This is a genomic window from Micromonospora sp. NPDC047738, from assembly GCF_040642675.1.
Lineage (GTDB): Bacteria > Actinomycetota > Actinomycetes > Mycobacteriales > Micromonosporaceae > Micromonospora.
On the sequence record NZ_JBEYSO010000022.1, the window covers coordinates 57672 to 115342 of the forward strand.

The window sequence follows — 57671 nt, forward strand, 5'->3', positions numbered from 1 at the left end:
ATGCCCGCGGACAGGCCGGTCCACGCCGCAGCCTGGGCGGTCAGTCCGCCGGCGCGCGCACCCAGGGCGGCCAGCGGGCCGTCGATCTTCTCGACGAAGTCGGCGAACCCCGGGTTCAGCGCGGCCAGGTAGTCCCGGGACGGGTAGCGGCCGTCCTGGCGGATGCCCTTGTACCCGGCGGTGCACACGTTGCGGGTTTCGGCGCCGCACAACTGCCAGACGATCCAGTCGGCGGCCTCGATCCACCGCTCGGCCCGGGCGTAGATCTCGGGGTCTTCCTCCAGCAGTTGCAGGGCCTTGGCGTACTGCCACTCGGCGGAGATCTTGCCGCCGTAGCGGCCGATCCAGGCCTCCCCGCGCTCGTGGGCCAGGGCGTTGATGCGGTCGGCCTGCTGCTGGGCGGCGTGGTGCTTCCACAGCTTCACATAGGCGTGCGGGCGGGTACGCAGGTCGGGCAGCTCGCACAGCGGGGTGCCGTCGGCCAGGGTGGGCAGCACGGTGCAGGCCGTGAAGTCGATGCCGATACCGATGACCTGCTGCGCGGCGACACCGCTCGCGGCGAGTGCGGCGGGCACCGCGTGTCGCAGCACGTCCCGGTAGTCGTCGGGGTCCTGTAGGGCCCAGTCGGCCGGCAGCGGCTGCCCGTCGGCGGCCAGCACGGAGTCCATGACGCCGTGCCGGTAGGCGTGGACGGCCGTGCCCAGTTCGACGCCGTCGCGAACCCGTACCACCAGTGCCCGCCCGGACAACGTGCCGAAGTCGACGCCGACGACGACCTGGTCGCCGGGCCCAGCCGAAGCAGTCATGACATCCTCCCCGTTCACCTTCTCGCCACAGTGTTAGCGCTCACATTGGATCCGTCAAGAGCTCTCCGGAAACCTGCTCGCAATGCTGTTCCCGCGCCTGTGGGGCTTCGGACCTTCATCGGATGCGTGCCCGCTGGACCCGCATGGGAGTGCCGCCCTGTGCACGCTCACATTCACGGTGGTGGCACATCGTGTCGTCCGCCGCCTCCGTGGCACCGGCCCTTCGGCAAGGAGCCGGCCGATGCGTGGTTCGGCGGACCAGATCGGCAGCGACACGCGTTCCTGCTCAGCTGACGGTCGGCGCACCCATCGGAACCGCCGCGGCCCGGTCGACTCAACTCGGCCGGGCCGCGGCCGTTCACTCGGTGGGCGGACAGCCGCCGGCGTCACCTACGGGGCGAGTTCGTTCTTCGCGTGGGCCGCGCTCGAGACGACGAGGTCCTTCTCCGCTTGGGTGAAGATGCCGGCCGCGAGGAACGCGTCGGCGGTACGGGCGACCGCCGACTGGAAGCCGCCGTGGTTGGTGAAGGGCGCCTGGTCCCACACCAGGTCGAGGAACGTCAGGCCGTCGGTGCCCGGTGAGGGGATGCCCGTCACCGGAACGTCGTAGTTCGGCAGGCCATCGTTGCGCTTGTAGTTGGGCACACCGGTGTCGATGGACCCGAACACGATCGTCGGCTCGACCCGGCGGAAGTACGACGAGGCGGCCTGCGAGTCGCTGATGTAGTACGGCCGCAGGGTGAAGCCGTGGGTGGTGAAGAGCATGTCACCCGCCGCGGTGGTGCTCGCGTGGGTGATGGCCGAGCGGGCGTAGTCACCGTCCCGCTTCAGGTGGCGGTAGAGGGACAACTCGCGGTAGTTGCCACCGCCCGGGTTGCCGAGGATCTGCATGAGCAGGGGACCCCAGAAGATCGCCTGGGTGTCGGGGCGGTCCACCGCCCGCTCGATCCGGATGCTGAACGGCATCCTGATCTCGATGGTGTCGCCCGGCTGCCAGGTCCGGCTCAGCGTGACGTAGGTCCCCGGCTTGGCGTTGACCTGGGCGTCGGCTCCGTTGATCGTGACGAAGAAGCCCCGCTGCACCCAGCCCGGTACGCGTAGCTTGATGTCGAGCTGGCCGCTGCCGTCGACGACCAGCTTTGTCCGGTCGTCGCGGGGGTAGCTCGTCTCCTGGGTGATGGTGAAGCCCTTCTCGGCCCAGGTCAGCGTGGACGGTACGAACAGGTTGACCCACAGCGTGCTGCCGTCGGCCGACTTGAAGTAGATCGTCTCCTGGTACTTGGTGTGGTTCTCCACTCCCGTCCCGCCGCAGCAGGTGCCGGTGTTGCCGTAGCTGCGGCTGGTGCCCGGGGTCAACGGCTGGAAGTAGGTGACCTGCGGGTTGCTGACGCTCGTGCTGTCGGCGCGCGAGCCGACGATCATGTTGAGCAGGCCCCGCTCGTAGTAGTCCAGGTACGCCGGGTCGTGCTCGTGCAGGAACAGGTTCCGGGCCAGCTTGATCATGTTGTAGGTGGTGCATGTCTCCGCGCCGCCCTGGGCGATCGCGTTCGCGATGTTGTCCCGGTTCTGGAACATCTCGATGTTGTTGTTGGAACCGGGGTAGTTGCCGCCCGTCCCGCCGTGGGCGAACATGCGGTGCGGGACGACCATGCCGAAGAAGTTCTTCGCGGCCTGGAAGTACTCCCGGTCGCCGCTGTGCTCGTAGACGCGCAGGTATCCGACGAACTGCGGCACGTGCGAGTTGGCGTGCAGCCGGTCCGGGCGGCGCCGGCCGGGCCGGTTCTGCGGCGTCACCACGAGGATGTCCCGGTTCTCGACGCAGGCGTCGAACAACGACTCGCGGTTGTCGAAGAACTTGGCGGTCTCCAGGTGCTTTCCGTCGCCGGTCAGCGCGTAGATCTCGGGGAAGACCTCGCCTGCCCCGCCCGTCTCGCCGGCGATGTAGAGGTCCCACATGTAGTTCAGGTTGTCCCGCGTGATGGGGCCCGTGTAGTTGGGGTGGTTCTTGTCCCCGACGGTCAGCGCGAGGTGCGCCCAGTTCGCCATCTTGACGACGACGTCGCGCGCCTGCTCGTTGTCGGTGTGGTAGTAGGCGTCGAGCAGGCCGCGCATGATCTTGTGCTGGGTGTACCAGGGAGCCCAGGTGTTGGTGTTCGCGTTGCCGCCGTAGACGGCCCAGCGCGGCGGCCCGAGCCGGAGCACCGCGTCCTCCGGGATCGCGCCGAGGTAGCCGGGGTGGGTCGGGGTCCACAGGGTGCTGCCGCTGTCCTGGGCCGGCACGATGCCGGCGTCGCGGCCGTTGGGCGAGGCGTCCTTGAGGGTGGTGCCGCCGTCCTCGTCGAACCGGTACCAGGCGATGGTCCCGCCGTTGGTGCTCCCGGCCGGCGAGTCGAGCAGGGACTGGACCTCCTGCTGGCTCAGGGCGCGGTCGAAGATGTGGAACTCGTCGATGGTCGCGTCGAGGAATGGGTCGCCGTACTGCGATCGCCCGATCCACCGGTTCCCGGGGTTTCCGAGGTTGGCCGGGCTGAGGGTCATGTTCGTGTTCTGGCCGGCCTGCTGACCGTTCACGTACAGCGTGCCGGTGTTCTGCGACAGCGTGACGGCCAGGTGCACCCACTGGTTGGTCGGCAGCGCCGCGTTGCCGTTGATCTGCTGTTCCTGTCCCGAACCGCCGACCGTGATGGCGAATCTCGGCGCGTTGCCGGTGACGCCAGCGCGCGGGGTGAGGAACATGTTGACCGTGGTGTTCTGACCGAAGTCGAACAGCCGGCTCCAGTTCTGGGTGGAGGCGAGGTTCACCCAGGTGGCGATGGTGAAGCTGGTGAGCTGACTGATGGCTTCCTGAGGAAGGGTGATGTGCTGCGCCTTGCTCGGTCCATTCAGGCGCAGCCCGTTGCCGAAGCGGCCGGACACCCGGCCGATCTGCGGTTGCTGCGGATCCCCGCCGCCGGGGCCGCCGGTGCCCATCCGCGCGGTGATCGCTGCCTGGCACGCCGCGAGCTCGTTGACCATCCAGTCGAGCTTGCTCTTGAAGATCGGCTCGCCCTGGTCGGCGTAGCTCTGCGCGAGAGCCGTCATGAAGTGGCCGGCCCAGTGGCCGCTGAGCAGTCCGCCGTCCTCCCAGCCGCCGGGGACCGAGACGCCCGCCGGGTTCGGCCGACCGGCCTGGTTGTTGAACAGGACGAGGAAGCGCCGCTCGTCGAACTGGCGAAGGTAGTTCTTCGTGCGGTCGCGCTCCTCCTGCAACAGGCCGTTGCCCAGCTTCACCTCCCGCAGCTGGAAGGGCCTGACCGGCGCGGTCCCGCCGGGACCGAGGTCCGGTGGGGTCGAGCCGAGCGCGGTCGGGCCGGTTACCGGCTCGGTGGTTGTCGCCGCCGCGGCAGCGGTCGCCGGGAGAACGCTGGCGCCGGCGACCGCAGCCACACCGATGGCTGATGCCTGAAGAATCTGACGTCGATTGACGGAGGGCTTGTCGGATTGAGTCACTGAGGATCGTCCTTCCATGTGGGTGTGGGCTGACCGCACGGCCAGGCTCCTGCTCGCTGTATCTGGATCGAGAACCGCTGGATGGAATCGCCCCGGCCAGGTGGACGCTGCTCCTCCCGTACCGCCCGTGACCAGCAGGGACCGGGCACGCCGGACGCCGCCCCGTCCGCAGGCGGGGATGACCGGCGTTCGGACGGCGACGGGTGCGTCCGTCGGCGCCACGGCATGCCACCGCGCCGGCAGGTGCACGGAGCGGTTCGCTGTCCCGTGAGGTGCGCGGTCCAGTGCGTGCCGGTTGCCCTCAGGCCGGGACGAGGCTCATCGTCAGGTCGGACCTAATTCATCGATCGTCCTCCATTGCGCCGGACCGCGGGAGTCGGTGTCCGTGGCCGCCACGAAAGGGGGCTGGGGCATCGGCTACGGAGCCCCTGATGACAGGCAGTGTGAGCGCTAACTCGCGGCGTCGTCAATCCCTACGTACCAGTAAACCCAACGATTGACACCTGCCGGAAACCTATCTATGTTAGCGCTCAACTTGAATTGGCCCGGCACCGGCATCCGTGCCGCAGCGGGGCTCACGACGTGGCGGCCAGGTGGGCGCCGGCGGGGTGCGCAGGGGCGACGGCAGTGCACAGTGGACTTCCTGCTCGAGGAGGCAGCGTGGCCGCCGAGTTCGGCATCTCGGAGCTGTGGGATCCGGCGGTTCGCCGTGACCCGCACCGGTTCTACGACCGGGTACGCGACAGTGGTGGGCCGGTGCTGCAGGTCGATCCCGCGGGCAACCGCTTCTGGGTGATCGCCGGACACGCCGACGTGCTGGCGGGGCTGCGTCACCCGGCGATCGGACACGAGGTTCACCGGCTGTGCCCCGGCATGCAGCAGCCAGCCCCACGACAACTGTCGGAGGCGGCGAGAATCGAGGCTCGCCAGCTCATCAACCTCGACCCGCCCGACCACACCCGCCTGCGAGGGCTGGTCAGCGGCGGCTTCACGGCGCGAGCGGTGGCCCGGTTGGAGCCCTGGATCACCGACCTCGCGGATCAGCTGGTCGCGCGGGCACGCGAGCGGGGACACATCGACGGGGTGAGCGACCTCGCTGACCCGGTGCCGGTCAACGTCATCGCGGAGCTGGTCGGCATCCCCGAGCCGGACCGACCACGGTTCCGGGCCTGGTCGGCCGCGATCGTGTCAGCCAGCATCGACGGCCCGGCGGCGACGGTCGAATTCGCGGCCTACCTCGACAAGCTGGCGGCCCAGCGCCGGGCGGCTCCGGCCGACGACCTGATGTCGCAGCTGGTGGCGGAGCGAGGTGAACCACTCGACCGCGATGAGCTGGTGGCGCTGGTGCAGCTGCTGCTCGTCGCCGGTCAGGAGACCACGGTCGACCTGATCGTCAACGGCATTCGTCTCCTGCTCACCCACCCCGAACAGTGGCAGGCGCTACGAGACGACCCGTCGCTGGCGGCGGCGGTGGTCGAGGAGACCCTCAGGTACCGGGGCCCGGTCGAGATCGTGCCACCCCGATTCGCCCTCCAGGAGCTGGAGATAGCCGGTGGTCGGATCCCCGCGTTCGATCGGGTGGCGATGTCGTTGTGGGGAGCCAACCGTGACCCCGCGGTGTTCGACCGGCCGCACGTGTTCGACATCCACCGACCCGACGTTCGCAAGCACATCGCCTTCGGGCACGGGATCCACTTCTGTCTCGGCGCTCACCTGGCCCGGCTGGAGAGCCGACTCATGTTCGAACGGATCGCGCAACAGCTTCCCGGCCTCCGCCTCGCGGTCGATCCTGCCGACCTCGACGGTTTCCGTCTTCATCAGGACGGACTGCCGCTGCAGGTTTGACGGGGGCGTTCAATCTGGCCGGACGCCAGATGGGGCAACGGCACAGCCCCGACAGCCGACACCAATATGCGTGCCAAGCCCTGGTCGCACCATGCCAGAAATCGTTTTGCGAGACAGCGGAGAACGGTTCGTTGCGACATCGGTTCGATCCACAGTCGAGAACACGCGACGATTGTAGATAGTTACCGCAGTGAATGAGCAAATACAGTTCTGGACAAGATTCCTGTCGCGGTGGCGGCCGTCATGCGGCGGGCACCATCGCAGGTCTACAGCGTCCAGAAACGGAGGAAGTCGCTATGGTCAGGCGTTTCTCGGCCGCCATCGCGCTCGGTGCACTCGTCGTGCCCGGCGCCTTGGCCGTCGAGCCAGCGTACGCGAACGAGTCGGTAGCAGGGCGGGTCGACCTCGCCGTCGGGCTGTCCGACCACATCAATTTGGCCGGAACCGGGTTGGTGCCGGCGATCGTGCGGAGTACCCCAACTTTCGACGCCACCGCCGTCGACGCCGACAGCGTCCTGCTCGGTGCGCCCGGGGTCAGTGGTGCATCGCCCGCGAAATGGGCGGACGGTGCGGCGATGGCGACGAAAAGAGATGCCGACGGCGACGGCCGTACGGATCTCGTGCTGCATTTCGACAAGGCGGACCTCACCAGCTCCGGCGGGCTCGGCCCGGACAGTACCGAATTGAACTTGTCCGGTCGAATGTCCGACGGCCGCGAGATCACCGGGACCGACCAGGTCGACACCGAGTTCGCATTCGAGATCAAGTTTGCCGAGTCGCTGGCGATCCGCGGTGCGAACGCCGGCCTGCACAGCGCACGCGGCCAGAGCCTGAGGCGGGTCGAGAGCGTGCTCGACCGGCACGGCCAAGTCCGGGACCTCGTGCCCATGCTGCAGAGCGTCTCGTCCGCCGAGCTGACCGAACTCGCCGGTGAGGCGGAGGAGCGCACCGGCGGGGAGGTGCCCGACATGTCGTCGTGGTACCGCCTCACCATGCCGTCCGGGGTGAACGCCGAGGCCGTCATGGCCGAGCTCGCGGCGCTGCCAGAGGTCGCGCACGTCTATCCGGTACCGGAGCCGGTGCCACCGCCGTCGACCACGCCGGACTTCACCGGCCGGCAGGGATACCTCCGCCCGGCACCGACCGGGATCGACGCCGACTTCAGCCGGCGAGACCCGCGACTGCGCGGCGCGGGGATCAAGGTCGCCGACCTTGAGTACGACTGGAACCCGTTCCACGAGGATCTGCAGTTGGACTGGTCGAGCGACCTGGGCGGCGACGCCTTCCCGCGCTACACGGGCTTCGCCGACCAGCACGGCACGGCCGTTTTCGGCATCATGGCCGGTCGTGACAACGAGTACGGGGTCACCGGTGGGGTTCCCGACGCCCAGTTCTACGGCATCTCGCCGAACGAGCGGCTGCCCTCCGGTCGCACCTCGTGGAACCCCGGGCCGGCGCTGGTCTACCTGGCCGCCAACGGCGGCCTGCGACCCGGCGATGTCGTGCTGCTGGAGCAGCAGACCTCCAGCCCACTCGGCGGCACCCGGTACGCACCGCTGGAATGGATCCCGGCGGTGTTCGACGCGATCAAGCTGCTGACCGCGCTGGGCGTCACCGTGGTCTCGACCGGCGGTAACGGCAACACCAACTCCGACGACCCGATGTACACCCGCAACGGCATCCGCTGGTTCGACCCGGCCGTGCAGCACTCCGGCTCGATCATGGTCGGCGCGGGTAGCAGCACCGACCACGAGCGGCTCAGCTTCTCCAACTACGGCACCCGGTTCGACCTGCAGGGCTGGGGGCAGAACATCACCACCACGGGGAGTAACGGAAACCTGCAGGGTGGCACGAACCCCGCCAACCTCAACGTCCGCTACACGCAGTCGTTCGGCGGCACGTCGGGCGCCGGGCCGATCGTGACGAACGCCGTCGTGGCCATCCAGTCGTACCTCAAGGCCACCGGCCAGAAGCCCTGGACCGCCCAGCAGATCGTCGAGGTCCTGAGGGCCACCGGCACGCCGCAGGGTGCGAACACGGCGGGTCAGCAGATCGGGCCGCTGCCCAACCTGGAGGCCGCCCTCAAGATGATCGAGGTCGACGCGCCGGTTTCGACCATCGCCCTGAGCCATCACGCCAACAGCGACGTGGACCCGGTGGCCAACCCGCTGGTGACCCTGAGGGCCGACGACGGTTGGGGCGTCGGTGTCGCTCGCATCGAGTACCGCATCGACGGCGGGCCGTGGACGGCGTACCAGGCGCCGTTCCGGGTGAAGGGACCGGGCCAACGCACGATCGAGTACCGGGCAACCGACACCAAGGGCAACGTCGAGAAGGCCAACACGCTGACCTTCAACAACCCGCAGGTGCCGGTGCAACAGTAGTCACCTCCCGGCCCACCTCGGTCAGCTTGCCGAGGTGGGCCCGGCTGCTGACCGCATCCATCGCGCTGCCCGCCGGCCATTATGGACGCGATTCGAGGGTCTGGGGAGTTAAGTTCTTGACCACCTCGCCCTGCTGCGGTGTGATAGTGCAATAGCACTCTGCTTGCTTGCTCGGGCCTCACGACGTCCACAGGTCGTCGTGGCCCGGCTCTCGGGTGCCCGACCGGGTTGTACCTCCGGCGCAATGATCCGAAGTTCTCCCGGATGTCACGCACGAGCGTCACACAGAAAGGGGACGTTGTGACAGAACAGCTCATCCCAAGACGAACGCCCTGGCGGCGGAAATGGCGGCACCTGGTTGCCGCGGCGGGTGCCGTCGTCCTCCTGCTCGCCACCCCGATCCAGCCCGGGTACGCCGCACCCACCGCGGACGGTTCGGGCAAACTCCAGCCCGTCGACCCGCAGAACTGGAAAAACCAGTACGACATGACGTGGGCGGACTGGAAGGACATCCCGAACACGAAGTGGAACGACCCGAACGTCAAGCCGTCCGTGCGGGGACTGAAGATCGCCCTGGTCGCGGTCGACTTCCCCGACCAACCCTTCGTGATCACCCAGCCGAAGAAGAGTGACCTGTTCGGCAACCCCCAGATCGACCCGATCAGCCGCGATGAGGTCCCCGAGTTCTACCGCCAGTACTACATGGAGCCCAACGAGCTCAATCACGGGCGCACCATCCACGAGTACTGGATGGAGCAGAGCCGTGGTCAGTTCGGGGTCGCCCAGCTCGACGCGTTCGGCCCCTACAAGATGCCGCGCAACCTCTTCGAGTACGGGCTGAACGAGTTCAACCAGCAGCCCGCCTGCCCGAAGGGCTACACGTGTAACGGCAACCTCAACAACGACGCGGCCAACGCGTGGCGGACCGCGCGCGGCTGCACGGGCAACTGCGGGTACGACGTGATCCTGCGCGTCTACGCCGGTTACGACGAGACCAGCATCTGGCAGGAATTCGGCGAGATGATGTTCCAGAACAAGGAGGACATCCCCGACGAGTGGGGCCCGCCGGCCGAGTTCAACAAGGACGGCAGCCTCCCGAACTGGGCGCCGACCCGCTACGTCGAATGGACCTCGTGGAAGGCGGCGGCCCAGCAGTGGGGCCAGTCGTCGATCCGCCAGGGCGAGAGCTCCGGCACCATCACCCACGAAATGGGCCACTTCTTCTTCAGCATCGGCGACAACAACAACAACCCGTTCTCCCACCGGGAGAACCCCCCGTCGCCCTTCCACCGGGTCGGCTCAGCCCCGTGGGACATGATGGACCGCGGCTCGTTCAACGGCCCCGGCGGCCATCACATGCGCTGGGTCGTACCGCCGAACCAGGGCGGCTGGAGCCCGGCCGGCCTCATGCTGCGGAACAAGATAGCGATGAACATCGTGCCGGCGGACAACGTGCTCCGGATCAGCCGGCAGGCACTGGCGGACTCCGGCGTCGTCGTCGCCAAGGTGACCGCGCGGGCGGTCGATCCGGGGGCGCAGGGCATCTCGGGCATCCGGGTCGCGCTGGACGGTCCGGGGCGTCCTGACCGGACCCCTGACTGCAGCATCAACACGGATCCGTTCTGCCACGGCAACACCGGCTGGGACGATTACACCGTCGAGGTCGTGGACCGGATGGGCTTCGACTCGTTCACGCCGGACAACGGGGTGCTGATCGCGAAGAACAAGACCCGTGAGGGCAACACCTGCGGCTACAACTGTTTCGACTGGGTGATCGACGCCAACCCGCAGGACATCGAGATGGTCGACTACTACTCGCCGGACGGCACTCCGGTGATGGCCACCATCGCCGATCACCGGCAGCTCAACGATGCCCTGTTCCACGCGGGGACCGACTCGGGTTCCAAGTACGAGTACGTCGACCAGGCCAACCGGCTGCACATCTACGTGCTGGACGTGCAGCGCGACGCCGAGGGCATCCTGTCGTACACGGTGGCCATCCGGTCGCTGGACGGGTCCGGGCCCAACGCCCGCGGTGTGGCGCTGGGACAGCCGGTGAAGCAGGGTGTCGAGCCGTCGCGGACCGCGCAGTGCACGTTCCCGCTGAGCAACACCGGCGCGGCGGGCGTCACGGCGGGCCACCCGCGTGACGTGACGACGTTCGTCGGCTCCGACGTCTACCGTCTCTCGGCGGACTCCGCAGGCGCGGGCTGGACGACCTGGATGCCGTACGAGGTCGTCGCGGCGAACGCGGGCGGCACGGTCGAGGTGCCGGTCTACGCGTCCCGCACGCCGGGATCGGCCAACCAGGCCACGGTCACCCTCACCGCGACCTCGGAGAGCGACCCGAGCAAGTCGACGAGCGTGACCTGCCAGGTCCACGTCAAGGACACCACCCCCGGCGCCGGCCAGGGCGAGGGACGATGATCTAGAGGTAGCTCGCTAGACGCGACCGGCGGCAGCCCGAACGGGCTGCCGCCGGTCGCGTTACCAGAATCGTGGCGGGTGCGTCGGGAACCGCCAGGGAGATCTCGGCACCTGCGGGGACGGGCTACCTGGCCACGAGGTCGTTGATCTGCGCGCCCAGCGTGTCGGTTCCGCCGGGCCAGCCGCGCAGCAGCTTGCCTCCCTTGCTCACCAGCGCGACCAGCGGTGGCTCTTCCACCCGGTACGTCCGCCAGACCTGTCCGGTTCGATCGATGCCCACCGGATGTTTGACCTTGTTGTCGCGGACGTACTGGCTCATGCGCTCGACGGTTGAGTCGGTGCCTACGCCGACGAAGAGGACCACGTCCCGGTACTCCTCAGCGAGCCGGTTGATCTCCTTCTGCTGGTCGGCGCAGAGCGTGCACCAGGGTTCGAGGAAGACCAGGACGACCGGCCGGCGGTCCCACTGTTCGGCCATGTTCAGGACCGTGCCGTCGAGCAGTTCCACGGTGAATCCGGGTGCCCGCGGGGCGTTGGTCGGCGGGGCGACGAAGGTGACGCCCTTGGGTACCGGGCCGGGGAGGGCCGCCGGCGGGGGCTGGTCGGCCTGGTCCGTCGAGCCGGTGCAGCCGGCGAGGGCCATGGCGAAGACGAGCAACGCCGGAAGACAATTGCGGAGCCTCATGACACCACCACCTCGCCCGCGATGTCCGCGGCGTCGCTCTTCTTGATGGGTACGCCCGGGCGATCCTCGAGGACCAGGACGTGTCCCTCGACTTGTTCCTTCGCCTCGACCTTGAGCAGCATCACGCAGAGCGTCGGCTCGCGCTTGACCTTGCTGAAGTCGACGTCCATCGCCTTTTCGGAAGTCCCAGTGGGGAGCTTGCCCCGCGCGACCTCGCGGCCGTTGCCGTCCTTGATGACGAACGGCGCCTCGGCGTGGGCGAAGCGGTAGGGCCCGGCCCCGGCGCAACTGGTGCCGGGCGGGCGCAGGTTCCAGTCGGGCACGGTCAGGCGGATGACCTGGGTCTTGACGGACGCGGCGGGCGGGTCGGAGCAGCCGCTGGCGAATGTTGCGGTCAGTATGGCGGTGCCGAGCAGGAGCGCTCGTGGTGGGTTCATCGGTTCCCTCTCAGTGCCGGGGCCGGCCGACGGGTGGGTGGCAGGCCCGCCACCCACCCGTCAGCTTCCGGCGGTCAGACGTGGCGGCCGGTGTCCGCGGGGGTGACTGTGCAGGTGCTGGTCGACCGAGCGGTCGGATCACTTTCGGATACGGCGCTCAGTGTCACGGTGGTGTTGTTCGCCGCCCCCGGGACGCGGGTGACGTAGACCGGCACTGTCACGCTCTGCCCGAACTGCGCGGTGGCGAGTTCGTTGTAGAGTTCCGCGCGCCAGCCTGACGCGGACGACTCGACCGACAGCCGGTAGACGTCGCCGCGCACCTTGTCGCTGACGTCGCTGGGGTGCACCGTGCGGTCGATGTCGGCTGCCTGGCCGGTGTTGTTCAGCTGGAAGGTGCAGGTGGCGGCCTTTCCGGGGGTGTGCCGTCCGGCCTCGCCGGCGTCGATTCGGACGCCTCGCTGGTGCGGCCCGGCGCCGTCGAGGGAGCGTATGCCCACGGTGTAGGTCCGGATGCCGTCGGCGTCGACCGAGAGGTCGATGATGTAGAAGTGCAGCCGGTTGTCCCGGTCGAACCACTCGTACTCGGTTCCGGAGTTGGTTCCCGCGTTGAAGGTGGCGTCGTTGAGCTGTCGCGGGTCACCCGGCACCACCATGCGTGGCGTGCCGTCCGGTTGATAGAAGTCCACCATGTTGATGTCCTCGGGCTTGGGGTCGACGGTCCAGGCGAAGCACGTGGCGGTGCCGCAGCTGGTGGCCTGCGGCTTCGTCTTGTTGATGATCACCCCGTTGCCGGGGATGAAGGAGTCGACGCCGATCTGCTGCACCGTCTCGATGGTGTAGGCGGTGTAGTCGCTGTTTCCTGCGCAGTTCAGCCCGCCCGTGGACGGGTGACATGAGGGTGTCCGGTCGACCGGACGCGCACCGTCGAGCGTGATCCGTACGCCGAGTAGTTCGTCGGCGAGTGGGCCGACGGCCCGGGCCCTGACCTTGGCGATCACGACTCCCGACTTCGCCAGCCCGTCCCGGCTGAGGTCGACGATGTCCTTCGTGGTGATCATGCCAAGTTGCAGCTTGTTGCGGAGGTTGTGGTGGGGGCCGACGGTTGATCCTCCGTCGGCGGGCACCTTCCAACGGGTGTGCATGCCGGTGGGGCCGTTCCAGGACCCCTGGCTCATCATGTCCCATTGTCCCGTGAAGGTCCGCTGCGCGGGTACCGCGAACGCGCCGTTGTAGTTGTCGCCGATGCCGAGCAGGTGGCTGAACTCGTGCGCGTAACCGGCGGTGCCGGACGACTCCGCCATGTTGGCGGACCGGTTGCCGGCGCTGGCCCAGGTGAACGAGCCGGCCGCCCAGGAGGTCCACGGGATGTACCGGGTCGGCATCCAGTTCTTCATGGTGCCGTCCGGGTCGAACTCCCGCGGTGGCCCGAACTCGTCCGGCACGTCCTCGGGGGACTGGAACATCATTTCGCCGAACACCTGCCAGGCGGTCGACTCGTCGAGGCCGGCACCCATGTAGAAGACCTGGTCGTAGGAGTTGGCGACGGCCTGGCCGACGTCGGCGATCCAGGCGTTGCGGGCGTCCTGGGTGAAGTTTCCGTTGCAGGTGAACTTGGGCGGGCAGCTGCTCGCGTTGCCGTACGGGGAGTTGCCGTACTCGAAGTGGTTGCGGGGCAGCCGGTAGGAGCCGAAGGCGTCGAGGTCGATGCCGTACTTGCCGTACGAGACTTCCATCCAGTAGGAGTTCAGCGTCTGCCCGTGGTTCAGTGGCCCGGGCTTGTTGAGCAGGTCGCGGTAGAACTCCGCGACGTCGTCGCGTGGCACGTTGCCGACGCCGATCGGGTTGCCGAAGACCGTCGAGCCCGGTGCCTGGCTGATCTGGAACGGCATGTTGGGGTAGTCGAGGACGACGAGTGCGGCCTTCCACCTCTTTACCGAGGGCTGGCGGGCGGGATCGCTCCAGTCCGTCCCGGGGACGGGGACGAAGTCGTCCCAGGTGAGGTCGTACTGGTTGTCCCAGTTCTGCGGGTCGAGCGGAACGATCGCCGGCGCGCCGGCTGCAGCCGGTGGTGGCGTGGCGCCGGCCGTCTGCGGCGCGACAAGGGTGCTGGCAGTGAGTGCGGCCAGGACGATGGTCGTCCAGCGCCGTCGGGTTGGTCGTGGTCTCCAGGACACGGCGGTCCTCCCTGCGGTGGCTCGGTGGGTCCCGGCGCACCAGCGTTGGCGGCCGGGGTCGCTCATGGACGGGAGTGGTCGCACGGGGGGCTTGTCGCTTGTGGCGATCGACGGGGGTGCGACCCCGGAGTTCGGGGTCACGATTGAGAAACGAGGTTGCAATTGTACATTGCACCAGCCGGATTCGGTGACTAGTCTCCGTGGCAAAGCTCAGCCCCAGAAGGTGCTCCGCACCCTCGACATGTTCGCGGTGACCACCCGTCCGCCACGCCTCACGCCCGCCGGGACCTCGGGGTCCCGCGTCGGGCGACAACCGTCCCGGCACGAGCGCTCTCTGCTGTTCCACAGGGGAGGTCCGAGCGTGCCCAGCGGCCCGTGCGACGGACAGCCAAGGAGGAGATAATGCGTGTGTACGGCAAGGTCGGGCGGATAGTCGTCCTGTCGGCCAGCGTGGGGCTGCTCGCCGCAGTCACCGCGTGCAATGGGGCCAAATCGACCGGGGACGGAGATCGCAAGACCTTCGTCTTCGGCGCTTCCGAGGACCCCAAGACCCTGGACGCGGCGTACGTGTCCGACGGCGAGTCCTTCCGCGTCATCTTCCAGGTCTACGAGACGCTGGTGGCTCTGAAGCCGGGCACGACCGAGGTCGTCCCGTCGCTGGCCACCGACTGGAAGGTCAGCGACGACGGGTTGAGCTACACCTTCAACCTGGCCAAGGGCGTCACGTTCCACGATGGTGAGCCGTTCAACGCCAAGGCGGTCTGTTACAACTTCGACCGCTGGTACCACTTCAAGGGCGCCCAGCAGAACGGCGACATCTCGTACTACTGGCAGACGATCTTCGGCGGCTTCGCCACCCAGGACAACGAAGCCGCGCCGAAGACCAGCCGCTACGGCTCCTGTGAGGCCACCGAGGACTCGGTGGTGACGCTGCGCCTGAAGGAGCCGTCCTCGGCACTGCTGTCCGGCCTGGTGCTGCCGGCCTTCTCCATCGCCAGCCCCAAGGCGATCGAGCAGGGCGGGACCGACCTCGCCGTCAGCGGTGACTCGATCGCCTACACCGGCGGCTTCGGCACCAAGGTGGTCGCCGGTACCGGACCGTTCAAGTTCGTGAGCTGGGACCGTGGCGAGCGGCTGGTCCTGGCGGCCAACGAGAACTACCGCGAGGGCAAGCCGGCGCTGGACGAGATCATCTTCCGGCCGATCGCCGACGCCACGGCGCGGATGCAGGCGCTGCAGGCTGGCGAGATCGACGCCTACGAGGGCGTCGCGGCGGCCGACATCCAGGCGGTCAAGGACGTCGGCCAGGTGGTCGAGCGCCCGGCCTTCAACGTCGGGTACATCGGCATGAGCCAGAAGGTGCCGCTGCTGAAGAACCACAAAATCCGCGAGGCGATCGCGCACGCCGTGAACCGCCAGGGCCTGCTGTCCGCGGCGTACCCCGAGGGCGCCGAGGTGGCCAACCAGTTCCTGCCGCCGTCGCAGTGGGGCTACAACAAGAGCATCAAGGGCTACGAGTACGACCCGGACAAGGCCAAGCAGCTCATCGCCGAGTCGGGGGAGAAAGACCTGAAGCTGGAGTTCTGGTACCCGGCCAACGTGTCGCGTCCGTACATGCCGAACCCGCAGGCGGTCTACGAGTCATTCGCCGCGGACCTGGAGAAGGTCGGCTTCACGATCGTCCCGAAGACGGTCCCGTGGACGCCGGACTACCTGCAGAACATCCAGGCGGACGGGAAGGGACAGCTCTTCCTGCTCGGTTGGAGCGGCGACTACGCCGACCCGGACAACTTCGTGGGCACCTTCTTCCGCGAGACCACCCCGCAGTTCAACCTGACCGAGCCCAACATCCAGGGGCTGCTCAAGAAGGCGTTGACCGAGACCGACCAGGCCGCCCGCCAGAAGCTGTACGAGGAGGCCAACCAGCTCATCTTCGACTACATCCCCGGCGTGCCGTTCGTGCACAACCGGCCGCTGCTGGCCCTAGGCAAGAACGTGACCGGCTACCAGCCGTCACCGGTGAGCCTCGAGTACTTCAAGCTCGTGAAGATCGAAGGCTGATGATCTCGTGCTTCGCTTTGTCGTTCGACGGCTGCTTCAGCTGATCCCGATCCTGCTGGGGTTGTCGATCCTGCTGTTCGCCTGGGTCCGCGCGCTCCCGGGTGGGCCTGCCCAGGCCCTGCTCGGGGAGAAGGCGACACCGGCGGCCATCGAACAGATCGAGGCGCAGCTCGGCCTGGACCGCCCGCTCTGGGAACAGTACCTCCAGTTCCTCGGGCGGGCGGTCCGGCTGGACTTCGGCGCGTCCCTGCAGACCGGGCGGCCGGTCATCGAGGAGATGGCACGCCGATTCCCGGCCACGATCGAGCTCGCCGTCGCCGCGCTCGTCATCGCCGTCGCGGTGGGCATTCCGCTGGGCTACATGGCCGCTCGCCGGTACGGGACCTGGCTGGACAACGTGCTGGTCTCGGGTTCGCTGCTCGGGGTGACCGTCCCGATCTTCTTCCTGGCGTACCTGCTCAAGCTCGTCTTCGCCGTCCAGCTCGGTTGGCTGCCGACGGCGGGCCGGGCGGATCCGCGCGCCAGCGCTGATCATCCCACCGGCTTCTACGTCCTCGACGGCATCCTCACCGGCAACCTGCCGGCGAGCGGGGATGCCCTGATCCACCTGATCCTGCCAGCGATCGCGTTGGCCTCGATACCGCTCGCCGTGATCGTCCGGATGACCCGCGCCTCAGTGGTCAACGTCCTGCACGAGGACTACGTGCGCACCGCCGAGGCGAAGGGCCTGCTGCCCGGCACGGTGACCCGCCGGCACGTCCTGCGGAACTCGATGCTGCCGGTGACCACCGTCATCGGCCTGCAGATGGGCGTCCTGCTCGCCGGAGCCGTCCTCACCGAGACGGTGTTCGCCTTCTCCGGCGTCGGGAAGTTCATGGCCGACGGCATCGTCGCACGCGATTTCCCGACCATTCAGGGTTTCATCTTGGTGATTGCCGTGAGTTACGTACTCATCAACATGATCGTCGATCTTGTTTACGGACTGCTCGATCCGCGGGTGAGGGTGTCGTGAGCATCGCGGAGCAAGCTCGCCCCGGGGAACCAGCCGGGCCGGCGGGCGTGGACGCGGTGGTCGGCGAGCCGGCCCCGGCGCGTGGCCTACGCGGTGAGGCCCTGCGCCGGCTGGTGCGAAGTCCGATGGCGATGGTCGGGTTCGCGCTGATCCTGGTGTTCGTCGCGGTCGCCGTCTTCGCGCCGTGGATCGCGCCGTACTCGCCGAAGGACAACTCGTGGCTGTCCCAGGTCCGGCCCGGCGGATACCCCGGGCCCTCGGCCGAGCACTGGCTGGGCATCGACCCGCTGGGCCGCGATGTCTTCTCCCGGCTCGTCCACGGGGCTCGACAGTCGCTGCTGATCGGCGTGGTGTCACTGGCGATCGGCGCCACCGTCGGGGTGTTCCTGGGGCTGCTCGCGGGCGCCTTCGGCGGCTGGGTCGACGTGCTGGTCATGCGGCTGGTCGACATCATGCTCTCCGTACCGGGCCTGCTCTTCGCCATCGCGGTCGCCGCGCTGCTCGGGCAGAGCCTGACCTCGGTGATGATCGCCATCGCGGTGGTCAACGTGCCGATCTTCGCGCGGCTGCTGCGCGGTGAGATGCTCGGGCAACGCGCCGCCGACTACGTGCTGGCGGCGCGCTCACTCGGCATCTCCCGGGCCGGCATCGTCTTCCGCCACGTGCTGCCGAACTCGTTCACCCCGGTGATCGTCCAGGGCACCCTGACCCTCGCGTTGGCCATCGTCGAGGCAGCGGGCCTGGCCTTCCTCGGTCTGTCCGGCAGCGACCCGTCGGCGCCGGAATGGGGACGCATGTTGACCGACGCCCAGGTCGCGCTGACCTCCGCCCCGCAACTGGCGCTGTACCCAGGGCTGGCGATCGTATTCGCCGCGCTCGGCTTCACCCTCGTCGGCGAGTCGCTGCGCGAAGCACTCGACCCCAAGCTACGGCGGTGAACAGGATGAGCTTCCTGCGCGTACGGGACCTCACGGTCACCTTCACCCGGCCCGGACATCCGCCGGTGCGGGCCGTCGACGGCGTGACCTTCGACGTCGAGGCGGGGCAGTCGGTGGGGATCGTCGGCGAGTCCGGCTCCGGCAAGTCCGTCACGTCACTGGCCATCATGCGGTTGCTGCCGGCGCGGAACGTGCGGGTGACCGGCAGCATCATGCTCGGTGACCAGGACCTGCTGTCCCTGTCCGCCCGGCAGATGCGCGACGTCCGGGGCCGGGACGTGGCCATGATCTTCCAGGACCCGATGACGTCGCTCAACCCGGTGGTCACCGTGGGGCGGCAACTCGTCGAGGTGATCGTCCGGCACGGTGACAGGTCGGCCGCCGAGGCCAGAGAAGATGCCCAGGCCCTGTTCGACCGGGTCGGCATCCCGGACCCGGCGCGCCGGCTTCGGGAGTACCCACACCAACTGTCCGGCGGGATGCGGCAGCGGGTCATGATCGCTATGGCGATCGCCTGCCGACCTCGGCTGCTCATCGCCGACGAGCCCACCACGGCGCTCGACGTGACCATCCAGGCGCAGATCCTCGACCTGCTGCGTGACCTCGTCGAGGAGAGCGGCTCGGCGCTGGTGATGATCACGCATGACCTGGGGGTCGTGGCCGGACTGTGCGAGCGGGTGCACGTGATGTACTCGGGCCGGATCGTGGAATCCGCCCCGGCCGGCGGCCTGTTCGGGCAGCCCGCCCACCCGTACACCGACGGTCTGCTGCGCTCGATACCCCGGATGGACGGCGAGCGGGGCGGCCTGTTGCACACCATCCGCGGCTCGGTGCGGGACGTCGTGCCCTGGGATCGCGGTTGCGCGTTCCAACCCCGCTGCGACCATGCCGTCGACGCGTGCCTGGGCGCGGCACCGCCGGTGCAGGAGCTCAGCCTCTTCCCGCCGCGCGAGGTCCGCTGTCCACGCCCGCTGCAGCCGGCGGCACACCCCGCCGCCGCGGGACGTCACGAGGGAGGCGCCGAATGAGCCTGCTTCAGGTACGCGATCTCAAGGTCCACTTCCCGATCCGCGGCGGAACACTTTTCCGCCGCCAGCACGGCTCCGTGAAGGCCGTGGACGGCGTGGACCTGGACGTAGCGGCCGGGACCACGTTCGGCCTGGTGGGAGAGTCCGGCTGCGGCAAGTCCACCCTCGCACGCGCCGTCACCCGGCTCATCGAACCGACCAGCGGCACCGTCACCCTCGACGGCGAGGACCTCCTCGGGCTCAGCGAACGGCGGCTGCGCTCGTCACGGCGGAACTTCCAGCTGGTCTTCCAGGATCCGATGGCCAGTCTGGACCCTCGGCAGAGCGTCGAGTCACTGCTCACCTAGCCGCTGCGCGCCCACAAGATCCCAGGCGGATCAACGGAACACGCGCGACGCATCCGGCACCTGCTGGACGTGGTGGGACTGCCGGCGACCGCACTCAACCGCTACCCGCACGAGTTCTCCGGCGGTCAGCGCCAGCGGATCGGGATCGCCCGGGCCCTGGCGCTGAACCCCAAGCTGGTCGTCGCCGACGAGCCGGTGTCCGCGCTGGACGTCTCCGTCCAGGCACAGGTGATCAACCTGCTCAAGCAACTGCAGGAGACGTTCTCGCTGACCTATCTGGTCATCGCCCACGACCTCGCAGTGGTCAGGCACATCAGCGACACGGTGGCGGTGATGTACCTGGGATCGATCATCGAGCAAGCGCCGTCCGAGGCGCTCTACCGGAAGCCGACCCACCCCTACACCAAGGCCCTCATGGGCGCGGTGCCGGTGCCGGACCCAGCGGTCGAAGTGGCCCGCACCCGGATCCTGCTGCGGGGCGACCTGCCGTCGCCGGCCAATCCGCCCGCCGGGTGCCGATTTCACACCCGCTGCCCGTGGCGCCAGCCCACTCGCTGCGCCGACGAGCGGCCGGCCCTGCACATGGTCGCGCCGGGGCATCAGGTTGCCTGCCACTACGCGAAGGACATCGAGGCCGGCCGGATCCAGCCGGCGGCGACCGCCACGCCGAGGTCCGGGGCGACAGCCCCGAAACAGCCGCAGCCCGCTGCGGCGCGCACCGCGGAGCTCCTGACTGGCCGGCAGTCCCATGGGCGGTGACCTCAAGCCGGAGGTCGTGCACCTGCGCGGCGGCGCCGTCAGCATTGTCATCGACGCCAGCGGACCGGGGCTGACGGTGCTGCGGTACTGGGGTCCGGAGCTGAGCGAGGCGGACGCGCGCAGCCTCGGTCTCGGCTTCGGCGAGGCACTGCCGGTGAACTCGCCCGACCCGGTGGTGCCGCTGGCGATGCTGCCCGAGGCGGCCACCGGACACATGGGTCGCCCCGGTCTGCGCGGGCACCGCACGGGAACATGCTGGTCGTCGGCCTTCGCACTGACCGACGTTGCGGTCACCGGCGGTACGAGCCGGTTCACCGCAGTCGATCACCGCGCCGACCTGGAGCTGGTGACCGAGGTGGAGTTGGCGCCGTCGGGGTTGGCGCGGGTGCGTCACGAGCTGACCAACCGCGGCACCACGGCGTACGTGTTGGAGGGGCTGGAGGTTGCCCTTCCGGTGCCGCCGCACGCCGACGAGCTGCTCGACTTCACCGGCCGGTGGGCACGCGAACGCCACCCGCAGCGTCGGGCGTTCGACCGGGGTGCGTGGGTTCGGGAGAGCCGACACGGCCGTACCGGCCACGACGCGACCATCGGCCTGGTGGCCGGCACCCGAGGCTTCGGGTTCCGCAGCGGCGAGGTGTGGGGCATCCATGTTGCGTGGAGCGGCAACCATCTCACCTACGCACAGCGTCTGCCCGACGGCCGATCCACGCTCGGCGGCGGTGAGTTGCTGCTCAGCGGCGAGGTGATCCTGGCCGCGGGGGAGGCGTACCGGTCACCCTGGATCTACGCCGCCTACAGCCCCTCCGGTCTCGACGGCCTGAGCGCGGTGTTTCATCGGTGGCTACGGTCGCGGCCGCAGCACCCGGTGCCGGACCGGCCGCGACCGGTCGTGCTGAACACCTGGGAGGCCGTCTACTTCGATCATGACCACGCCCGGCTGCGCGCGCTGGCGGAGGCGGCCGCCGACGTCGGCGTGGAACGGTTCGTCCTCGACGACGGCTGGTTCGCCGGGCGCCGGCACAGCAGCGCCGGCCTGGGGGACTGGTTCGTCGATCCGGACGTCTGGCCCGACGGCCTGGGGCCGTTGATCGACCACGTCGAGGCGTTGGGCATGGAGTTCGGGCTCTGGGTCGAACCGGAGATGATCAACCCGGACTCCGACCTGTTCCGGTCGCACCCGGACTGGGTCCTCGGCCCGGCGCCGGGCGTGCTGCCGGTCACGATTCGCCGACAGCAGGTCCTCAACCTGGCGCATCCGGCGGCGTACCGGTACATCCTCGACCGGCTCGACAGCTTGTTGCGGGACCACAACATCAGGTATCTCAAATGGGATCACAACCGCGACCTGGTCGACGCCGGCCAGGACGGCCTGGCATCGGTACACGACCAGACGCTCGCCGTGTACCGGTTGCTCGCCGAGTTGCGCCGGCGACACCCCGGGGTGGAGATAGAGAGTTGCTCCTCGGGCGGGGCACGGATCGACCTGCAGATGCTGGAGTACACCGACCGGGTGTGGGCGAGCGACTGCAACGACGCGCTGGAGCGCCAGGCGATCCAGCGTTGGACGGGGCTGTTCCTGCCCCCGGAACTGATCGGTTCGCACGTCGGACCGTCGCGTTCACACACCACCTCGCGTACCCACGACCTGTCCTTCCGCCTGGCGACCGCGATCTTCGGCCATCTCGGCCTGGAATGGGACGTCTCCACCGCCACCGACGAGGAGCGACGGCAGTTGCGCCGGGCGATCGTCACCTATCGGGGGCTCCGCCCGCTGCTGCACGGGGGAACCGTCGTCCGCGTCGACCACCCGGACCCGTCAGCCTGGGTGCACGGGGTGGTGTCGGCGGACCGCTCGGCCGCGGTGTTCGCCTACGTGCAGCTGGCCACGTCCGTGGACGCCGTGCCCGCCCCTTGGCGGATGCCGGACCTTGATCCGGACCGCTCGTACCGGGTCACCCTCCTCGATCAGATCGGCCCGCCCGCCACGGCTGGTCGATCCGACCCTGCCTGGTTCGAATCGGGTTCGGTCGACGTGGGCGGTCGGGTGCTCGGGGTGCTGGGGCTGCCGCCACCACTGCTGGCACCCGAGCAGGCCGTGCTGGTGCGGCTCGACGCCGTCGGGGAGCCGCACCGCCAACGGTGAAGCGCCGGCGCGACGTGGGGCGGGCGTACGCGAACCGGCCACGATCGTGGGCGCCCGGGCCCGACGGACGGCGCGCTGGTCGTCCACCACGCGGCCGAACGTCGTGTCGTCGCGCGGCTGGTCGGCCAGGACGCGCCGCTGCTGATCGGACAGCAGCGCGAGGTCGTTCCCGGCCGGGCCCCTCGGGTCGGAGACGAGGAGGTTCTCGCTGCCGGCTCCGATGGGCCCGCCGGTGATCGGAGATCGGTCCAGGCCGGTGACCGGCAAACCGGTTCGGGTGGCGTCATCGGCGTTGGCGGTGTCTGCGATTCGCGCTCTTGATGACGACCAGGTCGGGGTGGCGGCGTTGGTCGTGCGGCGGTCGGGTCCGGTCACGAGGCGGCTGCCGGTGCTCCGCCGGCGCGGCAGCGTACCGTCACGCCGCCGGGTGCGGGGAGGCGGTCGGGCAGGTGCACCTTATGCGACGTTACGGCTGGAGTCTTTCTTCTGCGCTGTTGTACTGTGACATTGTACGCTCCTCCGTTGTGGTGGTGCCTTCAGCGACGGCGACGGGATCCAGGCCGGGTTCGGTCGGACGGATGCGACACAAGACAGGGAGTACGGGATGCACGCGCGATTGAAGCCATGGCACGGGGTGCTGGTCGCCACGGCGCTGCCCTTCGACGACCGGCTGCAGGTCGATCTCGATCGGTTCGCGGAGCACGTCCGGTGGCTGGCCGCCGAGGGCTGCGACGGCGTGACCCCGAACGGGTCGCTGGGGGAGTACCAGACGTTGACCGAGCAGGAGCGACGCGCCGTGGTGCGTACGGCGGTCGACGCCGCTCCGGACGGCTTCACCGTGATGCCCGGCATCGCCGCGTACGGTGCGTTGGAGGCGCGCAGATGGGCCGAGGACGCCGCTGAGGCCGGTTGCGCGGCGGTCATGCTGCTGCCCCCGAACGCCTACCGGGCCGACGAGCAGGCCGTCGTCGAGCACTACCGCGAGGTGGCGAAGGTCGGCATACCTGTGGTGGCGTACAACAATCCGATCGACACCAAGGTCAATCTCACCCCGGCCCTGCTCGCCCAACTGTGCGGCGAGGGCCTGATCGTGGGCGTCAAGGAGTTCTCCGGCGACGTCCGGCGCAGCTACGAGATCGCCGAGCTGGCCCCGGACCTCGACGTGTTGGTCGGCGCTGACGATGTGGCATTGGAGATGTGCCTCGCCGGAGCGCGGGGCTGGGTCGCGGGCTACGTCAACGCGCTGCCGCGGGCGAGTGTGCAGCTGTTCAACGCCGCCGCCAACGGCGACCTGGCCACCGCCCTGCCGCTCTATCGGATGCTGCATCAGCTGCTGCGCTGGGATTCCAAGACGGAGTTCGTCCAGGCGATCAAGCTGTCGATGGACGTCGTCGGGCGGTATGGCGGGCCGTGCCGGCCGCCGCGGGTTCCGCTCACCGCCGAGCAGCAGCGCGCCGTGCGGGAGGCCACCGAGAAGGCGACCGCCGCCGGGTGCCGGTAGCGGAAGGGCGGTAGAGACGTGCGCGGCAAGCGGCTGTTCCACGCGATCTGCTCGCACACCGGGGGCATGCCGAACGACGTCCTCCCGCTCGGTGGACAGCGGGCTTCCCGCATCGGCCACCGGGAGCAGGGGCGGGCCGCGCCGGGGTTCTACACTGCGCTGCACCCGGTCCCCATGGCGGTCGCACCGAGATGGGGATGCGACACGATCCGGGTGGTGCGAGGCGGTGGATCCGGTCCAACTATCCTCCAAGCGGAGGGGGTGCAGTAATGGCGCAGTCGTTACATTTGCCGATGCTCGAGGCGCGGCGCAGCGTGCGGGGCCAGGTCGCCCACGCCCTGCGTGCGGCCCTCGTGGCCGGTGAAATGCGCCCCGGGGAGATCTACTCCGCGCCCGCCCTCGCCGCGCAGTTCGGCGTGTCGCCCACGCCGGTGCGGGAGGCGATGCTGGACCTGGTCAAGGAGGGCCTGGTCGAGACGGTGCCCAACAAGGGTTTCCGGCCGACCGAACTCTCCGACGAGGAACTGGACAACATCACCGAGATCCGGCAGCTTCTCGAGGTTCCGATGACCATCCGGGCGGCTGGCGTCGCAGGCGCCGATGACCTGGCCCGCCTGCGGCCGATCGCGCAACGGATCGTCGAGGCGGCGCAGGAGAAAGATCTGATCGCGTACATCGAGCAGGATCGGGTGTTCCACCTGGAGCTGCTCGCACTGGCGGGCAACGCGAACCTGGTCTCGCTCGTCGGCGAGTTGCGCTCCCGGACGAGGTTGTACGGCCTCACCCGGCTCGCCGCCAACGGCGAGTTGGCCTCGTCGGCCGCGGAACACCTCCAGATGCTCGATCTCATCGCCGCGAACGACCGGCGTGGCCTCGAGCGCCTGATCAAGGCGCACATCGGCCACGTGCGCGGCAGTTGGGCCGGCCGGGAGGAACGCCCGCGCAGGCAGCGGTCACGAGCTGCGGCAGCCGAGAAGAACGGGCACTGATCTCGGCCGGGCTGGCCGAGGGCTTGATCCACGTCCGCGGCGGCGTGATCGTTGCGGTGCCGCGTGGCTGGGTCGATGCGCTGCGTTGCGCCGTTCAGGGCCACTTCCGATGAAGACGGCTCGCTTTCATCTCGGGTCCAACGGGGATGGCGCCGAAAGTGGACTCACATCTTGCCGTGGACTGTTCCGCCGGATCAGGGCGCGAGTCGCACCTGGACGACCGGTTCCCGTTGCCGACACGCGGCCATCGAAGCCGCTCTAGCGGTACTCGACGCGACCGATACGATGTGGTGGCACACACCATCGTGGATCTTCGTGCGCACGGCAACACCAGCAGTTTCGAGTCGACGACTACAGCAGACGGCGGTGGATCATGCGGATACAGCCGCGCCAGGAGATCCTCGACATCTGGCGGGCCACGGTACGCAGTTGCTGGCAGGACGGTGAATGGCACTGGGGTGGCCGCAGCGGCAGCAACTCCATCAGCGACGCGGAGCAACTGCTGACTCTGCTGCTCCCGGCGGCCAAGGTCCCGGTTCTGTCGCTGGACGACCCGGACCGCACCGACGAAGAGGTCATCGAGGCACTCGGCCCGATCGGCGGTGCGATCGAGATTCCCCGTCGGCTGGTCGGCGTGATGATCGACTACTACACCCGGTACACCGACGACACCGGGACCCCGCTGTTCGATGGTGGCAGCTACCTCAACCCGTTGGAGGGTGGCCCGGACCTCACCGACGAGCAGCGCTCCCAGGACATCGTCGACTCGTTCGCGGTGTCTGTCACGCTCACCCTGGCGACGATCGGTTTCGTCAAGGTCTACCGTGGCTCCACCCAGCGGCGCGACCTGCTGGCGCAACTGGACAACCTCGAGGCGATGGCCAGCGCGCGCCTCACGGCGGCCATGGTGGGGCTGCTGCGCAGCTTCAGTACCTTCGTCTTCACCGCCACCGACGAGTACGGCGTTCGGCTGTGCGACATGGTCAACCAGGACGAGCTGCCCCGCCGCGAACTCGTGGCGGCGCTGCGCGAGCAGCTGCGGGACACCATGGCCAGCCTGCGCAGCGTGGTGATCGGGTCCGGTCGGGTGACCGAGGACCTGGACAACAGCGAGATGCTGTTCGAGTGCGGCTGGTCGTGGGGGACCATCGCCGGTGCCGAGGAGGTCCCGACCACCGAACCGATCGGCCAGCAGCGCGAGGGTTCGGCGGAGAACGCTCCCTACCTCTACTTCACGGTCATCGCGATGGACGCCATCGAAGACCTGAACTCCGAGCGCACCCGCCTGCTCGGGTTGCTCAACGAGGAGCAGCAGCGGCTGTCCCGGGCACTGCAACTGCGCTGGGAGCTGACCCGCACCTACTGGGCGACGGTGGCGACCTTCGGCAACCGGCGGCGGTGGCCCATCGAGGACATCCCGTGGCGGACGACTGACGGTGACCGCACCGACTACTACACCCTGCAGGCCACGTCGCTGGCGGTGAAGGGACTGCTCGCCGGTGGGCGCGGCGCCGACGAGGAGCTCGGGCGGATCGCCGCGGTGCTCGTGGAGCTGGCGCAGCGGTCGCGGATCACCCGGCGTGCCTCGCCCGACGAGCCGGCGTTGATCGTGCATGCGCCGGGCAAGCGGGTGACGCTGAACGACGACACGTCGAAGCCGATCATGACGTGGAACGTCAACGAGTTCTCCACGGTGCTGCTGCAGCGGGCGGCCACCGTCGCCGGTCTGCTGAGCAACGCCCGGCAGCGCAGCGAGCTGCTCGAACTTGCCGACGAGGTGTGGGAGCACCTGCTGCTGCGGCGTATCCCGGACGGCCGGCACCGCGGGCTGTGGGACCACGCCGGCGGTGCCTTCCCCGGGCTGGCGCCGAAGCCGGACGCACCCTCCTGGTATCTGACCGAGCGGGTGGTGCAGGCCCTGGTCAGCGCCGGTCAGCTGCTCTGGGAGCGGCCGTTCCCACGAGCTGGCCGGCTCGCCGCGTACGCGCAGGATCTCATCGACGAGGCCGAGTACCTGTTCGACCGCGAGTTGATGCGCGGCACGTTCGCCGGTGAGGCGATGCAGCGCAGCATGCGCAGCATCCGGGCCAGCCTGCGCCGGGCGCAGACGCTGGTGGACGAACGGCCCGGCACGGCGGCCGCTCTGGCGAACACCCTGCTGCTGCTGCTCAACGACATCACCACCGGGCAGCAGAAAGCCAGCGAGGGGATCTGAATGCTGGTCTTCGTCACGTCGCACAAGGGCGGCACCGGGCGTTCGGTGACCGCGGCGAACATCGCCTACCGCAGTGCGTTGTCCGGCCGCCCCACCTGCTACCTGGACTACGACTTCGGTTCGCCGACGGCCGGCATCACGTTCCAGATCCCGCAGGCGGTCAACGGGGTGGAGGGCGCCGGGCCGAACGGCGGCGGCCTGCATCGGTACCTGCGCGGGGAGATCCCGTCGCCGGAGCAGCTGGACGTGTGGGGCACCTCGGAGCGGGCCAGCCTGCGGCAGCGGCCCATCGGGTCCGGTCCGTTGGTGCTGCTGCCCGGACAGCGCAACGGCAGCGAGTTCGGCTTCACCAACGACATCGCCAAGCGCTGCGCCGAGCTCTTCCTCCGGTTGGAGGAGGAGTTCGACCTGACGCTGGTGGACCTCAGCGCCGGCCGGTCCTACGCCAGCCAGATCGCGCTGGCGGCGACCGCCACGCCCACCCTGCGGAAGGTGACCGTTCGTTGGTTGGTCTTCCACCGGTGGACCCCCCAGCACGTCACGGCGGCCGCGGACCTGGCCTTCGAGGCCGGCGGGATCCTGGCGATGGGCAAGGAGTACGGCCACGAGCCGGAGCGGCTGCGGGAGTCGTTGCGGTTCATCCGCACCGCGGTGATCGATTCGCGCGGTCCCGAGGTCGGCCACCTCGACCTCGCGCAGCAGGCCTTTCTGCGCAAGTGCGACGCGGAACTGTCGGAGCTGGCCCGACGGCGGGGCGTTGGGCGCACCACACTGCTCGGTGCGGTGCCGCTGGATCCCCTGCTGCAGTGGCGTGAGCAGCTCATCTCGGACCACGACGTGCAGACCAAGATCGCGAACGCCAAGACCGTGGACGCCTTCGTGGATCTGACCGAGAAGCTCTTCGACGAAACGGCATGGGAGACCGCGTGATCGGCGTGGATGTCAGGTTCCAGGAGGCGGCTGCGGTGCGTCGTACGGAGAGCGTGGCGTACTCGCATCTGTCGGTGGAGTTGGGGCACTTCTACGCGGAGGACTTCGGCGACGGGTGCCACGAGCTGCGGCGCAAGTTCGAGCGGATCGCGGACTGGGCGGGGGCGATCCCGGCGCTGGCCCGACGAGGACTGCCGCCGAACCGGCAGCCCCGGATCAGCACCTGCTTCCTGGTGGACGACTACTTCCACCGGTTCGGCACCCCGCGCGAGGTGATCCCGCAGGTGCAGAGCGCCGCGGCGGAGCACGGCCTGACGGTGGACTACGTGGCCCGGGAGTCCAGCTTCGCCCGGCACGACGGAGTCGAGCTGGCCCAACTGGTGGTCGACACGCTGGTGGTGGAGCCGCCCCGGCACACCAACGGGAGCCGCCCGCCGCTGAGCGAGTCGGGCTGGCTGTCCAACGGTAAGCGCTCGCCCGGGCACGTCGACGCGCCGGCGATGACCCTGCCACTGCCGTGGTCCCCGCCGGTGCAGTCCGGCGACCCCCAGCACTCCATCTTCGTCGACGTCGAGCTGTGGTCCGACGAGCCGAACACGCGGGTGTGGGCCTGCGCGCTGCTCGCCTCGGTCTGGCAGATGACTCGGCTGGGCGTGCTACGGCACCGGGGTGAGACGATCACGCAGCCGTGCCGGCTTGCCGGCGAACTGCCCACCGACTGGGACGAGCTGCCGTCGGTCGTCCAGCTGAACCCGGTCGCCGCGCCGTTCTGCGCGTATCGCACGCTGACCCTGATGGACACCCGGTACCTGCCGGTGGAGCTCGCCGTGCGGACCATCCTCGGTCAGGTCGCGGTGCCCCCGCCGGTCGCCCGGCAGATCGCCAAGCGGGCCGGCGGGGAGGGCCTGCAGCTGCCCAGCGAGCTGGTCGACCGGTTGAGCTACGTGTTCATCGGCGAGTGAGCGCCGTCAGCGTGGGCACGGCTGGTTGACCGCCACCCGGCCGGCCAGGTCGCGCAGCAGGGCCTGGTTGCTCACGCTGATCTGATCCCGGATCCAGTTGACCGACGACTTCCACTGCCGGCTGAACCCGGGCACCTGCTCCAGCCGGTCCCAGATCGGCCGTAGCCGCGGGTCCACCCGTGCGCCGGGCAGCCACAGGTGCAGCAGGTGCTCCAGCACCGGCCGCAGCCGCTCGATGTGCTCCTGCCCGGAGACCGATCGGGTCACCGCGGCCTCCACGACGGCGGACAGCATGGTGAGCAGCCAGTCGTGCAGGGCGAGATCCTCGCAGAGGCCGGCCACGGCGGCCGGCACATCCTGCGGGCCGACCACGAGTTCGACCGTGCGCAGCGTCGGGGAGTCCACGGTGACCACCGCCGAGGAGACCTGGTCCGGTCGTTCGGCGACCCGCGCGGTCCAGCGCAGCCGGGTGCGCGCCGCGCGCAGGGGCGGGCGCCGGTCCAGCAGGTCGGACATCTGTACGCCGTCGAGCACCCGGCCGGTGATCGCCTCCAGGTTCAGCACGTCGGCGGCGTTGCCGTGCAGGAAGCCCGCCGCCAGGTCCGCGGCGTCCAGCTTCCCGACCGTCTCCAGGACGCCGGGACTGGCCAGGTAGTGCGACCACGGTTGGCGGCGCTCCCCGGGGACGACCTGGATGACCGAGGACGCCTGCCCGATCCGGCCGCCGGTGATGATGGCCCGGGTGACCACCGCGCCCACGCCGCGTAGCTGGCGCTTCTTGGCGCTGGGCAGCCAACAGTCCACGCCGGTGCGCACGTCGGGCGACACCGCGTAGAGCGACGGGCGCCGCGACGTCAGCACGGCCTCGCCCTCGACCAGGCTGAGCACCTCGGCGCTCTGCTCCTGTGCCAGCGCAGTGCTGTGCTGCAGCAGGCTGGTGTGCACCTCACCCACCGTGAGCATGGCTTCCTCCGCATCGCCGCCACCGGTCCGCGGTCGCCCGCGGAATGCGGTCCCATGGTGATTGACGTACGCCGCCGTGACCCGCACCGACACGGACCCGTGCGGGAAATGCCGAAACACCCGTGGGCACGGGATTCCGCCCGTTCCGGGCCCGTATCTGTCCAGTGGCCATCATAAGCCCCTCCCTGGCGGGAATCCCATGCGTGGCGGGGGTTGCCGGGCGTTCACGGGTCGGAGGGATGTGACGTCGGCTGATATTTTCAATGGTGCGGTCCCCAGCCACCCCCTGGAGTTTGCCGTTCATGAAGGTTTACATTTCGGCCACCCAAAAGGACCTGCTGGAATATCGCGCTGCCGTGCACGCCGTGGCACGTCGCCTCGAGATCGAGGACGTTGCCATGGAGGCGTACGGCGCCGACATCAGGCCACCCCTGGAACGCTGCCTGGCCGACGTACGCCGCTGCGACCTCTACGTGGGGCTGTTCGCCTGGCGGTACGGGTTCCGGCCGCCCGGCCAGGAATCCTCCATCACCGAACTGGAATACCGCGAGGCCCTCGCCGCCGGGAAACCCTGCCTGATCTTCCTGCTCGCCGAGGACACGCCGTGGCCGGTGGACATGATCGACCGGGACGCCGACTGGCAGCAGGTCGTCGCGCTGCGCCGGGAACTCAAGGAACGCCACCTGTGCGCCTTCTTCTCCAGTGTGGACGACCTGTCCGCCAAGGTCACCGTGGCGCTGGCCGACGTGCGCAGCGGCCGCTCCCCGGCCCGCGAACCCGCCGACCCCGACACCCACCTGCCAGAGGCCGTACGCAACCACTACTACAAGCAGTTGGCGTTGCGCTACCAGGCGGTGCCCCTGGACGGGGTGTCGCCACGACCCACCATCGGATACCTCACGGTCGGCCTGCCGAAGGTGTTCGTGGAACCGCGGGTACACGAGGACGCCCGACCGGAAATGCCCCTCGCGTGGTGGCGCTGGGCCGGCTCCACACCGGACGGTGACCCGGGCGGCCTGCCCGGCGTGGTGGACCCGGAGGAAGTGGAGCGGCTCTGGGAGGAGTACGCGGCCAAGGACGCACTCGCCCTGTTCGACGTGGTGTGCGATCCGAGCCGGCGGGCTATCGTGCTGCTCGGCGACCCCGGCTCCGGCAAGTCAGCGACCGCACGCTATCTGGCGCTGGCACTGGCCGGCGCCTGCGTCGAGCCCCGACTGGCCGCGCTGGACCGCTACCTGCCAGTCCTGATCGAGCTGCGCTCGTACGCCGTGCACTGCGGAGACGGCCGGTGCGACGGCCTGCTCGACTACGTCGGCCACCGCCACCAGCAGGGACTCGCCGGGATCGACCAGGACGTGCTGGAGTCGTACCTGCGCCAGGGCGGCCAGGCACTGTTCCTGTTCGACGGCCTCGACGAGGTGTTTGACCCGGCCCAGCGCGAGGAGGTCGCCGCACAGATCGCCACATTCGCCAACGAATACCCCGGCGTCCGGACGGTGGTCACCTCACGGGCAGCCGGATACCTGCGACACACCTTCGCCAACGCCGGCTTCGACCACTTCACCCTCGAGGACCTCGACGACGAACGGATCGCCCGCTTCCTCGGCAACTGGTACCGCTACGTCATGCCCACCCCGCCGGCCGAGGCGGACCGGCAGCGGCGGCAGATCCTCGACGTGGTGCGCAGGTCCCGAGCCATGCACGAGATCGCCGGCAACCCGCTGCTCCTGATGCTCATGGCGATCGTCGGCCGGGGCCACCCACTGCCACGCAACCGGCGCCGGCTCTACGCCCACGTCACCGACGTGCTGATCTCCGAATGGGACGTGACCAAACAACTGCGGGAAAGCCACGGCGACGTACCGCCGCTGGACCCGCAGGCGAAGCGGCGGCTGCTGCGCCACCTGGCGTTCCGGATGCAGTTCCGGGAGTCCGGACCGGCAGGAAACTACATCGAATCCGACGAACTGGCGCGCATCTTCCGAGACCACCTGGTCGACTTCTACGGATTCGAGAACGAGCGGGCGCTCGCCATGGCCTACTCGATGATCGACAAGTTGCGCCAGCGAAGCTTCATCCTGGAACGGTACGGCCTGCGACTTTTCGGGTTCGTGCACCGCACGTTCCTGGAGTTCTTCTGTGCCGAGGAGATCGTGGACAGGTTCGAGCACGATCCGGACGCCTGGGGCCTCGACCAGCTGCGCGCGCTGTTCCGCGAGCACTGGGCCGACCCGTCCTGGCGGGAGGTGCTCCGACTGGTCGCCAGCGCGCTGCCCGCCCCGACCGCCAACGAGTTGGTCACCCTCCTCGCCACCGAGGTCAACCAACCCTGGCCGCCGCTGAACCTCACCGGCCCACCATGGAACCTGGTGCTGGCCGCGCAGTGCGTGGCGGAAGCGCCCCAGCCGGCCGAGCTGGCCGGCGCGGGTGACGCCGTGCTGGGCCAGATCGTGCTGCTGGTCGAACACGGCATCTCCGCCGACGACCCCAACCTGGTGGAACTCACCGAACAGGAACTGCTGTCCTCCATCCGGGCGCTCGGCCCGCACTGGCCCGGCCGGGCTGCCTTCCTGCACTGGTACCGCCGCCGCGGAGTGCGCACCAGCTGGCGCTCCGGCTCCGCGTTCGCGACCCGGATCGCCGCGGTGCTGTCCACCGCCGAGGAACAGCTGGAGGAACTGCTGGTCCGCGAACTCGGGCAGGGCCGCGAACGGCAGGCCCACCTCACCATGGTCGCCGGACTGGCCGAGGCCGCCGGCCGGCTGGACACCACCAGCCCCAGCCGCCGCCGCTGCCGGGACCTGCTCCTCGCCCAGGCACAGGCGGAAGTGTCGACCGCCGTACGGCAGGCGGCCGTCCGGGCTCTGGTCGCACACTTCAGCGCCGACCCCGAGCTCGTCGACGTGCTGCGCGACCTCACCGAATCACCCGACCCCGCGGTACGCTCGCTCGCCGTGCAGTCCCTCGGCGGCCGGGCCGAGCTGTCCGAGGACGTCCGCCAGGTGCTGGCGAGGGCCACCGAAGACCCCGCCACCACCGTGCGGCGCGCCGCCGTGGGAGTCCTCGCCGCCCGCTGCGCCGACCTGCCCGACGTACCCGCGACGCTGCAGCGACTACTGGACACCGACACCGACCCCGCAGTGGTCCAGTCCGCGCTGGAAGGCCTGCTCGCACTGCCCGAGCACGCCGACACGGCCCGCACACGGGCGCTGGAGCGGGTCGCCAGCGACGCCCCGGACGAGGTGCGGCGCAGCCTGGTCACCGAACTCCTGCCCGGCGGGCCCAGCCCCGACGGCACCGAACTGCTGCTGAAACTGGCCTGCTCGGCCTCCTCCGCACGGCTGCGCGCGGTCGCCGTGCAGCGACTGGCGCTCGTACCCGATCCGGAGGGGCGCTGCCGAGCCCGGCTGGTCGACCAGATCGAGCAGGACGAGGACGCGTCCGTGCGGGCCGCAGCGGTCACCGCACTGCTCGACCAGGACCGCGCGGACGACACCGGATGGACCGTAGCGGCGTACGCCGCGCGCGCCGACGACGACGCGACCGTGCGCCTCGCCGCGGTGCGTGCCCTGGCCGAGGCCTACCCGGACCACCGCACCGGGGAACTGCTGCTGGAACGAGCCCGCCGGGACCCGACCGCGAGCGTCCGGCTCGCCGCGGTCGACCTGCTCACCGGCCGGCCGCTGCTCGGCCACGCTACTCGCGACCTGCTCATCAGCCGGGCCTCCCAGGAGCGGGACCCGATCGTCCGGCTGCGGGTCACCCGCAGCCTGACCCACCTCGGCGAGCCACCGGACCCCGAGGTGCGCGAATGCCTCGCCGAGCAGGTCAGCCGCGACCCCGACCCGAACGTGCTGCGCGCCGCCGCGCAGGCACTCGCCCGCCACGGCCAAGCCGACGGCCTGCTGGAGACGCTGTGCCGGCGGGCCCGCCGAGACAGCTACGCCGGCATCCGGCTGGCCGCCGTGCAGGCCCTGTGCGCGTTCGGCAGCCCCGACGTGGTGACCGACGTGCTGCTGGAATGCGTCGAGTCGGACACCGACCCGGCCGTGTTCGACGCGGCGGTGCGCTGCCTGACCGAACGGGGCTCGGCGTCCATGGCGGTGACGCTCCGGCTGATGCGCCGCCTGGCCGACCAGGACCCGGCGATCCGCGCCCGCATCGCCGCCGCGCTCGGCGAGCACTTCGGGGCCGATCCGGAGGTTCGGGTACTGCTGGTGGGGCTGGTCCGCGACGACCCGGACCTGGAGGTCCGGCGCCGGGCCGTGGAACAGCTGGGAGCCACGCTGGCCGACCGGATGGGGGTACGGGAACTGCTGCTGCGGCTGGCGGACGACGACGACTGGGAGATCCGCCGCACCGCGCTGCTCGCGTTGACCCGTCACTACCGGGGGGACAGCCGGACCCGGGAGGTGCTCGTCCGGCTCGCCCACCAGGAGGACGACGGCACGGTTCGGCGGCTGGCCGCCCAGCTGCTGGCTTCGCTGCCGGACACCAAGCCCGACGACTTCCCGTGACCCGCCGCTGGACGGGGCCCCGCCCGGCGCCCAATGGCCGGCGGAAGCCTCGTACCTGACCCGGCAGGGCGGCGGTGACCGGCAAGGTTCCGGTGCGCGCCAGGGCACTCCTTGGTCGTAGGTGGCGGGGTGGTGATGTCCGGGCGCACGTGGCAGCCGAACGTTAGGCGAAGCACTCCCGCGCCATCGTCGCAGAGCCAGTCCCATCCGCCAATCCGTTGACGCCGATGCGTTCGGCCGGTAGGAAAAGCTTTACCTACCGGTTCCGGCCAGACCAGGAGAGCTTTCATGACGACCGAGCACAGCAGACGTGACTTCCTCCGATGGGCCGGGGTGACCGCCTCCGCCGCAGCCTTCGCGCCGCTGGTCGCCGGCCGGGCAAGCGCCGATCCCACGCCTCCCGGCAACCCCTGGGCCCGCGCCGAGTACATCAGCGCGAAGGTACGCCGCCCGCACTTCCCCAACCGCTGGTTCGACATCCGGCAGTACGGCGCCGTCGGTGACGGCGCTACCGACTGCACGGAGGCGATCAGGCAGGCGATCGCCGCCTGTCACGTCGCCGGGGGAGGGCACGTGCTGGTTCCGGCCGGCCGGTTCCTCACCGGGCCGATCCACCTGCTCAGCAACGTCGACCTGCACGTCACCGCCGAGGCGGTGGTGCTGTTCAGCCAACGCCCCGCCGACTACCTGCCAGCCGTGCTGACCCGGTTCGAGGGCGTCGAGCTTTACAACTATTCACCGCTGATCTACGCCTTCGAGCAGGAGAACATCGGGATCACCGGTGCAGGGGTGCTCGACGGTCAGGCGGACAACGAGCACTGGTGGCCGTGGAAGGGCAAGGCCGAGTACGGCTGGAAGAAGGGCGACCCGAAGCAGGACGCCGCCCGGGCCCGGCTGTTCGCCATGGCCGAGCAGGGCGTGCCGGTCGAGCAGCGGGTGTTCGGCGAGGGCGACTGTCTGCGCTCGTCCTTCATCGAACCCTACCGTTGCCGCAATGTGCTCATCGAGGGGGTCACGATCGTCCGCTCCCCGATGTGGGAGATCCACCCGACCCTGTCCGAGAACGTGCTGGTGCAGAACGTCACCGTCAACTCCCACGGCCCGAACAACGACGGCTGCGACCCCGAATCCAGCCGCATGGTCGTCATCCGCGGCTGCACCTTTGACACCGGCGACGACTGCATCGCGATCAAGGCCGGGCGAAACGCCGACGGGCGCCGGGTCAACGTCCCGAGCGAGGACATCCTCATCGAGGACTGCCTGATGCGCGACGGCCACGGCGGAGTGACCATCGGCAGCGAGATGTCCGGCGGGGTGCGCAACGTCTTCGCCCGCAACTGTGAGATGTCCAGCCCCAACCTGGACATCGCCCTGCGGTTCAAGACGAACTCCGTCCGCGGCGGGTTCATCACCGACGTCTACGCCCGCGACATCCGCATCGGCGAGGTCGCCGGCGCGGTCATCGACGTCAACTTCTTCTACGAGGAGGGTCCCGGCTACGGGTTTAACCCGGTGGTGCGCAACATCGACGTCCGGGACCTGACCGTCGGCCAGGCCGGGCGCGCTCTCAACCTTCGCGGCTACGCCGACGACCACATCACCGACGTGACCCTCACGAACGTGGACTTCGGCACCACGGGTAAGCCGGGCGTCGTGGAGTACGTCGACAACCTCGTGCTACGCAACGTCGTCGAGAACGGGCAACCGCTCGTGCTCGCGTCGGCCTGAGTGTCCGGAGCACCGGGGGCCGCATGGTCAAATGTGGCGGTGCAGCGAACGCCCCGCAGCTCACCGACCCGGTCGACCATCCACGACGTGGCCCGACTCGCGCAGGTGTCCACCGCGACCGTCTCCCGGGTGCTGACCGGCGCCAAGCCGGTCTCGGCCGACCTGGCCCAACGGGTACGCGACGCCGCAGCGCATCTGGACTACCGGCCCAACCCCGCGGCGCAGGTATTGCTCAGCGGACGCTCGCACACCGTCGGCGTCGTCGTCCCGGACCTCGCGAATCCCTACTTCGCCGAGGTGCTCAAGGGCGCGACGCCGGCGGCCGCCGAGCGCGGCTGGCGCACTCTCGTCGCCGACACCGACGAGGATCCCGAGGTCGAATACCGGGCCGCCACCGAACTGGGCCGCTGGGTGGACGGCGTCATGCTGTGCTCACCCCGCATGAGCACGCTCCGACTCCGGGAGCTGGCCACCAAGCTCCCGGCCCTCGTCCTGGTCAACCGCCTGGTACGACACCCGTCGGTGGCGGCGGTGCTGGTGGACTACCACCAGGGGATGACACAGCTGTGCGCCCACCTCGCGTCGCTCGGGCACCGCCGTCTCGTCTACCTGCAGGGGCCGCCCCACGCCTGGTCCGACGGGCAGCGCCGGCGCGCCCTGCGCACCGCCGCCGGCCGAGGACTCGACGTCGTGCAGATCCCGTGCGGCTCGACGGCGCCGGACGGCCACCGGGTGGCCGAGGAGGCACTGGGACACAAGCCGACCGCGATCGTCGCCTTCAACGACTACGTCGCGCTGGGCGTCCTGAGCCGGCTCACCGAACTCGGCGTCGCGGTGCCGGGCGACGTCTCGGTGACCGGTTTCGACGACATCCCGCTCAGCGCCCTCACCCCGCCCGGGCTCACTACGGTAGCCGTGCCCAAGCGGGCGGTCGGCCGGCTGGCCTGGCAGCGGCTCGCCACCGAGGGAGCCGGACCGTCGCTGACAGCGACCAGGGTGCCGGTCGAGCTCGCCGTCCGCGGCTCCACCGCCCCACCCCGTCAGGAGCGTAGCTAGGGCATGTCCTGCCGATCTTCTAGTGGTTGATCGTTGACGATGTGCCAGAGGTACGTCGTGGTGGGTTGACCGATGAGGCGCGGGCGGTGATCGCGCTGCTGCTGCCCGAGCGGGCAGTGCGCGGGGGCGGTGGCGGGATCACCGCCAGGTCATCAACGGGATCCTGTGGAAGCTGCGCACGGGTGCGCCGGTACTCATCGCCGCCATCATCTGGCTTCCATGATCGACAGAAAACCTAGTTGCTGTGTTTGTGGGCGTCGAGGGCGGCCTGCTCCACTCGCTGGCGGTAGTCCAGCCACCATGACTCGTCGGCGGCGGGCTGGTTGTCGTTGCTGGGCAGCAGCCCGGCCGCGCCGTCGATGAGTTCGCGCACGATGTCAGCGTGGCCGGCGTGCCGTTGCGTTTCCGCGATGACGTGGACCAGGACGTGGTGCAACGTGACCGCTGCATCGCCCCACCACGGCACACGGCCGACCTCATCCAGTGCAAGGGCTTCAATGGTGGTGTCGGCGTGGGCGATCGCGCGACGGTAAAGAGCGACGATCTCCTCGCGGGTCTCATCGGCAGTCGCCCACATGTCGGCATTGGTCTCCGCTCCGTCGCCGACGTACGGCAGCTCCTGCTCGAACGGTCGGCCGAACACGACGCCGAAGTAGAGGATCTCCATGGCCGCCGAGTGCTTCACCAGACCGAGCAAGTTGGTGGCGGTCCGGGTCAACGGACGTCGAATATCGTATTCGCTGAGCCCGTCGAGCTTCCACAGCAGCGCGTCACGGCCGCCCTTCAAGTAGCTGTATAGGTCTGCCTTCATGGCGGCACTATGGCATCCGGTTGGGTGTCGGCGCTGCCCCGGACGACCCACGGAGCCCATGATCGGCAGGACACGCCCTGGTCTCAGGCGGGATCGGCCTCGCCGTTCTCCAAGGGGCGCCCGGTGCTGGCGCGGACGATCAGCGTCGGGGTGAGCATGACCGGCTGTGGCCACTGGTCACCGGCCAGGCGCGCCGACAGGTGATCCCAGGCCAGCCGGCCGAGCTGTGCGCGCTGGTTGCGCAGCGAGGTCAGCGGCGGTCGCGCGTACGCCGCGATGGGGATGTCGTCGTACGAGGTCACCGACACCGCGCCGGGCACCTCGACGCCGGTGTCGTGCAACCAGCTCAGCAGCCCGATCGCGACCAGGTCGTTGAAGGTGATCACCGCCGTGGCGCCGATGCCCAGCACCTCCGGCCCGGCGTCGTACCCGTGGTCGCCGGACCAGCCCCCGGTGATCTCCGCCAGTTGCATGCCCATCTTCCGGGTCAGGGTGCGCAACGTGCGGCGACGCTGCCCGTCCGACCAGGAAGCAGGTGGCCCACCCACGTACGCGATCCGCCGGTGGCCGAGGTTCGCGAGGTGGTCCAGCAGTTGCCGGCTGCCGGAGCGGTAATCGACGCAGACCACCCCCGCCTGTTTCGCCGTTCGGTTGACGCAGACGACCGGGATCGGCCCGTCGAGGATCCTGGCGAGGTGTTTTGGTCGCAGCCGCGAGCTGCACAGCACCAGGGCACTCGCGTGGCTGGTCAACTCCTCCGCCAGCCGCAGTTCCTCGTCAGGGTCCTCCCCACTCTCGCTGATCAGCAGTCGGTGGCCCGCCGCGCGCGCCCCGGCGCCGAGGCCCTTGAGCACCTCGGGAAAGAACGGGTTGGCCAGATCGGGCACAGTCACCCCGATGGTGCGGACCTGGCCGAGCTTGAGCTCCTTCGCCGCGCCGTCGGCCCGGTAACCCAGTCGCGCGGCGACCGAGCGGACGTGGTTGCTCACCTCGAACGAGATCTGCTCCGAGCCGTTGAGGACCCGGGAGACTGTCGACACCGACGTGCCCGCTTCGCGTGCGACGTCGACGAGACGAACCCGCCTTCCGCCCGTCACACCGCACCTCCTGATCCGATTGCTGGTCGCCACTGTACGACCGGGGCGATCGATGCGCGGACCACCTCAGCCGCCATTCGGTGCAAACGTTTGATCGGAGCAGCTCGGGCGTCCGACGCGGGTCTGGATCGTCGCATGCCTCAGCACCGGGGCGGTCGACCCTGATCTGCGCTTACCGGCGGATCTGTTGCCTCAGGGCCGTTGACAAGGAGCGGTGATGGTCGAAATAATCCATGCAAACGTTTGCATGGCTGATCGTCGGTGGACGGTCACCTCCGGGCTTCCGACGCCCCACAATGCGCAGACCCCGACCGGGTTTCTGCGGGGGACCGACGCCGTACGAGCCAACGCACCACCGTCACCACCTGTCCGTTCCCCCGAACCGAAAGGGAATGCCGTGACGACGCAACTGCCGGAACCGAAGCGAGCATCACGAGGCCGACGCCGTCCCCGTGCCGTCCTCGTCCTGCTGGCCCTGGCTCTCGCTTCGACAGTCACCGCGGCCGCCGGAGCCGACGCGAGCCCCAGAGCCAGCGCCAACGCCGACTCGGCGATGATCCAGCGGATCGTCGACAAGATCGAGACGCCCGCCATCCCGAAGCGGGACTATGTGGTCACCGACTTTGGTGCCGTGGGCGACGGCAGCGCCGACGCGCGTCCGGCCATCATGGCCGCCATCAAGCGCGCCTCCCAGGATGGTGGTGGGCGGGTGATCCTGCCCGCCGGCCGCTGGTTCAGCAAGGGGCCGATCCATCTGGCCAGCCGAATCGACCTGCACGTGTCCGAGGGAGCCACGCTGCTGTTCAGTCCGGCCGCCAAGGACTACCTGCCCGTCGTGCGCACCCGCTGGGAGGGCACCGAGCTGTTCGGCTACTCACCGCTGATTTACGCCAATGACGTGCACGACGTGGCAATCACCGGCAAGGGCGTCATCGACGGCAACGAGCAGCACGAGTTCCACAGCTGGACGGGAAAGCAGCAGGGCGACCAGCTGCGGCTGCGTCAGATGGGTTTCACCGGCGTGCCGGTCGAGCAGCGGATCTTTGGAGCCGGCACCTACCTGCGGCCCAGCGCTGTCCAGTTCTTCCACGCCACGCGGGTGCTCCTGCAGGACTACACGATCCACAACTCCCCGTTCTGGATCAACCACCTCGTCTACACGGACGACGCCATCGTGCGCAACCTCGTGGTGGACAGCCACCGGGCGAACAACGACGGCGTGGACGTCGACTCGAGCACCCACGTGCTCATCGAGAAGAACACCTTCCGCACCGGCGACGACTCCGTGGTGGTGAAGTCGGGCCGAGACCTCGACGGGCGGACCATCGGCCGGCCGAGTGAATACATCGTCGTGCGCAACAACGACATGGGTGGCGAGGACGGCATCGCCCTCGGCAGTGAGATGTCGGGCGACATCCGCCACGTCTACTTCACCGACAACGTGCTGCGCACCGGCGCCTCCGCCATCCGGTTCAAGGGCAACCTCGACCGGGGCGGCACGGTCGAGCATATCCGCGTGCGGAACATGACAGTCGAGTCCTTCGACACCTTCATCTGGTTCCAGCTGAACTACCCCGGTGAACTGGGCGGCAACTTCCCGCCGGTGTACCGCGACATCGTGTTCTCCGACATCACCGTCGAGGCCGCCGGTCAGGTGCTCGAAGTCCACGGTCCGCAGGCCGCGCCGCTGCGGGACGTCCTGCTCAAGGACATCGTGGTGAAGAAGGCGGACAAGCCGTTCGTCCTCGAGAACGTCGAGCGACTCCGCTTCGACAACCTCATGATCAACGGCGACCGGGTCGACGGCAATCTCGACTGGAAGTAGGCGCCGCACTTTGCTCACCACCTCCGACGTCCGGACCTGCTGGCCGTGACCGGCCTCGCCCTGACGGCAAGCACACCCATGGAGGGGTAGGTCTCGGCCAGCAGGTGGCGAAGCGTCCGCGAGCGAACGCCTACGCGGAAAGGCTGGTCCGCACCGTCGTCCTGGGCCACGTGTTCGTCGGCCCGGCGATCGCGATGGCGGCCATGGTCATCTGCTCGCAGCTACGGCGGCGTTCGCCGCACGGACGATGAGTTCGTGGCCCACCGCGTTGGGGTGATCGCCGTCGTCAGCGAGCAGGTCGGTGGGGTCCTGGTCGCCGGCGACGCCCTTGAACGCCGGGTAGGTGGGCACGTAGAGTGCGGCCGTCTCAGCGGCCGCGTCGCGCAGAGCCTGGTTGACGTACCGGGTGGCGGTAGCCGACTGCGCCATGCCGGCATCGCCGTACTCGGCAAGCCCCACGGAGCCGTCCTTGACGACGTTCCAGTAGCCGAGCACGAGCACCGTGACGGGACCGTCGTGCAACTCGCGGATCCGGTCAATCGTGGCGGCCACGTTGGCGCCGACTCGCGCCGCGACTCGCCGATAGGTTGCGTCGTCGCCGTCGGCGTCGAACGCGGCGGCCAGGTCGTTCGCGCCAACCATGATCATGATGACGCCAGCCTCGCGCAGGTCCTCGTCCGTATCAGGGGACTCGAGCTGCGCCCACACATCGTCGGAGCTGAAGCCGCCGCGCGCGAGGTTGACGGAGGGGACGGCGGGCACCTGCATGCGGGCGTACAGGTCCGGGAAGGGCACGCAGTCGCAGGCCGACCCGGCCGGCACGGAGTCGCCGAGCGCGACCACCGCACCCGCGGCGGGCCCGGGTGCGGGCGGCGGCGGTTCGCCGCCGCTGATCGCAGTCGACAGGAGCATGGCGATCGCAGCGGCGCGTCGCAGGGCGGTGCGTCGCCGCGCCCCTTCTGCCATCACCTCACCCCGAGCGGTTCGAGGGATGGCGCGCAGGCGTCGCCGTCTGCGCGCCGCGCCCGGCGCCACCCGGTCGGCAGGAACGCCTCCGCCTTCAGTACGGCCATGGCGATCCGGGGCAGGTCGCGGGCAGTGGGGAAGCACAGGTAACGCGGCTGCCACGCCGGCTGGTACTTGGCGTTCGCCCGGTACAGCGACTCGATCTGCCAGAACCGGGAGGCCAGCCGCAATAGCCGGTGCCAGATCCGCAGGATCGGCCCGGCCCCCAGCCCCTCGGCGCGGGCGAAGACCGAGCGCAGCACGGCGAAGTTCAGCGAGAGCCGTCCCACGCCCAGGCCGGGCGCCGCTTCGATCGCGCTGACCACCATGAGTTCCATCACGCCGTTGACCGCCGAGCGGTCGCCACGCATGAGGTCCAGCGACAGCCCGTCGTTTCCCCATGGTACGAACTGCAGCACGCCACGCAGCCGAGCGGTGCCGTCGCGGCAGAGCACGAGCACACAGTCGCCGTCCTGCGGTTCGCCGAGGCGGGACAGTGCCATCGAAAAGCCGCGCTCCACCGGTCCGTCCCGGAACTGGCTGGCCGCACGTACCGCCTCCGCCAGTGCGGCCGGCGACAGGTCGCGCTGGCGGATCACCTCGCTGGTGTACCCGGCGCGCTTCGCACGAGCAACCGCCTGGCGCACGGCGCGCATCGGCCGGCCCTCGAGGCTGAATCCGGCCGCGTCCACCACGGCCTCGTCGCCGAGCTCCACCACGTCCAGGCCGCTGCGGCGGTACGACCGTCCGCCGGACGGGCCGCAGCCGAGCACCGCCGGGGTCCACCCATGCCGGGCGCTGTCGGCCAGCCACGCGTCGATCGCCTGCGACCACGCATCCTGGTCCCCGATCGGGTCACCGGTGGCGAGGCTGACCCCGTCGATGACGCGATACGGCACGGCAGCTTTTCCCGATGGCGCCCACATCAGCAGCTTGTCCCGACGCAGGGCGAAGTAGCCCAGCGAGTCGGCCGCGCCGTACCCGCGCAGCAGCTCGCGTAGCCGGTGGTCCTGTTCCGCGGTCCGCTCGTCGGCATCGCGCCGGGCGTGGCGCAGCAGCAGCACCGTGGCGGCGCCGACCGCGAGCAGCCCGAACGCGCCGGTGGTGAGACTGACCGCCTCGGCGCCCAGCGGGTGCCGGAATCGCAGCGGGCCGGGTGCGCCGACCAGACCGAGCGCGGCGTGCTCCGCCCACAGCCGCACGCCCGGCGTGCCGACCAGGCGGTTCGGCCGTAGGGCTATCTCCAGCATGCCGAGCGTGAAGCCGGCGCCCGCAAAGCCGGCGAACGCCGCCAGCGCGCGCCACGGACTGCGCGGATCGGCGACCACCCGGAACTGGCCGTGCACCGCGACCAGCATGGCCAGCAGTGCGCCCGAGACCGCCGCCGCGTCAAAATCGAGCCCCTTGGCGATGTGCAGGACCATGCCGACGCTGGCCAGGAAGACGGCCAACCGCCAGGCGCTGCGCTTGCCTCGCCGCAGCCCCGCACCCAGGTAGACCAGCAGCACCCCGCTGACCGCCGTGGCTGCGCGGGCGGTGAGGACGCCGGTCATCGGCAGGTACTCCGCCAGGACCTCCAGCCCGCCACGACGCGGCGGCAGGAGCCAGGTGAGGATGGTGAACACGCCGGCCACCTGCACAAGCCGGGCCACGCCGGCCCGCGTCAGCGGCGGGCGTGGCCGCCAGGGCCCGCCGACGAATGCTGTGCCTCCTTGCGGCGCCATGCGGGTCATCATCGGCCGCCTCGCTGAGCCCCATCAGCGTGCGCGCTGTGAGTGAGCTGAGCAGCCCACACCGCCGCGTTCAGCGATCCTCCAGCAAATGTTGCAGCCTCTCTCAGCGAACGGGTGGACCATCAGCCCTACCGGCACGGTTCAGGGCGTGGAGGTGCATATGGCACTGACCGGCATTTCGTTGCTCGTCCTGGCGGGGCTGGCTGCCGTCGGGGCGGCCGCCGCAACCGTTGTCGGCTGGCGGCGGTTCGGCCGGCTCCGCATCCCGCTACGGGTGGTGGGCGTGCTGCTGACCCAGGCCCTGGTGCTGTTGGCCGTGGGGCTGGCGGTGAACCGTTCCGCGCAGTTCTACACGAACTGGGACGACCTGCTGACTCAGGCCATCGCTGGCGGCCGTCACAATGCCAGCACGCCGGGCCAGCTGGACCAGTGGGTGCGCCAGCACGACCACAGCGACTCCGCGCAGCCGTTCGCCTTCGAGTGGCGACCGGACGGGTGGGCGGACTGGCACCTGGCCGCCCCACCGACCGTCACCGTACCCGCCGACTACCTGCGCAACCCCGGCTGGCGATACCCGGCGGTGCTGGTCCTCAGCAGCGCGGGGGACGGGTGGGGCAATGCGGCCGCGACTAGTTTGGCCCGCTCGGCGCAGACGGCGGCAGGACCGGCCGTGCTGATCTTCGCCCACACCACCCCGGCAGCGTCGGTACCGGCGCTGGCCATGACGTTGCCCGCCCAACTGAGCCGGGACCTGCGCGTCACCGGGCACAGCTGGGCCCTGGTGTCGTCAGCGGGGCAGGAGCCGCTGGCCCGCCAGGTGGTGCTGGCCGCGCCCGGCCGCTATCCGGCGCTGGCGGTGGTTCCCGTCGGGGCGGGGCGCGGCCGGCCCGTTGGCGCGGCCGCACCGAAAGGGCTGCCGGTGGGCGTGACGGTGGCCGTGCTGGGCACTCCGGCGCGTACCGCCACCGGCGGCCCGGCCGTAGTGCCCCGTGCCGGCTCCACCCGGCCGTCCGGTTTCGACGCGCTGCGGGCGGCGTTGATCTGGGCGATCCGGCAGCTGCCCGCCCCGCTGCCCGAGCCCGCGCCACTGGTGCGGCAGGTGCGTACCCCGCACGGCCAGCCCAGCCTGGTGCCGCCGCGCCGCATCGCCCCGGTGCAGCCGCCCGTCGGCACTGCCAACACGTCCGCTTAGGAGGGGAAGATGGCGCCGGACAGCCTCGCGCTCCTGTTGCTCGCCGTCGCGGCGGCCGTCGTCGCCGCCGTCGCGTTGGCGCTGGCCTGGGAGCGTGGCAGCGGATGGTGGCGGGTGGCGCTGCGGGCCGGCAGCGCCAGCCTCTGCGTGGCGACCGCCCTCGCCGCCGCCCTGGTATGGGTCAACCGTCAGGTCGAGACCTACACCTCGTGGTCCGATCTGACGGGCGCACCACCGGCCGCAGCTGCGCTTTCGGATCCGCCGCCGCCCGGCAGCGGATCCGGCGGACGCCTGGTCAACCTCACCGTCCCCGGTAAGGCCAGCGGCCTCTCGCTGCCGATGATGGCGTACCTGCCGGCCGCCTACGACGCGCGCCCCGCCGCCCGCTTCCCGGTCATCGAGGCCCTGCACGGCTACCCGTCGTCACCGATGGGATGGACAAAAACCCTGCACGCGCCCGAGTACCTGGACCGGGAGATTGCCGCCGGTCGGATGGCACCGACCGTGGTGCTGTTCCCGTACATAACGCCGGACCGGCTGCTAGACACCGAGTGCACCAACCTCAGCCACGGACCGCAGGCCGAGACGTACCTGACCGTCGACGTGCCGGCGGCCGTCAAGAGCCAACTGCGCGTACGGACCGACCGGGCCGGCTGGGGACTGATCGGCTATTCGGCCGGCGCCTTCTGTGCGGCCAACCTGGCCCTGCGCCACCCGACCGGATACGCAGCCGCAGCCAGCCTCTCCGGCTACACCACCCCAGGCATCACCGTCGGGGACGGCTCCGAGAACACGCTGAACAACGATGCCTGGCGCTTGCAGCACCTACCGCCACCCGCCATCGCTCTTTATCTTGGCTCCGCCCGCGCGGACCACTCGTCGCTGCGCAGCACCACCACCCTGGCCCGGCTGGCCCGCGCGCCGATGAGCGTCACCACCGCGTACATCAACGGCGGCGGCCACAACGCCGGTACCTGGCTGGCGATGGAGCCAACCGCGTTCGACTGGCTCTCCAGTTGGCTGGCCCGACCACTGGCGGCGGGCTGACGCCAGGTGCCCACCCGCCGGGGTGTTGCAGCGGCCGCTGCGCACGTCGATCGGGATCGACGCCCTGACCACCGGGGAGCGGCGGTCAGCCGATTCTGACCCGGACCGGTTCGCCATCCGTGGCCCGGACGGTCAGGGTGGTTCGACCCTCGGCGACGGTCACCTCGCCCCGGTCGGCGTGTACCGGCCGGTCGGTGGCGAAGACCGTGACATCCTCGGTCTGGGTCGGCCGGAGCAGTACCTCCGAGCCGTTGCGGGCCACCAGTTCGCAACTGCTCTCCAGCAGCGTGGCCGGTCCGACGCGGACCCCGGCGGGCAGCATCAGCCCGGCGCGGGCGCCGATCCGCAGCCGCCGGCCGGACAGTACCGGCTCGTCCCGGTGCCACAGGCTGAACTCGATCGCCGACGGCGCGACGTTGATCAGGTGACGCAGCCGCTGGCCGGATCGGTCCACGGTCGAGGTGAGGAGCAGCCCGGGTTCGCCCGCGTCGTGCCGGAGCCGGGGCCGCACCCCGAGCCGGTCCAGCGCTGACCGCCAGAAGTCCAGGTGGCACGGGTAGTCGGTGGCGATCAGCACGGCCCGGCCGGCGCCCACGGTCACCTCTACGCCGCACGCCCGGCCGGAGCCGACCTCGGTGAGCAGCCGGTCACCCGACCCGGTGAGCAGTTGGGCGTAGCCGACCCGGACCTCGGCGGGGCGGGCCGCCCAGGCGTGGCCCACCACCGATGGGAAGTAGTGTGGGCCGCCCTCCAGCCAGCCGTCCGTCCGCAACCCGAGCGCGTCGGCCAGCAGGGTGCACGGCGTGCCGTCGTGGTCGCGGGTGGGCAGGGGTCCGTGCAGCAACAGCCGGCCGCCGGCCCGCAGATGGTCGACCAGCCGCTGCTGGACGTCCGAGCCGAGGGTGGGGGCGGTGGCCAGCACCAGCACGGGCGGTGTGCCGCCCGGGCCCTGTGCTGCGCCGCCCGCCGGAGCCTGCAGGTTCACTGCGGGGAACGAGTAGCCGGCGAGCAGCAGCGCCCGCGCCAGTACGTCCCGCGCGCCCATGCCGCGGAACCGTTCCAGCTCGGCGACCTGCTCGGACCGGTTGGTGGACGCCGGGTGGTGGTACTCGGTCAGGTAGTGGTCGGGTACGAAACCGAGCGCGAGTTCGTCGTGTTCCTCGTCGCCGTCGGCGAGCAGGTCGGCCACCCCGCGTACGGCGTGCAGCGCCCGCCGGGCCGCGGGATACGTCGGGTTTAGCTGCCCCTCCGGGCCGACCGGGGCGGCGAAGCCGTGCCGCTCGCCGGTGAACGCGATCCGGTCGTTGCCGTCGCCGACCGGTTCGGCCAGCGGCGGGTTGTGGCCGCCGGCGAACAGGTAGAGGTTGAGCAGCCGGTTGCCTTGCGCCACGCAGATGCGGGTCTTCAGGTCGATCGCCTCGGGCGGGTAGCGCGTCGACAGGTCCTCGCCGTAGTCGCCGTTGCCGGCCTCGAATTCCAGGCAGGTCAGTGGCTGGTCGCTGTCGTGCGCGGCGGCCAGGAAGGCGTTGGACACGTACAGGTCGGCGACGTTGGTGACGGTGAGGTCGCCGAGGTAGTAGTCCGAGCCGGAGGTGAGCTGCGGCTGCCCGCGGTACGACTCCATGAGCTGGCTGATCCCGATCGGGAAGGTGCGTCCCCTCCCGCCGCCGGTGCCGTGCACGTTGACCAGGAACGGCACCCCGGTCACTCCGTATCGCTCGGCGCTGGCTCGCAGCGCCGCCACGTACCGGCGGTAGCGGTCCCGCATGTAGCGCCCGAGGTCGTCGTGCAGTGCCAGGGAGCGTTCCTCGACCGGGGTGCGCAGGGTGGCCGCCCATGCCGGCGGGTCGGCCGGGTCGGCGCCGGTGCGCGTCGCGGCGGTGTCCTTGCCGTACCGTTCGACGGCCCAGCGTGCCAGGTCGGCGCAGAGGGCGTCGGTGAGGTCGGGGGAGTTGGTCACCCAGGACAGCATCCCGATCTCGTTGTCGAGTTGGACCGCCACCACGGGGCCGCCGCGCGGCGCGAGGCGCTCCGCGATCAGTGGCATCACCTGGGCGTACCAGCCGTCGGCCGCGGCGAGGAACTCCGGTGCCAGGTAGTCGATGGTGCGGGTGCTGATCGGCGCGCCGTCCCAGGTGGTGGGCAGCAGGTGCGGGTGTTCGTCGTACACCCGGTAGGGGATGCCCTCGTTCTTGACCTCGGCCATGATGAACGGGCCGGGGCGGACCACGGCCCGCAGCCCATGCTGGTGTGCGAGGTCGAGGAAGCCGGCCAGGTCGCGTTGCTCGTGGGTACGTCCGATCAGGTCGACCGAGCCGTCGGGGAGTTCGTGCCACAGCCACGGCACGTAGGTGGCGACGGTGTCGGCGCCGCAGTCGCGGAGCAGGTCGAGCCGGTCCGCCCAGTCGACCCGGGCGAGGCGGAAGTAGTGCACCTCACCGGCGAGCAGCAGCTCGGGCCGGCCGTTGATGAGGATCCTGCGATCCCGGAGCAGCACTTCTGTCATATGGGGCAGAGCTCCTCACACGGGAGATTGTGGATCAGAGACTTGTGAACTTCGTCTCGGCTGCCTATGGTCGGCTGAAACCGGTTTCTGTTAACCGCACGTTACGGATCGAGGGAGCGATGAGCAACAGCCGCATGACGGTTCGCGAGATCGCAAAGCTCGCCGGCGTCTCCGTGGCCACCGTCTCCCGGGTCTCCAACGGCACCGGCCAGGTCTCCGAGGAGATGCGCCGCCGGGTGCTGGACGCGATCGAGAAGCACGGATATCGCCCCGACCACCTCGGTCGGGCCCTGGCCGCGGGCCGGCACGGCGCCCTCGGCCTGGTCTTCCCCGGCCTGTCCGGCCCCTACTTCACCGAACTGATCCAAGGCTTCGAGTCCGAGGCGGTGCCGTCCCGGGCCAGCGTCCACATCCTCTGCACGCACCTGCGCTCCGACTCCGACGACCAGGTGCTGGAGATGGGCCGCCGGGTGGACGGTGTCGCCGTCATGGGCGGCACCATCTCCGACGAGGCGCTGCTCCGGCTCGCCAAGATGGTCCCCGTGGTGGTGGTCGCCGGCGAGGGTCCCGGCGACATCCCCTCGGTACGCGCCGACAACGCCGGCAGCATGCTGGCGCTCACCCGACACCTGCTCGCCGACCACGACCTGCGCGATCTGGTCTTCGTCGGCAACCCGGCGGGCTCGCCCGACGTCAGTGAACGCTGGGCCGCCTTCCGGCAGGCGCACCACGACCTCGGCATCGAGCCGCCCGCCGAGCCGGTCGCGGTCAGTATGCAGCAGGCCGACGGGGTGCTCGCCGCCGACCAGTTGCTGGGCGGCGAAACACCCCGGCCCGCCGGGGTGGTCTGCGCCAACGACGAGACCGCCCTCGGCGTGCTGGTCGGCGCCCTCGGCCGGGGCCTGCGGGTGCCGCAGGACCTGATCATCACCGGCTTCGACGACATGCCGGCCGCCGCTCTCGTCACCCCCGCCCTGACCACCGTCCGGCAACCCGTCCGCGAGCTCACCGCCGAAGCGGCCCGGCTGATCCTGCGTGCCGCCGGCCAGCCCGGCGACGCCCCTGCGGGCGGTCTCGTGCTGCCCACCGAACTCGTCCTGCGCCGCAGTTGCGGCTGCCCGGCGCCCCCGACCGGAGGCACCGGCAGGTGAACAGCTCACCCCCTGGAAACCACCAACCCCCTGGAGGTACGACATGAGAAGTAGGCGGTTAGCCGCCGCGGCTGGGGTCGTCTTGGCCGCGTCGGTCGCGTTGGCCGGTTGTGGCCGTGACTCGGGCGGCGGCCAGGAAGAGGCGAAGTCGGTCGGCGCGGGCAAGGCGAGCGGGGACATCACCGTCTGGGCGATGGGCACCGAAGGCGAGAAGCTTGCCGAGTTCGCGAAGGAGTTCTCCACCGAGAACCCCGACGCCAAGGTCTCCGTGACGGCGGTGCCCTGGGACGCGGCGCACCAGAAGATCGCGAGCGCCATCGCCGCGAAGCAGACGCCGGACGTGTCGATGATCGGTACCACCTGGCAGGGCGAGTTCGCCAAGACCGGCGCGCTCGACCCGACCCCGTCGGATCTGATCAAGAAAGACGACTTCTTCCCCGGCGCCTGGGACACCACGATCGTCGACAGCACCTCGTACGGCGTCCCGTGGTACGTCGAGACCCGGCTGATCTACTACCGCAAGGACCTGGCCGCCAAGGCCGGGTTCCCGGACGGCCCGAAGACGTGGGACGACCTCAAGGCCATGGCCAAGGGCATGAAGGAGAAGTCCGGCGCCAAGTGGGGCCTCAACCTCCAGCCCGGCAAGACCGGCAGTTGGCAGTCGGTCCTGCCGTTCGCCTGGTCCAACGGCGCCGACGTGGCCAGCGCGGACAAGCTGAGCTTCGACACCCCGGAGATGACCGAGGCGCTTGCCTACTACCAGTCCTTCTTCAAGGAGGGCCTGTCCCCGACCGCGCTGCCGGAGGGCTCGCTCGAGCCCGGCTTCGTCAAGGGTGAGATCGGCGCGTTCATCTCCGGCCCGTGGCACATGGGCATCGTCGAGGAGCAGGGCGGCGCCGGCTTCAAGGACAAGTACGCGGTCGCGCAGATGCCGACGAAGAAGTCGTCGACCTCGTTCATCGGCGGCAGCAACCTCGCGGTCTTCAAGGACGCCAAGAACCGTGACGGTGGCTGGAAGTTCGTGCAGTGGCTGAGCAAGCCCGAGGTGCAGGTCAAGTGGTACCAGGCGGTCAAGGACCTGCCCGCCGTGCAGTCGGCCTGGAACGATTCGGCACTTACCGGCGACACGTTCCTGACCGCGTTCGGCCAGCAGCTCAAGAGTGCCAAGGCGCCGCCGGCGATCACGACCTGGGAGCAGATCGCGGCCGCGTTCGACCTCGAGGTCGAGAAGCTGTGCAAGCAGAACGTCGACCCGGCCGCGACGGCGAAGGCGATCCAGCAGCAGGCGAGCGCCATCGGGACCGGGAGCTGACATGACCGGCGCCTCCGCGGCGACGGCACCGGCGCGACCGGCCGGGGCGACCAGCCCCGACCGGCCCGCCGGGTCGGTCCGGCGGCGTCAACGCCTGCGGCGGGCGCTGACCGGCTGGGCCTTCTCCGCGCCCTTCACCGTGTTGTTCCTCGTGTTCATGGCGCTGCCGGTGGTGGCGTCGCTGGTCATGAGCTTCACCGATCTGCGCTCCACCGATCTGCGCAACCCGCTCGCCGTCAACGCCGTCGGCATCGACAACTACACCCGCCTGTTCTCCGACGACCTGTTCCTGCGGTCGTCGGTCAACACGCTGGCCTTCGTCGTCGTCGGGGTGCCGCTGACCATGGTGCTGGCACTGGCCGCGGCGACGGCGCTCAACTCCGGGCTCGTACGCTTCCGCGCGCTGTTCCGGGTCGGTTTCTACCTGCCGGTCGTAACCAGCATCGTGGCGATCGCGGTGGTCTGGCGCTTCCTGCTCGACCCCGAGATCGGGCTGGTCAACAACCTGCTGCGACTGGTCGGGGTCGACGGGCCGAGCTGGCTGTTCGACACCAGGCTCGCGCTGCCGTCACTGATCGTCATGGCGGCGTGGCGCAACTTCGGCTTCCTGATGGTGATCTTCCTGGCCGGGCTCCAAGCGGTGCCGGCCGACCTCTACGAGGCGGCGACGCTCGACGGCGCGACGCGGTGGCAGCAGTTCCGCAACGTCACCCTGCCGATGCTGCGGCCGACGCTGCTCTTCGGCGGGGTGATCACCGGCATCGGCTACCTCCAGCTCTTCGAGGAGCCGTTCGTCATGACGCAGGGCGGTCCGCTCTCCTCGACATTGTCGGTGTCGTTCCACATCTACAACCAGTTCGGCTTCGGCAACTACGGCTACGCGGCCGCCGCCAGCTACGTGCTCTTCCTGGCGATCGTGGCGCTGTCGGTCGTGCAGTTCCGCCTGCTGGGGGAGAGGAACTGACGATGGTCGCAAAGGACACCGCCTTGCGTACCCGTGACCGGGTCGCCAAGACCGTGCTCTACGTCGTCCTGGTCCTCGGGCTGCTTGCCGTGGCCGGACCGTTCGTCTGGATGGCGCTCTCGTCGGTCAAGCCGGAACGGGAGATCCGCCAGGTGCCGCCGACCTGGTGGCCCGAGACGTTCACGCTCGACAACTTCCGCGAGCTGTTCTCCCGGCTGGACTTCCCGCTCTACTTCTTCAACTCGGCCCTGGTCGCGGCGCTGGTCACGGTCGGTAACCTGCTGTTCTGCTCGCTCGTCGGGTACGCGCTGGCGAAGCTGCGGTATCCCGGTAAGCGAGTGCTCTTCCTGGCCGTGCTCGGCATGCTCATGGTGCCTGGCATGGTGACCTTCGTCCCGCAGTTCGTGCTGGTCAGCAACATGGGCCTGACCAACACGTACGCCGGCCTGATCCTGCCGTTCCTCGTCGGACCGTTCGGCGTGTTCCTCATGCGGCAGTTTCTCCAGTCGATCCCCGACGACCTCATCGAGGCGGCCCGGGTCGACGGTGCCGGCGAGTTCCGGATCTTCTGGCGGGTGGTGCTTCCGCTGTGCCGGCCGGCACTGGCCACCCTCGGGATCCTGACGTTCCTCGGTTCCTGGAACAACTTCCTGTGGCCCCTCGTGGTCGCCACCACGGAGGACAAGTACACGTTGCCGGTCGCCCTCGCGCTCTACAGCGTCGGCCAGAACCGCACCGACTACGGTCTGCTTCTCTCGGGAGCGGTCGTCGTCGTGCTTCCGGTGCTCATCGTGTTCCTGCTCCTCCAGCGGCATTTCCTGCGCGGCATCGCGACCACTGGAATCAAATAGTCCATCCCCGGAACGAGACAAGGAGACCCATGCGACGTCTTTTCGCACCGCTCCTCGCGCTGGCGCTCGTGCTGGCAGGCGGCTCGGCCGCCGTCGCGGCGCCCGACGAGCGCGGCGCCGACCGGGCCCTGCTCGGCTATGCCAAGGACACATGGCGGTCGATGGTCGCCATGACCGATCCCGGCACCGGCCTGGTCGCCGACAACATCACCGGTGACCTGGCCGCCGGCGGCCGCTCCACCTACACGTCCCCCACCAACATCGGCGGCTACATGTGGTCCGCGGTGGTCGCCCGCGAGCTCGGCATCATCTCCAAGGCGGAAGCCCGCGACCGGATCGCCAAGACCCTCGACACGCTCGCCCGGCTCAAGCACCACACCGCGTCGGGCATGTACTACAACTGGTACGACCCGCGGGACGGCTCGGTCGTCACGGTCTGGCCCGACAACGGCAGCACCGTCTACCCGTTCCTGTCCAGCGTGGACAACGGCTGGCTCGCGGCCGCGCTCAACGTGGTCAAGGGCGCCGTGCCGGAGCTGCGCGGCAAGGCCGACGCGATCCTGCGGAAGATGAACTTCGGCTTCTACTACAACCCGGCGGCGGCGACCCCGTTCGGGGCCAGCGGCCTGATCGCCGGCGGCTTCTGGGACGCGCCGCCCCCGGGATGCTCACGGCAGCGCGACGGCGTCTGGTTCACCTGCAACCACTACGACATCACGGTCACCGAACCGCGCATCGCGACGTACCTCGGCATCGCGATGGGCCAGATCCCGCCAAAGGCCTACTACAACACGATGCGCACCCTGCCGGCCACCTGCGACTGGAGCTGGCACGAGATGCAGCCGGTCGGCTTCAACACCACCTACGAGGGCGTTCCGGTGTACGAGGGCGCGTACCAGTACCGCGGCATCCAGTTCGTACCCAGCTGGGGCGGCGACATGTTCGAGGCGCTGATGCCCGACCTGTTCGTGCCCGAAGCACGGTGGGCACCCAACAGCTGGGGCCGCAACCACCCCGCGACGGTCGCCGGCCAGATCGAGCACGGGATGAATGACGCCGGGTACGGCTACTGGGGCTTCTCCCCAGCCAGCGACCCGGCCGGCGGTTACATGGCCTGGGGTGTCGACGCGATGGGCATGGACACCGACGGCTACCCGTCCGACATGGAGCGCTCGAAGTACGACGCGGGGTTCGGCGACTGCCGCCCGGCCGGCCCGGACCCCGACTACGGCGACGGCGTGGTGACCCCGCACGCGGCGTTCCTCGCTCTCCCGTACGCCAAGGCAGCGGTCGTCGACAACCTCGCCCGGCTCAAGGCCAACTTCGACTCGTACGGCCCCGGCGGCTTCTACGACGCGATCGCGGTCGGCAGCGGCACCGTGGCCAAGCGGCACCTCTCGCTCGACCAGGCCATGATCATGGGGGCGCTCGGCAACGAGCTCGCCGACGACCTCGTCCGCCGCGCGTTCGTCTCGCCGCAGTTCGAAGGCCGGATCCGTCCACTGATCGCACAGGAGACGTTCAACGTTCCGGCCAACCAGGACCTTCCGCAGCTGCGCCGGGCCGCTTCCTGACGACGAGTGACATCGCGGCACAGGTGTTGCACCTGTCCAACCCGTGGATCGGGGCGTGCGTCGTTCGGTTAGCAAATGCCCTGGTCACGCTTGATCCAGGAAGTAGGCCCTCAGCCACCGGCTGAGGGCCTACTTCCCGGGCCCGCCTCAGGCCTCGAAGACCTCGACCAGCACCGCCCCGGGCTGCGGCAGGTCCAGCTCGATCACCGCGGCCCCGGCCTCGGCGACCGGCTGCACCTTCTCCACCGGGAGCTGGTCAGCGGCGTGCAGCGCGGCCCACTGCTCGTCGGTCGGCCAGTCGGCGACGCCCAACCGGTCCGCGAGGGTGGTGATGTCGCCGTGCTCGCGGTCGAGCCGGGAGACCACGGCGGGCCGGCCGGCAGCGTGGTCGATGACCAGCCGGATCCGCCGGGCCAGGGCCGGATCACCATCCCGCTTGTCCTGGTCGAGGGTGGCCACCCAGACCAGGATCGCCAGGCTGCCGTCAGCGCGCCGGCTGGCCCAGGTCTGCACCAGGCCGTCGGCGCCGTCGCCGGCGGCCCGCACCGGCAGTTCGGTCTCGCCGAGCTGGGCGAGCATGTGCAGGGCGTGGTAGCGCGGCTTGGCGATGCCGCCGACGGTGAGCAGGCCGAACCCGCCGTGCAGCAGCCTCGGCGGCCGGCCGAGTTCCTCGAAGTGGTCGCTGGCTACCCAGTAGGACAGTGCGTCGACCCGGCCGGCGGCCGACCGCATGCCGGTGAGCAGGAAGGTGGCGGCTGCGGTGCCGTCGTTGATCGGGTGGAAGTGGGTGGGGGTGACGCCCCACTCGGTCCACAGGATCCGCGCGTCGGGGAAGCCGAGCCGGGCCAGGGTGGGCCGCAGGTCCAGCGGCGGGCTGCCGTACGTGTGGGTGGAGACGAAGTCCACCGGCGCCCCGGACCGGGCGGCGTGCTCCAGCAACGCGTCCACCCAACCGGCGGCGGCCGACGAGGGGCCGCCCACCGGGATCCGCGGGTCGACGTCCTTGACCGCGCGGGCGGTCACGTCGTACAGCCGCATCCATTCTTCGCGGCTGCCGGACCAGAAGACCTCCAGGTTGGCCTCGTTCCACACCTCGAAGTCCCAACCGAGCACCTGCTCGCCGTACCGGTTCAGCAGGTGGGCCACCAGCGCCCGGACCAGCCCGGACCACCGGTCCCAGTCGCGCGGCGGGGAGATGATGCCGCGGTAGGTGAAGACGGTGCGGTCCGGGTCGCTGGCCAGGTCGCGGGGCATGAACCCGATCTCCACCACCGGCGTCATGCCGATGCCCAGCAGCAGGTCGTAGACCTGGTCCACCCGGCTGAAGTCGTACACCGGCTCGCCGTCGACCTCGCGATAGACGCCGAGGTCGTCGTGCAGGATCGAGTGCGCCCGCACGGTGGTCACGCCGATCTCGTCGCGTACCCGGCGGAGCGCGGCCAGCAGTTCGGCGCCGATCTCCCGGCCGCCGGAGCGGTCCCGGCAGAGCAGTTGGGACAGCCGCTCGCTGCCGATCATCGGCTGCCAGGGCCGGTGCAGGGTGGTGCCCGCGGCGTCCGCGTCGAGGTGCAGCGTGACGGTGGGCGGCTCACCGCCGGCCGGCAGGGCGGCCGCCGGGACCGGGCCGCTCAGCGCGCCGGTCACGGTCACCTCGGGTACGGCGGCCACCGCATACGCGTACCGCTCGCCCGGGATACCGGTGGTGTCGACGTACCAGGTGTCGGGCACGGCGAGCACGTCTCCGCCGAGGTGGTCCACCGGGGTGAACGGCCCGGACACCCGGTCGCCGTCCAGCGGTGCACGGTGCACCAGGTAGCCGACCGCGCCGTCGACGGGCTGCCAGGAGAGGCGGACGTGTCCGTGGCCCGGGGTGGCGGTGAGCCCGGCAGGCGGGGGCAGGTCGGGTAGCGCGGCCGTGCCGCCTTCGTCGCTGCGGCGCGCTATGCGGGCTTCCCAATCGGTCCGGGCGTCGGACGGCCGGGTTCCGCTGGCGTTCGTCACCGGGTGCCTCCTGGCGGTCGTGGTTGATCCGGTTTCGAGGACTGTAACCGGTTACCGTTGTCCGCGCGATCCCGCCGACGTACGGATGTGGTCCCCTCGCGGGCTGCGGCGGCGGCCGCTGCTCACTCCACGAGGGCTTCCTCCCCGCCAGCTCCTTGATGGCCTGGACAACCGATGGCGGCGCTGACCCCGCAGGGTCAGCGCCGCCATCGGGTCAGACCGGCTCGCCCTTCAGCAACCGCGCGACGTGGTCGATCAGCGTCGCCCGGAAGCCGTCGTGCTCGGCAAGGTCCGCGCCGAAGATCTCCGGTACACCCAGCAGCGAGTCGACGAGACGGTGCGGGTCACCGTCGGCCGGCGCCGCCGCGGCACGCAGCCGGTCAGCCAGGGGATCGTCCAGCGGCAGCTCTCGCCCCCGCATGTCGCGGCCCCGCGCGACGTACACCATCCAGGCCGCGACCGCGAGCGTCGCGTGCCGTGGCACCTCCCCGGCGGACAGGCGGTCCCGAACCGTGCCGAGCAGCCGCACCGGCAGTTTCTGCGACCCGTCCATCGCGACCTGCACCGTGCGGTGCCGCAGCGCCGGGTTGGCGAAGCGGGTCAGCACCTGACGGCGGTAGTAGTCGAGATCAAGCCCGTCCGGCACCCGCAGGGTGGGCGCCACGTCCTGCACCATCAGCGCTTCGGCAGCCGCCACGAGCCGGTCGTCGGACAGCGCGCCCGCGATCGTGTCGTGTCCGGACAGGGCGCCCAGGTAGGCGAGCAGCGAGTGGCTCGCGTTGAGCATGCGCAGCTTCACCGCCTCCCACCCGGCGACGTCCCTGGTCAGGACCGCGCCGGCGCGTTCCCAGGCGGGTCGGTCGGCGGCGAAGTCGTCCTCGATGACCCACTGGCTGAACGGTTCGGCGACCACCACGCCCCGGTCCTCGAGGCCGAGCATCCGGCGGACGTCCGCGCGGTCCTGCTCCGTGGTGGCCGGCACGATCCGGTCGACCATGCAGGACGGGAACCGTACCGACGTCGCGATCCAGTCGGCGAGCCCCGCCGCCTGCGACGGCGGCAGCCCGTCCACGAAATCGTCCACCAGTGCGCGCAGCACCTGCCCGTTTCCGGTCAGGTTGTCGCAGGACAGGATGGTGATCGGTGCACCGCTTCGCGACCAGCGGTGCTGCAGCCCGCGCACCAGCTGGCCGACGGCCGTTG

At 69.9% G+C, this 57671-nt stretch carries 37 protein-coding genes and 2 pseudogenes (2 of these 39 cut by a window edge); 26 read left to right on the top strand and 13 right to left on the bottom strand.

Annotated elements, in window-relative coordinates:
- Together araB and ABZ783_RS27385 are read right to left on the bottom strand one after the other, a co-directional pair.
- Positions 1 to 806, bottom strand: the start of a protein-coding gene (gene araB, locus ABZ783_RS27380) for a ribulokinase (RefSeq protein ID WP_357442917.1). The gene continues 892 nt to the left of window position 1, outside the view; the window shows 806 of its 1698 coding nt (coding positions 1–806); it begins with the start codon at positions 804 to 806; the stop codon falls past the left edge of the window.
- 390 nt (positions 807 to 1196) lie between these two features.
- The gene (locus ABZ783_RS27385; protein WP_357442919.1) at positions 1197 to 4232 is read right to left on the bottom strand and encodes a beta-L-arabinofuranosidase domain-containing protein; all 3036 of its coding nucleotides are present in this window, start codon (positions 4230 to 4232) and stop codon (positions 1197 to 1199) included.
- Between the two features lie 723 nt (positions 4233 to 4955).
- Here ABZ783_RS27385 and ABZ783_RS27390 point away from each other — a divergent pair.
- The 3 genes from ABZ783_RS27390 to ABZ783_RS27400 all read left to right on the top strand — a co-directional run bounded on the left by ABZ783_RS27390 (position 4956) and on the right by ABZ783_RS27400 (position 10951).
- The gene (locus ABZ783_RS27390; protein WP_357442922.1) at positions 4956 to 6140 is read left to right on the top strand and encodes a cytochrome P450; all 1185 of its coding nucleotides are present in this window, start codon (positions 4956 to 4958) and stop codon (positions 6138 to 6140) included.
- A 296-nt stretch (positions 6141 to 6436) separates the two neighbouring features.
- Entirely contained in the window at positions 6437 to 8524 is a 2088-nt protein-coding gene (locus ABZ783_RS27395) for a S8 family serine peptidase (RefSeq protein WP_357442925.1), read from the top strand.
- A gap of 300 nt (positions 8525 to 8824) precedes the next feature.
- Positions 8825 to 10951 carry a peptidase M6 gene (locus ABZ783_RS27400; RefSeq protein ID WP_357442926.1) on the top strand — a complete coding sequence of 709 codons (2127 nt, stop codon included), beginning with the start codon at positions 8825 to 8827 and terminating at the stop codon, positions 10949 to 10951.
- A 124-nt stretch (positions 10952 to 11075) separates the two neighbouring features.
- On the opposite strand, the gene ABZ783_RS27405 is transcribed toward ABZ783_RS27400, so the two are convergent.
- From ABZ783_RS27405 to ABZ783_RS27415, 3 genes are all read right to left on the bottom strand, one after another.
- Positions 11076 to 11636 carry a redoxin domain-containing protein gene (locus ABZ783_RS27405; protein WP_357442929.1) on the bottom strand — a complete coding sequence of 187 codons (561 nt, stop codon included), beginning with the start codon at positions 11634 to 11636 and terminating at the stop codon, positions 11076 to 11078.
- Entirely contained in the window at positions 11633 to 12073 is a 441-nt protein-coding gene (locus ABZ783_RS27410; protein ID WP_357442931.1) for a hypothetical protein, read from the bottom strand. The genes ABZ783_RS27405 and ABZ783_RS27410 overlap by 4 nt, the downstream gene beginning before the upstream one ends.
- 74 nt (positions 12074 to 12147) lie before the next feature.
- Positions 12148 to 14247, bottom strand: a complete 2100-nt coding sequence (locus ABZ783_RS27415; protein ID WP_357442934.1) for an immune inhibitor A domain-containing protein — start codon at positions 14245 to 14247, stop codon at positions 12148 to 12150.
- A 402-nt stretch (positions 14248 to 14649) separates the two neighbouring features.
- Between ABZ783_RS27415 and ABZ783_RS27420 the strand changes: the two genes are divergently transcribed.
- The 11 genes and pseudogenes from ABZ783_RS27420 to ABZ783_RS27470 all read left to right on the top strand — a co-directional run bounded on the left by ABZ783_RS27420 (position 14650) and on the right by ABZ783_RS27470 (position 29135).
- Positions 14650 to 16308 (top strand): ABC transporter substrate-binding protein, encoded by a 1659-nt coding sequence (locus tag ABZ783_RS27420; RefSeq protein ID WP_357442936.1) that lies wholly within the window; start codon positions 14650 to 14652, stop codon positions 16306 to 16308.
- Positions 16309 to 16315: 7 nt separating this feature from the next.
- On the top strand, positions 16316 to 17320 hold the full coding sequence (locus ABZ783_RS27425) for an ABC transporter permease (protein ID WP_357442938.1): 1005 nt from the start codon (positions 16316 to 16318) through the stop codon (positions 17318 to 17320).
- Complete coding sequence (locus ABZ783_RS27430) at positions 17317 to 18258, top strand: ABC transporter permease (protein WP_357442940.1); 942 nt, start codon at positions 17317 to 17319, stop codon at positions 18256 to 18258. The genes ABZ783_RS27425 and ABZ783_RS27430 overlap by 4 nt, the downstream gene beginning before the upstream one ends.
- Positions 18259 to 18263: 5 nt before the next feature.
- On the top strand, positions 18264 to 19286 hold the full coding sequence (locus tag ABZ783_RS27435; protein WP_357442942.1) for an ABC transporter ATP-binding protein: 1023 nt from the start codon (positions 18264 to 18266) through the stop codon (positions 19284 to 19286).
- A pseudogene (locus tag ABZ783_RS27440) lies at positions 19283 to 20392 on the top strand (oligopeptide/dipeptide ABC transporter ATP-binding protein). Before ABZ783_RS27435 ends, ABZ783_RS27440 begins: the two are co-directional and overlap by 4 nt.
- Positions 20382 to 22538: an alpha-galactosidase gene (locus tag ABZ783_RS27445; protein WP_357442945.1), complete on the top strand. Its 2157-nt coding sequence runs from the start codon at positions 20382 to 20384 to the stop codon at positions 22536 to 22538. Before ABZ783_RS27440 ends, ABZ783_RS27445 begins: the two are co-directional and overlap by 11 nt.
- A gap of 604 nt (positions 22539 to 23142) precedes the next feature.
- Positions 23143 to 24039: a dihydrodipicolinate synthase family protein gene (locus ABZ783_RS27450; RefSeq protein WP_357442948.1), complete on the top strand. Its 897-nt coding sequence runs from the start codon at positions 23143 to 23145 to the stop codon at positions 24037 to 24039.
- A gap of 293 nt (positions 24040 to 24332) precedes the next feature.
- Positions 24333 to 25028 carry a GntR family transcriptional regulator gene (locus ABZ783_RS27455; protein ID WP_357442951.1) on the top strand — a complete coding sequence of 232 codons (696 nt, stop codon included), beginning with the start codon at positions 24333 to 24335 and terminating at the stop codon, positions 25026 to 25028.
- Between the two features lie 373 nt (positions 25029 to 25401).
- Complete coding sequence (locus ABZ783_RS27460; protein ID WP_357442953.1) at positions 25402 to 27243, top strand: SCO2524 family protein; 1842 nt, start codon at positions 25402 to 25404, stop codon at positions 27241 to 27243.
- Positions 27244 to 28173 (top strand): SCO2523 family variant P-loop protein, encoded by a 930-nt coding sequence (locus tag ABZ783_RS27465; RefSeq protein WP_073837225.1) that lies wholly within the window; start codon positions 27244 to 27246, stop codon positions 28171 to 28173.
- Complete coding sequence (locus ABZ783_RS27470; protein ID WP_357442956.1) at positions 28158 to 29135, top strand: SCO2522 family protein; 978 nt, start codon at positions 28158 to 28160, stop codon at positions 29133 to 29135. Before ABZ783_RS27465 ends, ABZ783_RS27470 begins: the two co-directional genes overlap by 16 nt.
- A gap of 6 nt (positions 29136 to 29141) precedes the next feature.
- Here ABZ783_RS27470 and ABZ783_RS27475 read toward each other — a convergent pair whose 3' ends face one another.
- Positions 29142 to 30098 (bottom strand): SCO2521 family protein, encoded by a 957-nt coding sequence (locus ABZ783_RS27475; RefSeq protein ID WP_357442959.1) that lies wholly within the window; start codon positions 30096 to 30098, stop codon positions 29142 to 29144.
- A 302-nt stretch (positions 30099 to 30400) separates the two neighbouring features.
- Between ABZ783_RS27475 and ABZ783_RS27480 the strand changes: the two genes are divergently transcribed.
- From ABZ783_RS27480 to ABZ783_RS27495, 4 genes and pseudogenes are all read left to right on the top strand, one after another.
- Complete coding sequence (locus ABZ783_RS27480; protein ID WP_357442961.1) at positions 30401 to 34615, top strand: HEAT repeat domain-containing protein; 4215 nt, start codon at positions 30401 to 30403, stop codon at positions 34613 to 34615.
- 288 nt (positions 34616 to 34903) lie between these two features.
- Entirely contained in the window at positions 34904 to 36343 is a 1440-nt protein-coding gene (locus ABZ783_RS27485) for a glycosyl hydrolase family 28 protein (protein WP_357442964.1), read from the top strand.
- Between the two features lie 39 nt (positions 36344 to 36382).
- A complete protein-coding gene (locus tag ABZ783_RS27490) occupies positions 36383 to 37399 on the top strand; it encodes a LacI family DNA-binding transcriptional regulator (RefSeq protein WP_357442967.1) in 1017 nt (338 codons plus the stop codon).
- Between the two features lie 41 nt (positions 37400 to 37440).
- Positions 37441 to 37589: pseudogene (locus ABZ783_RS27495) on the top strand (transposase); the annotation flags it as partial.
- Positions 37590 to 37634: 45 nt separating this feature from the next.
- Here the strand turns inward: ABZ783_RS27495 and ABZ783_RS27500 are convergent.
- Both ABZ783_RS27500 and ABZ783_RS27505 read right to left on the bottom strand, forming a co-directional pair.
- Positions 37635 to 38210, bottom strand: a complete 576-nt coding sequence (locus ABZ783_RS27500; RefSeq protein WP_357442969.1) for a DinB family protein — start codon at positions 38208 to 38210, stop codon at positions 37635 to 37637.
- Between the two features lie 83 nt (positions 38211 to 38293).
- Positions 38294 to 39340: a LacI family DNA-binding transcriptional regulator gene (locus ABZ783_RS27505; RefSeq protein WP_357442971.1), complete on the bottom strand. Its 1047-nt coding sequence runs from the start codon at positions 39338 to 39340 to the stop codon at positions 38294 to 38296.
- A gap of 364 nt (positions 39341 to 39704) precedes the next feature.
- On the opposite strand from ABZ783_RS27505, the gene ABZ783_RS27510 reads away from it, so the two are divergent.
- Entirely contained in the window at positions 39705 to 41132 is a 1428-nt protein-coding gene (locus tag ABZ783_RS27510; protein WP_357442973.1) for a glycoside hydrolase family 28 protein, read from the top strand.
- 207 nt (positions 41133 to 41339) lie between these two features.
- Here ABZ783_RS27510 and ABZ783_RS27515 read toward each other — a convergent pair whose 3' ends face one another.
- Positions 41340 to 41975 carry an SGNH/GDSL hydrolase family protein gene (locus tag ABZ783_RS27515; protein ID WP_357442975.1) on the bottom strand — a complete coding sequence of 212 codons (636 nt, stop codon included), beginning with the start codon at positions 41973 to 41975 and terminating at the stop codon, positions 41340 to 41342.
- Positions 41976 to 42097: 122 nt separating this feature from the next.
- Positions 42098 to 43861: a phosphatidylglycerol lysyltransferase domain-containing protein gene (locus ABZ783_RS27520; protein WP_357442978.1), complete on the bottom strand. Its 1764-nt coding sequence runs from the start codon at positions 43859 to 43861 to the stop codon at positions 42098 to 42100.
- A gap of 169 nt (positions 43862 to 44030) precedes the next feature.
- On the opposite strand from ABZ783_RS27520, the gene ABZ783_RS27525 reads away from it, so the two are divergent.
- Both ABZ783_RS27525 and ABZ783_RS27530 read left to right on the top strand, forming a co-directional pair.
- Entirely contained in the window at positions 44031 to 45062 is a 1032-nt protein-coding gene (locus tag ABZ783_RS27525; RefSeq protein WP_357442980.1) for a hypothetical protein, read from the top strand.
- A gap of 9 nt (positions 45063 to 45071) precedes the next feature.
- Entirely contained in the window at positions 45072 to 46109 is a 1038-nt protein-coding gene (locus tag ABZ783_RS27530) for an alpha/beta hydrolase-fold protein (RefSeq protein WP_357442983.1), read from the top strand.
- A gap of 85 nt (positions 46110 to 46194) precedes the next feature.
- Here the strand turns inward: ABZ783_RS27530 and ABZ783_RS27535 are convergent, their stop codons facing one another.
- On the bottom strand, positions 46195 to 48615 hold the full coding sequence (locus ABZ783_RS27535) for a beta-galactosidase (RefSeq protein ID WP_357442985.1): 2421 nt from the start codon (positions 48613 to 48615) through the stop codon (positions 46195 to 46197).
- A 119-nt stretch (positions 48616 to 48734) separates the two neighbouring features.
- On the opposite strand from ABZ783_RS27535, the gene ABZ783_RS27540 reads away from it, so the two are divergent.
- The 5 genes from ABZ783_RS27540 to ABZ783_RS27560 all read left to right on the top strand — a co-directional run bounded on the left by ABZ783_RS27540 (position 48735) and on the right by ABZ783_RS27560 (position 54467).
- The gene (locus ABZ783_RS27540; protein WP_357442988.1) at positions 48735 to 49766 is read left to right on the top strand and encodes a LacI family DNA-binding transcriptional regulator; all 1032 of its coding nucleotides are present in this window, start codon (positions 48735 to 48737) and stop codon (positions 49764 to 49766) included.
- 82 nt (positions 49767 to 49848) lie between these two features.
- Positions 49849 to 51078, top strand: coding sequence for a sugar ABC transporter substrate-binding protein (locus ABZ783_RS27545; protein ID WP_357442991.1), 1230 nt, complete (start codon positions 49849 to 49851; stop codon positions 51076 to 51078).
- Between the two features lies 1 nt (position 51079).
- Positions 51080 to 52042: a sugar ABC transporter permease gene (locus ABZ783_RS27550; RefSeq protein ID WP_357442994.1), complete on the top strand. Its 963-nt coding sequence runs from the start codon at positions 51080 to 51082 to the stop codon at positions 52040 to 52042.
- A gap of 2 nt (positions 52043 to 52044) precedes the next feature.
- The gene (locus ABZ783_RS27555; RefSeq protein ID WP_357442996.1) at positions 52045 to 52893 is read left to right on the top strand and encodes a carbohydrate ABC transporter permease; all 849 of its coding nucleotides are present in this window, start codon (positions 52045 to 52047) and stop codon (positions 52891 to 52893) included.
- A gap of 29 nt (positions 52894 to 52922) precedes the next feature.
- Complete coding sequence (locus ABZ783_RS27560) at positions 52923 to 54467, top strand: glucoamylase family protein (protein ID WP_357442999.1); 1545 nt, start codon at positions 52923 to 52925, stop codon at positions 54465 to 54467.
- Between the two features lie 147 nt (positions 54468 to 54614).
- Here the strand turns inward: ABZ783_RS27560 and ABZ783_RS27565 are convergent, their stop codons facing one another.
- On the bottom strand, positions 54615 to 56468 hold the full coding sequence (locus ABZ783_RS27565) for a xylan 1,4-beta-xylosidase (RefSeq protein ID WP_357443001.1): 1854 nt from the start codon (positions 56466 to 56468) through the stop codon (positions 54615 to 54617).
- Between the two features lie 214 nt (positions 56469 to 56682).
- A protein-coding gene (locus ABZ783_RS27570) for a mannitol dehydrogenase family protein (protein WP_357443003.1) crosses the window boundary here: on the bottom strand, positions 56683 to 57671 show its 3' portion. Its footprint extends 505 nt past the window's final position; the window shows 989 of its 1494 coding nt (coding positions 506–1494); its start codon lies off the right edge, out of view; it ends in the stop codon at positions 56683 to 56685.

What these genes read in the sequence shown, in the direction of transcription:
- ABZ783_RS27420 (WP_357442936.1), top strand. Translation starts at nt 14,650, where the DNA reads ATGCGTGTGTACGGCAAGGTCGGGCGGATAGTCGTCCTGTCGGCCAGC.
- ABZ783_RS27465 (WP_073837225.1), top strand. Translation starts at nt 27,244, where the DNA reads ATGCTGGTCTTCGTCACGTCGCACAAGGGCGGCACCGGGCGTTCGGTG.
- ABZ783_RS27475 (WP_357442959.1), bottom strand. Translation starts at nt 30,098, where the DNA reads ATGCTCACGGTGGGTGAGGTGCACACCAGCCTGCTGCAGCACAGCACT.
- ABZ783_RS27525 (WP_357442980.1), top strand. Translation starts at nt 44,031, where the DNA reads ATGGCACTGACCGGCATTTCGTTGCTCGTCCTGGCGGGGCTGGCTGCC.
- ABZ783_RS27485 (WP_357442964.1), top strand. Translation starts at nt 34,904, where the DNA reads ATGACGACCGAGCACAGCAGACGTGACTTCCTCCGATGGGCCGGGGTG.
- ABZ783_RS27535 (WP_357442985.1), bottom strand. Translation starts at nt 48,615, where the DNA reads ATGACAGAAGTGCTGCTCCGGGATCGCAGGATCCTCATCAACGGCCGG.
- ABZ783_RS27460 (WP_357442953.1), top strand. Translation starts at nt 25,402, where the DNA reads ATGCGGATACAGCCGCGCCAGGAGATCCTCGACATCTGGCGGGCCACG.
- ABZ783_RS27530 (WP_357442983.1), top strand. Translation starts at nt 45,072, where the DNA reads ATGGCGCCGGACAGCCTCGCGCTCCTGTTGCTCGCCGTCGCGGCGGCC.
- ABZ783_RS27480 (WP_357442961.1), top strand. Translation starts at nt 30,401, where the DNA reads ATGAAGGTTTACATTTCGGCCACCCAAAAGGACCTGCTGGAATATCGC.
- ABZ783_RS27450 (WP_357442948.1), top strand. Translation starts at nt 23,143, where the DNA reads ATGCACGCGCGATTGAAGCCATGGCACGGGGTGCTGGTCGCCACGGCG.
- ABZ783_RS27550 (WP_357442994.1), top strand. Translation starts at nt 51,080, where the DNA reads ATGACCGGCGCCTCCGCGGCGACGGCACCGGCGCGACCGGCCGGGGCG.
- ABZ783_RS27455 (WP_357442951.1), top strand. Translation starts at nt 24,333, where the DNA reads ATGCTCGAGGCGCGGCGCAGCGTGCGGGGCCAGGTCGCCCACGCCCTG.
- ABZ783_RS27445 (WP_357442945.1), top strand. Translation starts at nt 20,382, where the DNA reads ATGGGCGGTGACCTCAAGCCGGAGGTCGTGCACCTGCGCGGCGGCGCC.
- ABZ783_RS27500 (WP_357442969.1), bottom strand. Translation starts at nt 38,210, where the DNA reads ATGAAGGCAGACCTATACAGCTACTTGAAGGGCGGCCGTGACGCGCTG.
- ABZ783_RS27435 (WP_357442942.1), top strand. Translation starts at nt 18,264, where the DNA reads ATGAGCTTCCTGCGCGTACGGGACCTCACGGTCACCTTCACCCGGCCC.
- ABZ783_RS27560 (WP_357442999.1), top strand. Translation starts at nt 52,923, where the DNA reads ATGCGACGTCTTTTCGCACCGCTCCTCGCGCTGGCGCTCGTGCTGGCA.
- ABZ783_RS27470 (WP_357442956.1), top strand. Translation starts at nt 28,158, where the DNA reads ATGGGAGACCGCGTGATCGGCGTGGATGTCAGGTTCCAGGAGGCGGCT.
- ABZ783_RS27395 (WP_357442925.1), top strand. Translation starts at nt 6,437, where the DNA reads ATGGTCAGGCGTTTCTCGGCCGCCATCGCGCTCGGTGCACTCGTCGTG.
- ABZ783_RS27555 (WP_357442996.1), top strand. Translation starts at nt 52,045, where the DNA reads ATGGTCGCAAAGGACACCGCCTTGCGTACCCGTGACCGGGTCGCCAAG.
- ABZ783_RS27405 (WP_357442929.1), bottom strand. Translation starts at nt 11,636, where the DNA reads ATGAGGCTCCGCAATTGTCTTCCGGCGTTGCTCGTCTTCGCCATGGCC.
- ABZ783_RS27540 (WP_357442988.1), top strand. Translation starts at nt 48,735, where the DNA reads ATGAGCAACAGCCGCATGACGGTTCGCGAGATCGCAAAGCTCGCCGGC.
- ABZ783_RS27520 (WP_357442978.1), bottom strand. Translation starts at nt 43,861, where the DNA reads ATGGCGCCGCAAGGAGGCACAGCATTCGTCGGCGGGCCCTGGCGGCCA.
- ABZ783_RS27410 (WP_357442931.1), bottom strand. Translation starts at nt 12,073, where the DNA reads ATGAACCCACCACGAGCGCTCCTGCTCGGCACCGCCATACTGACCGCA.